This window comes from Streptomyces sp. ATexAB-D23 (assembly GCF_000373645.1).
Lineage (GTDB): Bacteria > Actinomycetota > Actinomycetes > Streptomycetales > Streptomycetaceae > Streptomyces > Streptomyces castrisilvae.
In genome coordinates this window covers 1-56,664 of record NZ_KB892014.1, presented here as the reverse complement: position 1 = coordinate 56,664, position 56,664 = coordinate 1, and the positions used below count along the sequence as shown (strand labels likewise).

The 56,664-nt window shown below is 71.0% G+C and carries 47 protein-coding genes and 1 pseudogene (1 of these 48 only partly in view); 21 read left to right on the top strand and 27 right to left on the bottom strand.

All coding sequences use genetic code 11. The features are described 5' to 3' along the window. Positions 1-872, top strand: the 3' portion of a protein-coding gene (locus B082_RS0115710; protein ID WP_018552764.1) for a sugar phosphate isomerase/epimerase family protein. The gene continues 58 nt to the left of window position 1, outside the view; the window shows 872 of its 930 coding nt (coding positions 59-930); the start codon falls outside the window, past its left edge; its stop codon occupies positions 870-872. 378 nt (positions 873-1,250) lie between these two features. Continuing rightward, a complete protein-coding gene (locus B082_RS0115705; RefSeq protein ID WP_018552763.1) occupies positions 1,251-1,448 on the top strand; it encodes a helix-turn-helix transcriptional regulator in 198 nt (65 codons plus the stop codon). 155 nt (positions 1,449-1,603) lie between these two features. Here the strand turns inward: B082_RS0115705 and B082_RS0115700 are convergent, their stop codons facing one another. After that, on the bottom strand, positions 1,604-3,844 hold the full coding sequence (locus tag B082_RS0115700) for an MMPL family transporter (protein ID WP_026249836.1): 2,241 nt from the start codon (positions 3,842-3,844) through the stop codon (positions 1,604-1,606). A gap of 184 nt (positions 3,845-4,028) precedes the next feature. On the opposite strand from B082_RS0115700, the gene B082_RS0115695 reads away from it, so the two are divergent. From B082_RS0115695 to B082_RS0115685, 3 genes are all read left to right on the top strand, one after another. Next, positions 4,029-4,763, top strand: coding sequence for a TetR/AcrR family transcriptional regulator (locus tag B082_RS0115695; protein WP_018552761.1), 735 nt, complete (start codon positions 4,029-4,031; stop codon positions 4,761-4,763). 129 nt (positions 4,764-4,892) lie between these two features. Further along, on the top strand, positions 4,893-5,201 hold the full coding sequence (locus B082_RS0115690; RefSeq protein ID WP_018552760.1) for a heavy-metal-associated domain-containing protein: 309 nt from the start codon (positions 4,893-4,895) through the stop codon (positions 5,199-5,201). A gap of 107 nt (positions 5,202-5,308) precedes the next feature. Next, the gene (locus tag B082_RS0115685; protein ID WP_018552759.1) at positions 5,309-7,675 is read left to right on the top strand and encodes a heavy metal translocating P-type ATPase; all 2,367 of its coding nucleotides are present in this window, start codon (positions 5,309-5,311) and stop codon (positions 7,673-7,675) included. A 646-nt stretch (positions 7,676-8,321) separates the two neighbouring features. Here the strand turns inward: B082_RS0115685 and B082_RS0115680 are convergent. From B082_RS0115680 to B082_RS0115665, 4 genes are all read right to left on the bottom strand, one after another. Beyond that, positions 8,322-9,620 (bottom strand): citrate synthase, encoded by a 1,299-nt coding sequence (locus B082_RS0115680; protein ID WP_018552758.1) that lies wholly within the window; start codon positions 9,618-9,620, stop codon positions 8,322-8,324. Positions 9,621-9,749: 129 nt separating this feature from the next. Beyond that, a complete protein-coding gene (locus tag B082_RS0115675; protein ID WP_018552757.1) occupies positions 9,750-12,068 on the bottom strand; it encodes an ATP-dependent RecD-like DNA helicase in 2,319 nt (772 codons plus the stop codon). An 86-nt stretch (positions 12,069-12,154) separates the two neighbouring features. After that, positions 12,155-12,553 carry a VOC family protein gene (locus tag B082_RS0115670; RefSeq protein WP_018552756.1) on the bottom strand — a complete coding sequence of 133 codons (399 nt, stop codon included), beginning with the start codon at positions 12,551-12,553 and terminating at the stop codon, positions 12,155-12,157. A 90-nt stretch (positions 12,554-12,643) separates the two neighbouring features. Beyond that, entirely contained in the window at positions 12,644-13,486 is an 843-nt protein-coding gene (locus B082_RS0115665) for an endonuclease/exonuclease/phosphatase family protein (RefSeq protein WP_026249835.1), read from the bottom strand. Between the two features lie 541 nt (positions 13,487-14,027). On the opposite strand from B082_RS0115665, the gene B082_RS0115660 reads away from it, so the two are divergent. Both B082_RS0115660 and B082_RS0115655 read left to right on the top strand, forming a co-directional pair. Next, on the top strand, positions 14,028-15,092 hold the full coding sequence (locus B082_RS0115660) for a PASTA domain-containing protein (protein WP_234018164.1): 1,065 nt from the start codon (positions 14,028-14,030) through the stop codon (positions 15,090-15,092). 235 nt (positions 15,093-15,327) lie between these two features. After that, the gene (locus B082_RS0115655) at positions 15,328-16,503 is read left to right on the top strand and encodes a UDP-N-acetylglucosamine--N-acetylmuramyl-(pentapeptide) pyrophosphoryl-undecaprenol N-acetylglucosamine transferase (RefSeq protein WP_018552753.1); all 1,176 of its coding nucleotides are present in this window, start codon (positions 15,328-15,330) and stop codon (positions 16,501-16,503) included. Between the two features lie 153 nt (positions 16,504-16,656). Here the strand turns inward: B082_RS0115655 and B082_RS0115650 are convergent, their stop codons facing one another. Next, positions 16,657-17,814 (bottom strand): RNA-guided endonuclease InsQ/TnpB family protein, encoded by a 1,158-nt coding sequence (locus B082_RS0115650; RefSeq protein ID WP_018552752.1) that lies wholly within the window; start codon positions 17,812-17,814, stop codon positions 16,657-16,659. A 24-nt stretch (positions 17,815-17,838) separates the two neighbouring features. Between B082_RS0115650 and tnpA the strand changes: the two genes are divergently transcribed. Continuing rightward, positions 17,839-18,267 (top strand): IS200/IS605 family transposase, encoded by a 429-nt coding sequence (tnpA, locus tag B082_RS0115645; RefSeq protein ID WP_018552751.1) that lies wholly within the window; start codon positions 17,839-17,841, stop codon positions 18,265-18,267. Between the two features lie 95 nt (positions 18,268-18,362). Here the strand turns inward: tnpA and B082_RS40250 are convergent, their stop codons facing one another. After that, the gene (locus tag B082_RS40250) at positions 18,363-18,497 is read right to left on the bottom strand and encodes a hypothetical protein (RefSeq protein ID WP_018552750.1); all 135 of its coding nucleotides are present in this window, start codon (positions 18,495-18,497) and stop codon (positions 18,363-18,365) included. Positions 18,498-18,622: 125 nt separating this feature from the next. Here B082_RS40250 and B082_RS0115635 point away from each other — a divergent pair, with 125 nt between their 5' ends. Next, complete coding sequence (locus B082_RS0115635) at positions 18,623-19,189, top strand: hypothetical protein (RefSeq protein WP_018552749.1); 567 nt, start codon at positions 18,623-18,625, stop codon at positions 19,187-19,189. Between the two features lie 51 nt (positions 19,190-19,240). Here B082_RS0115635 and B082_RS0115630 read toward each other — a convergent pair whose 3' ends face one another. After that, on the bottom strand, positions 19,241-19,573 hold the full coding sequence (locus B082_RS0115630; RefSeq protein ID WP_018552748.1) for a hypothetical protein: 333 nt from the start codon (positions 19,571-19,573) through the stop codon (positions 19,241-19,243). Between the two features lie 336 nt (positions 19,574-19,909). On the opposite strand from B082_RS0115630, the gene B082_RS0115625 reads away from it, so the two are divergent. After that, complete coding sequence (locus tag B082_RS0115625; RefSeq protein WP_026249830.1) at positions 19,910-20,749, top strand: helix-turn-helix domain-containing protein; 840 nt, start codon at positions 19,910-19,912, stop codon at positions 20,747-20,749. Then, positions 20,721-20,945, top strand: a complete 225-nt coding sequence (locus B082_RS37985) for a DUF397 domain-containing protein (RefSeq protein WP_026249829.1) — start codon at positions 20,721-20,723, stop codon at positions 20,943-20,945. Before B082_RS0115625 ends, B082_RS37985 begins: the two co-directional genes overlap by 29 nt. A gap of 2 nt (positions 20,946-20,947) precedes the next feature. Here the strand turns inward: B082_RS37985 and B082_RS0115615 are convergent, their stop codons facing one another. The 3 genes from B082_RS0115615 to B082_RS0115605 form a co-directional block, all read right to left on the bottom strand. Beyond that, positions 20,948-22,255, bottom strand: a complete 1,308-nt coding sequence (locus B082_RS0115615) for an AAA family ATPase (RefSeq protein WP_018552746.1) — start codon at positions 22,253-22,255, stop codon at positions 20,948-20,950. A 263-nt stretch (positions 22,256-22,518) separates the two neighbouring features. Continuing rightward, positions 22,519-23,304, bottom strand: a complete 786-nt coding sequence (locus B082_RS0115610) for an NPP1 family protein (protein ID WP_018552745.1) — start codon at positions 23,302-23,304, stop codon at positions 22,519-22,521. Between the two features lie 39 nt (positions 23,305-23,343). Further along, a complete protein-coding gene (locus B082_RS0115605) occupies positions 23,344-24,831 on the bottom strand; it encodes a glycoside hydrolase family 76 protein (protein WP_018552744.1) in 1,488 nt (495 codons plus the stop codon). 108 nt (positions 24,832-24,939) lie between these two features. On the opposite strand from B082_RS0115605, the gene B082_RS0115600 reads away from it, so the two are divergent. Both B082_RS0115600 and B082_RS0115595 read left to right on the top strand, forming a co-directional pair. Continuing rightward, the gene (locus B082_RS0115600; protein ID WP_018552743.1) at positions 24,940-25,752 is read left to right on the top strand and encodes a hypothetical protein; all 813 of its coding nucleotides are present in this window, start codon (positions 24,940-24,942) and stop codon (positions 25,750-25,752) included. Positions 25,753-26,007: 255 nt separating this feature from the next. Beyond that, a complete protein-coding gene (locus B082_RS0115595) occupies positions 26,008-26,499 on the top strand; it encodes a hypothetical protein (protein ID WP_018552742.1) in 492 nt (163 codons plus the stop codon). A 62-nt stretch (positions 26,500-26,561) separates the two neighbouring features. Here B082_RS0115595 and B082_RS0115590 read toward each other — a convergent pair whose 3' ends face one another. From B082_RS0115590 to B082_RS0115580, 3 genes are read right to left on the bottom strand one after another with little or no spacing between them, the layout of a single operon-like run. Further along, entirely contained in the window at positions 26,562-27,389 is an 828-nt protein-coding gene (locus tag B082_RS0115590) for a sugar phosphate isomerase/epimerase family protein (protein ID WP_018552741.1), read from the bottom strand. Next, the gene (locus B082_RS0115585; RefSeq protein WP_018552740.1) at positions 27,386-28,531 is read right to left on the bottom strand and encodes a dihydrodipicolinate synthase family protein; all 1,146 of its coding nucleotides are present in this window, start codon (positions 28,529-28,531) and stop codon (positions 27,386-27,388) included. Before B082_RS0115585 ends, B082_RS0115590 begins: the two co-directional genes overlap by 4 nt. A gap of 37 nt (positions 28,532-28,568) precedes the next feature. Then, positions 28,569-29,720 (bottom strand): Gfo/Idh/MocA family protein, encoded by a 1,152-nt coding sequence (locus B082_RS0115580; protein WP_026249826.1) that lies wholly within the window; start codon positions 29,718-29,720, stop codon positions 28,569-28,571. 130 nt (positions 29,721-29,850) lie between these two features. On the opposite strand from B082_RS0115580, the gene B082_RS0115575 reads away from it, so the two are divergent. The 3 genes from B082_RS0115575 (at position 29,851) to B082_RS0115565 (ending at position 33,916) form a co-directional block, all read left to right on the top strand. Then, positions 29,851-30,915 carry a LacI family DNA-binding transcriptional regulator gene (locus tag B082_RS0115575; protein ID WP_018552738.1) on the top strand — a complete coding sequence of 355 codons (1,065 nt, stop codon included), beginning with the start codon at positions 29,851-29,853 and terminating at the stop codon, positions 30,913-30,915. A gap of 82 nt (positions 30,916-30,997) precedes the next feature. After that, positions 30,998-31,783 (top strand): sugar phosphate isomerase/epimerase family protein, encoded by a 786-nt coding sequence (locus B082_RS0115570; RefSeq protein WP_018552737.1) that lies wholly within the window; start codon positions 30,998-31,000, stop codon positions 31,781-31,783. A 282-nt stretch (positions 31,784-32,065) separates the two neighbouring features. Next, entirely contained in the window at positions 32,066-33,916 is a 1,851-nt protein-coding gene (locus B082_RS0115565) for a glycoside hydrolase family 3 protein (RefSeq protein ID WP_018552736.1), read from the top strand. Between the two features lie 52 nt (positions 33,917-33,968). On the opposite strand, the gene B082_RS0115560 is transcribed toward B082_RS0115565, so the two are convergent. After that, positions 33,969-35,444 carry a S28 family serine protease gene (locus tag B082_RS0115560; protein WP_026249825.1) on the bottom strand — a complete coding sequence of 492 codons (1,476 nt, stop codon included), beginning with the start codon at positions 35,442-35,444 and terminating at the stop codon, positions 33,969-33,971. A 103-nt stretch (positions 35,445-35,547) separates the two neighbouring features. After that, positions 35,548-35,964 carry a hypothetical protein gene (locus B082_RS0115555; protein ID WP_026249824.1) on the bottom strand — a complete coding sequence of 139 codons (417 nt, stop codon included), beginning with the start codon at positions 35,962-35,964 and terminating at the stop codon, positions 35,548-35,550. Positions 35,965-36,149: 185 nt separating this feature from the next. Here B082_RS0115555 and B082_RS0115550 point away from each other — a divergent pair, with 185 nt between their 5' ends. Then, a complete protein-coding gene (locus B082_RS0115550) occupies positions 36,150-36,647 on the top strand; it encodes a hypothetical protein (protein WP_018552733.1) in 498 nt (165 codons plus the stop codon). A 29-nt stretch (positions 36,648-36,676) separates the two neighbouring features. On the opposite strand, the gene B082_RS0115545 is transcribed toward B082_RS0115550, so the two are convergent. From B082_RS0115545 to speB, 4 genes are all read right to left on the bottom strand, one after another. Continuing rightward, positions 36,677-40,465 carry an ABC transporter ATP-binding protein gene (locus B082_RS0115545; protein WP_018552732.1) on the bottom strand — a complete coding sequence of 1,263 codons (3,789 nt, stop codon included), beginning with the start codon at positions 40,463-40,465 and terminating at the stop codon, positions 36,677-36,679. Between the two features lie 312 nt (positions 40,466-40,777). Next, on the bottom strand, positions 40,778-41,737 hold the full coding sequence (locus tag B082_RS0115540; RefSeq protein WP_018552731.1) for a serine hydrolase: 960 nt from the start codon (positions 41,735-41,737) through the stop codon (positions 40,778-40,780). A 120-nt stretch (positions 41,738-41,857) separates the two neighbouring features. Continuing rightward, positions 41,858-43,543, bottom strand: a complete 1,686-nt coding sequence (locus tag B082_RS0115535; RefSeq protein ID WP_018552730.1) for a thiamine pyrophosphate-binding protein — start codon at positions 43,541-43,543, stop codon at positions 41,858-41,860. Further along, positions 43,540-44,508, bottom strand: coding sequence for an agmatinase (gene speB / locus B082_RS0115530; RefSeq protein ID WP_018552729.1), 969 nt, complete (start codon positions 44,506-44,508; stop codon positions 43,540-43,542). The genes B082_RS0115535 and speB overlap by 4 nt, the downstream gene beginning before the upstream one ends. Before the next feature lie 117 nt (positions 44,509-44,625). Here speB and B082_RS0115525 point away from each other — a divergent pair, with 117 nt between their 5' ends. Further along, positions 44,626-46,131: a PucR family transcriptional regulator gene (locus B082_RS0115525; RefSeq protein ID WP_026249823.1), complete on the top strand. Its 1,506-nt coding sequence runs from the start codon at positions 44,626-44,628 to the stop codon at positions 46,129-46,131. A gap of 269 nt (positions 46,132-46,400) precedes the next feature. On the opposite strand, the gene B082_RS0115520 is transcribed toward B082_RS0115525, so the two are convergent. The 7 genes from B082_RS0115520 to B082_RS0115490 all read right to left on the bottom strand — a co-directional run bounded on the left by B082_RS0115520 (position 46,401) and on the right by B082_RS0115490 (position 53,256). Beyond that, positions 46,401-47,774, bottom strand: coding sequence for a tryptophanase (locus tag B082_RS0115520; RefSeq protein ID WP_018552727.1), 1,374 nt, complete (start codon positions 47,772-47,774; stop codon positions 46,401-46,403). Further along, a complete protein-coding gene (locus B082_RS0115515; RefSeq protein ID WP_018552726.1) occupies positions 47,747-49,003 on the bottom strand; it encodes a tryptophan dimethylallyltransferase family protein in 1,257 nt (418 codons plus the stop codon). The genes B082_RS0115520 and B082_RS0115515 overlap by 28 nt, the downstream gene beginning before the upstream one ends. 352 nt (positions 49,004-49,355) lie before the next feature. Then, the gene (locus B082_RS0115510) at positions 49,356-50,702 is read right to left on the bottom strand and encodes a cytochrome P450 (protein WP_018552725.1); all 1,347 of its coding nucleotides are present in this window, start codon (positions 50,700-50,702) and stop codon (positions 49,356-49,358) included. Continuing rightward, a complete protein-coding gene (locus B082_RS0115505; protein ID WP_026249822.1) occupies positions 50,699-51,304 on the bottom strand; it encodes a GTP-binding protein in 606 nt (201 codons plus the stop codon). Before B082_RS0115505 ends, B082_RS0115510 begins: the two co-directional genes overlap by 4 nt. Continuing rightward, complete coding sequence (locus B082_RS0115500; protein WP_018552723.1) at positions 51,279-51,668, bottom strand: DUF742 domain-containing protein; 390 nt, start codon at positions 51,666-51,668, stop codon at positions 51,279-51,281. Before B082_RS0115500 ends, B082_RS0115505 begins: the two co-directional genes overlap by 26 nt. After that, entirely contained in the window at positions 51,665-52,063 is a 399-nt protein-coding gene (locus B082_RS0115495) for a roadblock/LC7 domain-containing protein (protein ID WP_018552722.1), read from the bottom strand. Before B082_RS0115495 ends, B082_RS0115500 begins: the two co-directional genes overlap by 4 nt. Continuing rightward, positions 52,060-53,256: an ATP-binding protein gene (locus B082_RS0115490; protein ID WP_026249821.1), complete on the bottom strand. Its 1,197-nt coding sequence runs from the start codon at positions 53,254-53,256 to the stop codon at positions 52,060-52,062. The genes B082_RS0115495 and B082_RS0115490 overlap by 4 nt, the downstream gene beginning before the upstream one ends. A gap of 802 nt (positions 53,257-54,058) precedes the next feature. Here B082_RS0115490 and B082_RS0115485 point away from each other — a divergent pair. From B082_RS0115485 to B082_RS39870, 3 genes and pseudogenes are all read left to right on the top strand, one after another. Then, entirely contained in the window at positions 54,059-55,216 is a 1,158-nt protein-coding gene (locus B082_RS0115485; protein WP_018552720.1) for an acyl-CoA dehydrogenase family protein, read from the top strand. Between the two features lie 31 nt (positions 55,217-55,247). Next, positions 55,248-56,159 carry an acyl-CoA thioesterase gene (locus B082_RS0115480; protein ID WP_018552719.1) on the top strand — a complete coding sequence of 304 codons (912 nt, stop codon included), beginning with the start codon at positions 55,248-55,250 and terminating at the stop codon, positions 56,157-56,159. Positions 56,160-56,421: 262 nt separating this feature from the next. Beyond that, positions 56,422-56,664: pseudogene (locus tag B082_RS39870) on the top strand (IS200/IS605 family accessory protein TnpB-related protein); the annotation flags it as partial.

The following is a 56,664-nucleotide window of genomic DNA, read 5'->3' as shown; positions in this document are numbered from 1 at the left end:
CCTGGGGAGTGTGGTTCCCCGACGACCCGCGGCAAGTGCCCTGGCGGCGCTTCCTCGACGAGGTCTCCACCGCGGGCTACGAGTGGATCGAGCTGGGACCCTACGGCTACCTCCCGACCGATCCGGCCCGCCTCGCGGACGAGACCCGCAGCCGCGGGCTCTCCGTCTCGGCGGGCACCGTTTTCACCGGATTGCACCATGGTCCGGAGGTCTGGGACCGGACCTGGGCGCATGTCGCCGACATCGCGGCACTCACCCGGGCGATGGGCGCCGCCCACCTCGTGGTCATCCCGTCGTTCTGGCGCGACGACCGGACGGGCGAGGTGCTGGAGGACCGCTCTCTCACCGCCGGACAGTGGCGCCATCTCACCTCCCAGACCGAGCGCCTGGGGCGCGAGGTCCTGGACCGTTACGGGCTGCGCATCGTCGTCCATCCCCATGCCGACACCCATATCGACACCGAGGAGAACGTCAGCCGCTTCCTCGACGCCACCGACCCGGACCTCGTCTCGCTCTGTCTCGACACGGGCCACTACGCGTACTGCGGCGGCGACAGCGTCGAGCTGATCGAGACCTACGGCGAGCGGATCGGCTACCTCCACCTCAAGCAGGTCGACCCGGAGATCCTGGCCGATGTGGTGGCGAACGAGGTGCCGTTCGGGCCGGCCGTGGCGCGCGGCGTCATGTGCGAACCGCCGGGCGGGGTCCCGGCCCTGGAACCGGTCCTCGCCGCCGCCCGCCGGCTGGACGTCGACCTGTTCGCGATCGTCGAGCAGGACATGTACCCGTGCCCACCCGACCGCCCCTTCCCCATCGCCCGCCGCACCCGGGAATTCCTCCGCTCCTGCGGCACCCCGCGCCGGGCACCCTGACACGCCGGACGGCCCCGGGCAGTGGCGTCGGGCCGGTACACGCTGTCGCCCACCGTGAAACCGGGCCCCGGGCCCACCCCGTTGGCCGCCACCCGCCCCGCAGGCCGGCCTCCACCCGCCGATGGGCCGAACCGGTCGGTGGCCCGCCCGGTGGGCCGAGCCGGTCGGTGGCCCGCCGCCCCGCCGACGGCTCGCCGAGATCACCCCCTCGTCACGCATATCTCCGTTCTGCGGGTCTTCCGTCACAGCCGCTCGACAGGGCCCGCCCCCTCCCGCCTCCCGTCGTTCACCCCACACAGGCTGAGCGATCGTCAGTGACCGCGGCGCAGTTCCCACGACGGCCCCCAGGCCGCCGCCGCGGTGCGGAGAGGTGGCACCATGACGGACAGAGGGCTCTGGTCCTACAAGGACATCGCCGCGCACATCCGGGTTCAGCCGGACACGGTCCGCTCCTATCGCAAGCACGGCCTCCTGCCGGCGCCGGATCACGTGGAGAACGGGAAGCCCTACTGGTACGCGGACACGGTCCGCGCCTGGGTCGCCGCCCGCCCCGGCAACCGGGGCCGCCGCGGCTGACGGGGCCGACCGGGGGCCGTACGCCGTCCGCCGTCCGGCCCCCGCCCGACCGGCCACCCGCCCGACCGACCCACGCCCCACGCCCCACGCCCCAGAACGCGTCCCGTCCCGCACTCCACGCCCCAGAACGCGCCCCGCCCCACGCCCCGACCCTTCTACGCCCCGCTGGATATCCGCTCCGGCTCGGCGGACGGCTCCGGCACGCCCTCGGCCCCGGTCCCGGCCCCGGCCTCCGGTCGCACCGATTCCCCCTCGCTCAGCCCGAACCGCTGGTGGAACCGGCGCAGCGGCGCCGGGGCCCACCAGGTCGCGCGGCCCATCAGCTTCATCACCGTCGGGACCAGGAGGCTGCGGACCACCATCGCGTCCATCAGCACGGCGAGCGCGATGCCGAGCCCCAGCATCTTGGTGTTGGTGACCCGTGAGGTGCCGATGGCGACCATCACGACCGCCAGGATCACGGCCGCCGCTGTGATCAGCCCGCCGGTGTGCCGCAGCCCGTAACCGACCGCGTGCTCGTGGTCCCCGGTGCGGTCGTACTCCTCCTTGATCCGGGAGAGCAGGAACACCCCGTAGTCCATGGAGAGCCCGAAGGCGACACAGAACATGAGCACCGGCAGTGTCGTCTCTATGTCGCCCGTGCTGGTGAAGGAGAGCAGTCCGGACAGGTGCCCGTCCTGGAAGACCCAGACCACCGCCCCGAACATCGCGGTGAGGCTCAGGGCGTTGAGCACGACGGCCTGGACGGGGATCAGCACGCTTCCGGTCAGCAGGAACACCAGCAGCAGCGTCACTACGGCGATGATGCCCACCGCCCACGGCAGGCGGTCGCCGATGGCGGCCTTGGAGTCGACCAGTACCGCCGCCGTCCCCGTCACGGAGGTGTCGAAGGGGGCGGGCTCCGCCCGCAGGTCCTTCACCAGCCGCTGCGTCTCCTGCCCTACCGGCTCGCCCTTCCCCAGCACGCTGAAGTAGGCCGCCTTCCCTTCCGTGACCGGGCCGTCGACCCGCAGGACCCCCGGGAGCGTGGCGATCCGGCTCCGGTAGTCGGCGTACTGGGCGGGTGTCGCCCCGCCCTCCGCGAAGATGTCGAGGCCGCCGCCGGGGCTGCCGGGGAAGCCGTCCCGCAGATGCTGCTGCACCACGTGCGACTCGGAGGACGCGGGCAGCTGCCGGTCGTCCGCCGTACCGAACTCGACGCCCAGGAACGGCAGTCCCAGCAGGACGAGTCCGACGCTCGTGACGACGGCGAAGACGGGCGCCCGGCGCATCACCAGCGCCGTGAACCTGCCCCAGCCCGCACCGGCCACCGCGTCGGGCGACTTCGCGCGCCCCCGCCTCAGCAGCTTCCTGAGGTCGAGGGAGTTGACCCGGTGGCCGAGCAGCATCAGCGCGGCCGGCAGGAGGATCAGCGCGGCCGCGGCGGCCAGCAGCACCACGGCGATCCCGGCGTACGCGAAGGAACGCAGGAAGTACTGCGGGAAGACCAGCATCGCGGCCAGCGAGACCGCGACGGTCAGCGCCGAGAACAGCACGGTCCGCCCGGCGGTGCGCAGCGTCGTACCCACCGCCGTCCGGGTCGGGGCCCCGGTCGCCAGCTCCTCGCGGAACCGGCGCACGATGAACAACGCGTAGTCGACGGCGAGTCCGAGGCCGAGCGCGGTGGTGAGGTTCTGGGCGAAGACGGAGACATCGGTGAGCTCGGTGATGCCGCGCAGCACGGCGTTGGTCCCCAGGATGGCGACGATGCCGACGCCCAGGGGCAGCAGGGCCGCGATCGCGCTGCCGAAGACCATCACGAGCAGCACCAGCGTCACCGGCAGGGCGATGATCTCCGCCCGCAGCAGGTCCTCCTCGATGAGTGTCTGCATCTCGTGCTGCACGGCGACCGGGCCTCCGATCGAGACGCGCACCGGCCCGTGCGTCCCCCGGTAGGCCGGGGCTATCCGGTCCAGCACCTCCCCCGTCGCTTTGTCGTCGCCCTCGATCCGGGCCGCGATCAGCGCCTCCTTGCCGTCCTCGGCGCGCAGTGCGGGCGCCTTGTCCTGCCAGTAGGAGCGCACCCCCACGACATCCGCCTCACCTGAGAGCCGCTCGGCCAGGCGTGCGGCCTCCGCGGCCACGGCGGGGTCGTCGACGGAGGCGCTGCCGCTGTCGATCAGCAGCAGGAGATTCGGCTGGGAAGCGGGGAACTCGCGCTCCAGCGCATTGGTCGCGTAGGTCGACTCGGCGTCCGGGGCCTGCCAGCCGCCGCTGCCCATCCGGTCGGCGACCCCGCTGCCCGCGAAGACCGCGAGCGCCGTGATCACCAGAGCCGCCAGCAGCGTGAGCCGGGGACGCGCGGTGACGAAGCGCGTCCAGCCCCCCAATCGCTGTGGGCCGTTGACTTCAGACATGGTGCGATGTCCCCTTTTTCCCCGGATCCGGGTGCGCCGGGCGGCAGCACGAAGCAGCCGCGCAGGGCAGCATGGATCAGTCGTTGCCACATACACTGGCAAACACGAGTCCCCGCTCGCGTTTCATAAGAATGCGAGCGGTCGCTCGTGTTTGTCAACTGCTCGCGAAAGCTGGGGATTCACCGTGTCGCAGGCCAGAGCGGAGAGCACCGGGGACACCGGAGCCGCGGAAGCCGCCACCAAGAAGCCGGGGACGGCGGCAGGCCCCGCCCGGCCGCGCCGGCGGCAGGCCCGGGGCGAGGCCCGCATCGCGCAGCTGCTCAAGGCCGCCGCCGACGTCTTCTGCACGACGGGCTACACCGCCGCGAGCACCAATGCCATCGCCCGCGAGGCCGGGGTCTCGCCCGGCACGCTCTACCAGTTCTTCCCGAACAAGGAGGCCATCGCGGTCGAGCTGGGCGACCGGCTGCTGACCCGCTGGCAGGAGACCTACGGGGCCGCCCTCCAGGCCGTCCGGCGGGATCAGCCGCTGAACCGGGTCCTCGACGCCACCCTCGACCCACTGATCGAGTTCAACTGCGCCAACCCGGCGTTCACGGTACTGATGCACGGCTCCGAGATCCCCGGAATGCCCGCGAAGGACCATGACGCGGTGCACGTCACGATGCTCGCCCGGGTCGAGACGATCATCGCCGGATACCTGCCGGACGCGCCGTCCGCCGACGTCACCCGCATCGCCACGATGATCTTCAACCTCGTCAAGGCCGGACTCGACGTGATCATGGCGTACGAGGGGGACGAGCGGGAGGCGTACATCCGGGAGCTGAAGACGATCCTGTACCGGTACCTGGAACCGATGGTCCGCGACGGCGCGCACGCACGGCCCGGCCCGGCGGACGCTCCGCCGAACGGTGGATAACGACCCAGGACCGGCGGACAGCGGCCGGGCGACTCGCGTCATACCCCCTAGGGGTATAAAGTGGAGAGTGTGGCGGCGCCTCCGTGTGCGCCCGCCCACCCCTGTGTGCCCGTCGAAGAGGAGAATGCGATGACCGCCGAGACCCAACTCCCCCAGGCGACCGGCTCCTGCTGCTCGCCCAGCGGTTCCTGCCACGACAGCGCGGGTACGGACGCCGCCCCGGCCGGCGTGACCACCACCTACCAGGTGACCGGCATGACCTGCGGACACTGCGAGGGCGCGGTCTCCGAGGAGATCTCCGCCATCGAGGGTGTCACCTCGGTGAAGGCCGTGGCGTCCACCGGCCAGGTGACGGTGGTCTCCGGAGCCGCCCTGGACGACGAGGCCGTACGCGCCGCCGTCGACGAGGCGGGTTACGAACTCGCCGGGCGTGCCTGACCGCCTCGGGAACCACCCCTTCCCCGCACCACCCCGTTCCGCCGGGCCGGACCGACCAGCAGATACTGGTGAAGGTACGGCCCGGTCGGCGTTCCAGGAGTTCGGACATGCACAGCGCAACAGAGGCCGGGACCGCGGCGGCGGCGAGTTCGGAAGCCGAGTTCGTGATCGGCGGCATGACCTGCGCCTCCTGCGCGGCCCGCGTCGAGAAGAAGCTCAACCGGATGGACGGCGTCACCGCCACCGTCAACTACGCCACCGAGAAGGCCCGCGTCAGCTACCCGGCCGCCGACGTCTCCGTACAGGACCTCATCGCCACGGTCGAGAAGACCGGCTACACCGCGAAGCCGGTGCCCCGGCCCGCCCCGAGGACAGCCGCGCAGACCGCCCCGCAGACCGCCGGAGCGGCCGGCGCGCCCTCCGAGGCCGCCCGCGCCGAGCCGCACACGACAGAACCGGAAGCGGAACCGGAGGGGCCGCTGCGGCCCGAGACCGAGGCCGCGCCCGAGCTGGTCCACTTCCGGCAGCGGCTCATCGTCTCCGCCGTGCTCGCCGCCCCCGTCGTCGCCCTCGCGATGATCCCGGCCCTCCAGTTCGACAACTGGCAGTGGCTCTCGCTCACCCTCGCCGCTCCCGTCGTCGTCTGGGGCGGACTGCCCTTCCACCGGGCCGCCTGGACCAACCTGCGCCACGGCGCGGCCACCATGGACACCCTCGTCTCCGTCGGGACCCTGGCCGCCTTCGGCTGGTCCCTGTGGGCGCTGTTCCTCGGTGACGCCGGGATGCCCGGCATGCGGCACGGCTTCGATCTCACGGTCTCCCGCGCCGACGCCTCGGACACCATCTACCTGGAGGTCGCGGCGGGCGTCATCACCTTCATCCTGCTGGGCCGCTACCTGGAAGCGAAGTCCAAGCGGAGGGCCGGTTCGGCACTGCGCGCCCTGATGCATCTGGGCGCCAAGGACGTGGCCGTCCTGCGGGACGGCACCGAGGTCCGTGTCCCCGTGGGCCGGCTCGTCGTGGGCGACCGCTTCATCGTCCGGCCGGGCGAGAAGATCGCGACCGACGGGACGGTGGTGGAGGGCGCGTCGGCGGTGGACGCGTCCATGCTCACCGGCGAGTCCGTCCCGGTGGACGTGGGCACGGGCGACCAGGTCACCGGCGCCACCGTGAACGCCTCCGGCCGGCTCGTCGTGGAGGCGACCCGGGTCGGCTCCGACACACAGCTCGCCCGGATGGCGAAGCTGGTCGAGGACGCGCAGAACGGCAAGGCCGAGGTGCAGCGCCTGGCCGACCGGATCTCGGCGGTGTTCGTCCCCGTGGTCCTGCTCATCGCCCTCGGCACGCTGATCGTCTGGCTGCTCAGCACGGACGATGTCACGGCCGCGTTCACGGCGGCGGTGGCGGTCCTGATCATCGCCTGCCCCTGCGCCCTGGGCCTCGCGACCCCCACCGCCCTCATGGTCGGCACCGGACGCGGCGCCCAGCTCGGCATCCTCATCAAGGGCCCCGAGGTCCTGGAATCAACCCGCCGCGTCGACACCATCGTCCTCGACAAGACCGGCACCGTCACCACCGGCCGCATGACCCTCCAGACCGTCCACACCACCCCCACCACCACCGAAACCGACGTCCTCCGCCTCGCCGGAGCACTCGAACACGCCTCCGAACACCCCATCGCCCAAGCCATCGCCACCGGAGCCACCAACCACACCACCACCCCCCTCCCCACCCCCGAGGACTTCACCAACATCCCCGGACTCGGCGTACAGGGCACCGTCGACGGCCACGCCGTCCTCGTCGGGCGCCCCCGGCTGCTCACCGACGCCGGAATCGACCTCCCCGACACGCTGACCGCCGCACTGACCGAGGCCGCCGCACAGGGCCGTACGGCCATCGCGGTCGGCTGGGACGGCGAGGCGCGCGGCGTTCTCGAAGTGGCCGACGCGGTCAAGGACTCCAGCGCGGAAGCCGTCACCGCGCTCCGGGCACTCGGCCTGACCCCGATCCTGCTGACCGGCGACAACCGGGCGGTAGCCGAATCCGTGGCCCGCGAGGTCGGGATCGAGGAGGTCCGCGCGGAGGTGCTGCCGGAGGAAAAGGCGCACGTCATCGAGGGTTTGCAGGCCCAGGGACGGGTGGTCGCCATGGTCGGTGACGGGGTCAACGACGCCGCCGCGCTGGCCACCGCCGACCTCGGCCTGGCCATGGGCACCGGCACGGACGCGGCGATCGAGGCGAGCGACCTGACCCTGGTTCGTGGAGATCTCAAGGTGACCGCGGACGCCATCCGGCTCTCCCGGCGCACCCTCACCACGATCAAGGGCAACCTGTTCTGGGCATTCGGCTACAACGTTGCCGCTCTACCCCTTGCGGCATTTGGCCTGCTCAACCCTATGATTGCTGGAGCGGCGATGGCCTTCTCATCGGTCTTCGTCGTGACGAACAGTCTGCGCCTGCGGTCCTTCACGTAATATCCACAATGAGATTCAGATCACATCGGTTTCAGGGTAACCATTCGATGGGTTCGCGAGTCTTAGAGTGCGATGCCAAGGATGTCTTGGGGGACGTCCGGCGGAGCGTCTTGGGGGATGCTCCGGGCAAGCGTGGGCCGGGGCACGTACACCGGGGAGCTTTGAGCGGCCCTCCCGTCGGTACGTACCCCGGCAGACCACTGGAGTAGGTGGAAGAAGAGCAGGACAAGCAGTACCGAGGAACAACCCAGGAGCTTCGGCTCCCACAGAACGCCCGGCCGGATCCCGTGGGGGGAATCCGCTCCGGGATATGGGAAGCGCCTCGCTGTCGGCCCGTGGGGGGATCGATGGCGGGGCGCTTCTCGCTTTCACGGGAGCGCTCCCGTAGGCGGCGGGCGGGCCCAGGCGCCCGCACACGCACATGCCCCGGAGCCCCGGAGGCGCCCACACCCGCCGGCCCCGGCATCGCGCCCCGACAAACGCACACCGGCATCGCACCCCCGACAGGCCCACATCGGCATAGCACTCCCCGAAAACGCGCATCGCCCCGGACTCCGCGCTCGCTCGGGGCGAGGGCGCGGCAGTCAGGGGCGAAGGAATCCGGCGTCAGTCAGGGCCGGGGTGAAGCGAAGAGCCGGTCAGGCGGTCAGCGGCCCTCGACCGGGACGAAGTCGCGCAGGACCTCGCCGGTGTAGATCTGGCGCGGGCGGCCGATGCGGGAACCCGGCTCCTTGATCATCTCGTGCCACTGGGCGATCCAGCCCGGGAGACGGCCGAGCGCGAAGAGCACGGTGAACATCTCGGTCGGGAAGCCCATGGCGCGGTAGATCAGGCCCGTGTAGAAGTCCACGTTCGGGTAGAGGTTGCGCGAGACGAAGTACTCGTCGGAGAGCGCGTGCTCCTCCAGCTTGAGCGCGATGTCGAGCAGCTCGTCGGACTTGCCGAGCGCGGACAGCACGTCGTGGGCGGCGGCCTTGATGATCTTGGCGCGCGGGTCGAAGGACTTGTACACCCGGTGGCCGAAGCCCATCAGGCGGACGCCGTCCTCCTTGTTCTTCACCTTGCGGATGAAGGAGTCGACGTCGCCGCCGTTGGCCTGGATGCCTTCCAGCATCTCCAGCACGGACTGGTTGGCGCCGCCGTGCAGGGGGCCCCACAGCGCCGAGATGCCGGCGGAGATCGAGGCGAACATGTTCGCCTGCGAGGAGCCGACCAGACGCACGGTGGAGGTCGAGCAGTTCTGCTCGTGGTCCGCGTGCAGGATGAGCAGCTTGTCGAGCGCCGAGACGACGACCGGGTCCAGCTCGTACTCCTGGGCGGGGACCGAGAAGGTCATCCGCAGGAAGTTCTCGACGTAGCCGAGGTCGTTGCGCGGGTAGACGAACGGGTGACCGATCGACTTCTTGTACGCGTACGCGGCGATGGTCGGGAGCTTGGCGAGCAGCCGGATCGTCGAGAGGTGGCGCTGCTCCTCGTCGAACGGGTTGTGGCTGTCCTGGTAGAACGTGGACAGCGCACTGACGACCGAGGACAGCATGGCCATCGGGTGCGCGTCGCGCGGGAAGCCGTCGAAGAACCGCTTGACGTCCTCGTGCAGCAGGGTGTGCTGGGTGATCTCGTTCTTGAAGGCCGACAGCTCGTCGACCTTGGGAAGCTCACCGTTGATGAGCGTGTACGCGACCTCCAGGAACGTCGAGCGCTCGGCGAGCTGCTCGATGGGGTAGCCGCGGTACCGCAGGATGCCCTGCTCGCCGTCGAGGTAGGTGATGGCCGATTTATAGGCAGCGGTGTTGCCGTATCCGCTGTCCAGCGTCACCAGGCCGGTGTTCGCCCGGAGCTTCCCGATGTCGAAGCCCTTGTCGCCGACGGTGCTGTCGATCACCGGGTAGGTGTACTCGCCATCGCCGTACCGCAGTACCACAGCGTTGTTGGTGTGCTCGCTCACGTCATCCCTCACCGACGTAGTGCCTCTTCTTCGAGGTTCCCTGACTGTCTCCACCCTCCCCCATTTGGCTCAGGAGAGTGCACTCGGGGTCGTCCATTGGACCTACTCGCGGCACTGAGTGCCGCGAACTTATTCATCCTGCCCCCTTGACTGCGGTTCCGGAAGACCCCCGTGATGTTTCCCACCGATTTGATCGATCATTTTTTCCGAGGATCCTCCTTCAGGGCCTCCGCACAGCCGGTAATCCAGCGCCGTACACCGTCTGCCTGCGGAAACCGTGCGGACCGCCTGGCCGATCGCCTGCCGGGAGCCGACCAGCACGACAAGCTTCTTGGCCCGGGTCACCGCGGTGTACAGCAGGTTCCGCTGGAGCATCATCCAGGCGCTCTTCGTCACCGGGATGACCACGGCGGGGTACTCGCTGCCCTGGGAACGGTGGATCGTCATGGCGTACGCATGGGCCAGCTCATCCAGCTCGTCGAAGTCGTAACCGATCTCCTCGTCCTCGTCGGTGAGGACCGTCAGCCGCTGTTCGTCCAGGTCAAGGGCGGTGACGACGCCGACCGTGCCGTTGAACACGCCGTTCTCCCCCTTGTCGTAGTTGTTGCGGATCTGGGTGACCTTGTCGCCGACGCGGAACACCCGGCCGCCGAACCGCTTCTCGGGCACCCCGGGCCTCCCCGGGGTGATCGCCTGCTGGAGCAGCCCGTTGAGATGGCCCGCCCCGGCCGGGCCCCGGTGCATCGGCGCGAGGACCTGCACGTCCCGCCGCGGATTCAGCCCGAACTTGGCCGGAATACGACGGGACGCGACGTCCACCGCGAGCACCCCGGCGTCCTCCGTCTCGTCCTCGACGAAGAGGAAGAAGTCGCTGAGCCCCTGAGTGAGCGGTGGTACGCCCGAGTTGATCCGGTGCGCGTTGGTGACGACGCCCGACTGCTGGGCCTGGCGGAAAATGGTGGTCAGCCGGACCGCGGGGACCGGGCCGCCGTCCGCGAGCAGATCCCGCAGCACCTCCCCCGCCCCCACCGACGGCAGCTGGTCCACATCGCCTACGAGCAGCAGGTGGGCACCCGGTGCCACCGCCTTGACGAGCTTGTTGGCGAGGAGCAGATCGAGCATCGACGCCTCGTCCACGACGACCAGGTCGGCGTCCAGCGGACGGTCCCGGTCGTACGCCGCGTCACCGCCGGGCTTCAGCTCAAGCAGCCGGTGCACGGTGGACGCCTCGGCCCCGGTCAGCTCCGAGAGCCGCTTCGCCGCCCGCCCGGTCGGCGCGGCCAGCACCACTTTCGCCTTCTTCGCGCGGGCCAGCTCCACGATGGACCGGACCGTGAACGACTTGCCGCAGCCCGGCCCGCCCGTCAGGACGGCGACCTTCCGGGTCAGCGCGAGCCGTACGGCGGCCTCCTGCTCGGGCGCCAGCTTGGCCCCGGTCCGCCCCGCGAGCCACTTCAGGGCCTTGTCCCAGTCCACGTCCGCGAAGGCCGGCATCCGCTCGTCGGGCGTCCGCAGCAGCCGCCGCACCTGGGCGGCGAGCGCGATCTCGGCCCGGTGGAAGGGCACCAGATAGACGGCCGTCACCGGCTCCCCGCCCTCGGGCGACGGCACCTTCTCCCGTACGACGCCCTCCGGTTCCCCGGCCAGCTCGGCCAGGCAGTCGATGACGAGCCCGGTGTCCACCTGGAGGAGCTTCACCGCGTCCGCGATCAGCCGCTCCTCGGGCAGGAAGCAGTGCCCCTGGTCGGTGGACTGCGACAGCGCGTACTGGAGCCCGGCCTTGACCCGCTCCGGGCTGTCGTGCGGGATGCCGACCGCCTGGGCGATCTTGTCGGCGGTGAGGAAGCCGATGCCCCAGACGTCGGCGGCCAGCCGGTAGGGCTGGTTCTTCACGACGGAGATCGAGGCGTCCTCGTACTTCTTGTAGATACGGACGGCGATGGACGTCGAGACGCCGACGCCCTGGAGGAAGACCATGACCTCCTTGATCGCCTTCTGCTCCTCCCAGGCGGCGGCGATCATCTTCGTCCGCTTCGGCCCGAGCCCGGGGACCTCCACGAGCCGCTTCGGCTCCCGCTCGATGATGTCGAGGGTGTCGACACCGAAGTGGGTGGTGATCCGGTCGGCCATGACCGGGCCGATGCCCTTGATCAGCCCGGAACCGAGATAGCGGCGGATGCCCTGGATGGTGGCGGGGAGGATCGTCGTGTAGTTCTCCACGGTGAACTGCTTGCCGTACTGCGAGTGGGAGCCCCAGCGCCCCTCCATCCGCAGCGACTCCCCCGGCTGCGCCCCGAGCAACGATCCCACCACGGTCAGCAGATCCCCGGCCCCGCGCCCGGTGTCGACGCGGGCGACGGTGTACCCGTTCTCCTCGTTGGCGTACGTGATCCTCTCCAGGACCCCTTCGAGGACGGCCAGGTTGGGTGCGTGTGGCGTGGTGGACATGGGTGTGACGGTATCGGGCGGGGGTGACACCGGGCCGGGGTCCCGGAACAGCAGGGCTCTCGCCGGTCCGGCCGTCGCCAGGGCCGTCAGGATGTCGGCCGGTCACCGCCGCTGGGTGCGTGGCTCAGGTCCACGACACAGAAGATGTTGTCGTCCGGGTCGGCGAGAACAACGAAGTCGGGATCGGGCGGGTAGTGGTCCCAGTCGACGGTCCGCGCGCCGAGACCGACCAGTCGCCGGACCTCCGCCTGTTGTTCCTCGGCCGTGTCCGTGAAGAGGTCCAGGTGGAGACGGGGGTGCGGCTCCGCCGGCGAGGCGCTGCGCAACAGGCCAAGGGCTCGGCCGGAGCCGTCGGGGTAGGTGAGCGTCCGCCACGTTTCGGTTTTCCACTCCTCGGCGGGGACCAGGTTCAGGGCGGCGGTCCAGAAGGCCTCTGCGCGGGGAACGTCCGTGACACCGATGACGGGGATTCCTAGTCTCAGCATGAACGCGAGCCTAGGGGCTGTCCTTGGAGTGGTCGGCGGGCCGGGTCTCGTCGTCCACTCCCTGTAGGACTTCGCCGCCGGAACACCCCGCTACGCCGGCCCCAGATCGGCCCGCACCAGATCGTGGTCGGAGTGCGGAGTGAGATGCGCACCGTGGTCGAGCGGGGCGAAGCCGCGCAGAAAGATGTAGTCGAACTTCCTGCGCCAATCGGTGGTCGGCTCGCACGTACGAGCCGCCGAGGGACCGCACCCGGGGTCCGCGTCCGCGGCCAGGCCCCACATCACGGCGAGTTCGGCGGTGTCCGGCACCGCGTTGAAGTCGCCAAGAACGATCGTGCGGTCATGCCGGGCGACCGCCTTCGCCAGCACGCCGGACTGCTCGGCGCGGACCGAAGCCTGACTCCACTGAGCCAGGTGTGTATTGAAGACCCGGACGAGCGAGCCGTCCACGAGGGTGGTGACAGCCATGTACCCACGGTCCTCGGAACCGCCGTCTGGGTACTCCACGTTCACGGGGTCGGTCATCGGAGCGGCCGAGAGGATCGCCTGGCCGAAGCCCCCCGGACTCCACGGCAGCCCCCCGCAGCGGCTCCAACTCCGCAGCACGGACCCGTACTCGACGTGGTAGACCAGCCCGTACAGGTGCCGGAGATGGTCCCGGATCCTCTCGACATCACCCACGCACGCTTCTTGCAGGCCGATGACCTGAGGCGCGTACGTGGCGATCTCCGCCGCCCGGCCGATGTTCCGGCCGCTCCCCTTGCAGGGGTTGCAGATGTTCCACGTCATGACGCGGTTCGGCACGACTTCCTGGGGGGCGTCGGCCGGCAGCGGCTTGGCGATGTAGGCGCCGTCAGGCGCACTGGGGCCAGCCAGCAGCACGCAGGCCACGATCAGCGCCCCCACGAGCCACCGCGCGCCGGTTCCGGTCACCTTCGCCTCCTCGGGCCGGAGGAACACGTCCTCATGCGAGACCTCCGCGCATGAGGTTATGTGACTGGTTGTACGCGGCACTTGAGATGCCTGCATTCCGTCCCGTGGGGGTGGCGGCACGACATCGGTCAGGGCTTCTCGACACCCTCGGATCCCGCCCCGGAACGCCGTGCGCTTCCACCGCCCGTAGCGTCACGCCCGGATGATCGTTACTCCAGGCACGGGCGGGCGCCCACGGCGAGGAACCCCGAGAATCCACTCACGTCGACCGGCCGATACGGCACGGTTCGACCGCAGGATCTCGCCTTCGCCGTGGCACCACTTCACCGGAAGTACGCCGACCGCCCACAGGTGCCAGAGAAACGAAACGTCGATGAACCCGTACAACGTCCCGTCCCCACCCCCGCCTCCGCCCTCGCCTCCGCCCTCGCCTGCGCCTCGGCCTCGGCCTCGGTGGAGGTCCACTCCGGTCGCGCTGGGACTTCTCCTCCTTGTCGCTCTCACCGGCGCTTTCAATCTCTACCTCGGCATCATTTCGATGATGGCCGCGATGGTGGCGATGTGGACCGTTCCGCCGTGGCGCTGGTTCGCCAAGCTCGGCGCGACGTTCGGCGCCTTCCTGCTGCTTGCCGTCGGCGGGGGCATCGGTGGCCAACTCGACGACGGCAGCACGGACAAGGCCAACGCGAAGGCCCCGGCAGCGACGGACGAGCGGCATACACCCGCGTCGTCCGCCACCGCGTCCACGCCTCCGGAGATCGCCGACTACACCGGCAGGTCACTGGCCGAGGCCGAGAAGCGGACCCGGTCCGTCGGTTTCACCACCGCCCGTCACGACGCGTCCACGGAGAACCGCGCCATCCAGAACAGCGCGAACTGGAGCGTGTGTTTCCAGGACGCCGACACGGCCAGGATGACGATCGACTTCGCGGCGGCCAAAAGCGGCGAGCCGTGCCCGAAGGAGGACGGGGGCCCGCTTGCGTGGCCGATGATGCCGGACGTCGTAGGCGCCACCTACGCCTCGGCGGTCAAGTCCCTGACGCACGCCGGCATCCCGATGGGACGCGTCACGCTGGACGACGTCTACCTCGATGTCGACGCCCCCACCGCCGATGAAGCGGCGGAGAACGGCAACGAGTGGCATGTCTGCTTCCAGTCGCCGGACGACAAGAAGCCGGTGGACTCCCCCACCGAGGTCCGGCTCGATCTGGGACGGTGGACCGACGACAGCAGCGTGCGGAGTTGTCCCGAGTCCAAGGACACCACCTACGAGGACCCGGCCAACGCTCCCGGCAGCCAAGACGACGGGGACAAGGTCGGAAGCGGAAGTGCCTCGGGTGGGGACGGAAATCCATCCGGCGCCGCCCGGTCCGAAAGCTCCGGGGGCGGCGGGAGTCCTGCGGGCGGAAACGCCCCGGGCGACGGCTCCTCCGGCGGGTCGTCCTCCGGCGGCAGTTCCTCGGGCGGAGGCACTTCGGGCGGCAGCGCTGGAACCGTGCACCCCGGGGCGTTCTGCTCTCCCCCCGACACGGGCGTCACCGCCGCCGGCACCCCGATGGTCTGCGGCCCCGCCGCCGACGGGCGCAACCGCTGGCACCACGCCTGACCGCCCCCCTGGCCGCTGCCCGGCCCGAGCGCGGCCGGCCACCTGCGGTTGCCTTGACGTTGCAGGCGGCCACCCCGTCGTCCCCGTCCGCGACAGCAAGACCCCCACCGGCCCGCCATCACCTTCTCCCCCGCCGGCTGGTCCTCCTTCATCACCGCGGTCAGGGGCTGCACTTCTCCGCCTGATCATCCGGGAGTGGCAGTCGCGGGCGGCGGCGACCGGTAGCGTGCCCCGGATGAACAGTGCTTCCCTCACTCTTCGCGCCTTCCGTCTCATCGTCACGGGCGGAGGCACAGGCGGCCACACATACCCCGCCCTGACCGCGATCCGTGCTCTCCAGGAGCGGCTGGCCGGTGAGGGGCGAGGGCTCGACGTGCTGTGGATCGGGACGCCCGGCGGCTTGGAGGCCAGGGTTGCCCCGGCGGAGGGGATCCCCTTCACCACGGTCGCCACCGGCAAGATCCGGCGATCCAGCAATCCGCTGAAGATGTTGAGCCCGGCCAACGCGAAGGACATGGCCCGTGTACCGCTCGGGGTGGCGCAGGCTCGGAAGATCATTTCGGATTTCCGGCCGGATGTAGTGCTTGCCACGGGCGGGTACGTGGCGGTTCCCGCCGGTCTGGGGGCCCGCTTGTGCAAGCGTCCCCTGGTGCTCCATGAGCAGACCGTGCGGCTGGGACTGGCGAACCGGAAGCTTGCGGGCTCGGCGGCGAAGATCGCGGTGTCTTCGGAGTCGACGGTTCCGCTGCTGCCGGAATCAGTTCGCGGCGCGGCAGTCGTGACCGGCAACCCGGTGCGGGCAGAGGTCTTGTCGGGGCACCCGGACAAGGCAGTGGCGGCCCTGGGTCTGCACGGCTTCGACCGGCGGTTGCCGACCGTGTACGTCACCGGTGGCGCGCAGGGCTCGCAGCAGATCAACGAGGTCGTGGCAGGGGCTCTGCCATGGTTGCTGGAGCGGGCGAACGTGATCCACCAGTGCGGCCCGGCGAACGTGGAGGAACTGCGGCGCCGCGCCACGGGCCTCGCGGCCGAGCAGGCGAGCCGCTACCACCTCGCTGGATTCATGGGTTCGGAACTCCCCGACGTGCTGGCTCTCGCCGACGTGGTGGTTTCCCGCAGCGGTGCCGGCACGCTCGCCGAACTCACCGCCTTGGGCAAGCCGGCCGTATTCATTCCGCTCGCGACGTCCGCCGGCAACGAGCAGGACCACAACGCCCGGCACCTGGCGGAGGCCGGTGCCGCTGTCGCCCTGCTCGGAGAGGTGACGGCGGCGGTCCTCACCGAAGCGGTCGGCCCGCTCCTGACGGACCCCGCCCGTCGCAACGCGATGGCGGACCGGGCTCGGGCACACGGCAGGCCGGACGCGGCGTCCAGGCTCGTGGATGTGATTCTGTCCGCCGCGTCCGGCTGATGGCTGATGCGCGGCGTTATAGCCGACGGCCGAGGTGCAGCGCCGTGCCGGCCTCGATCAGCACGGCACAGTCGGTCAACTACCTGGCCCCGGAGGGCCAGGCTTGGAGGTAGAGCCCGACTGGCTGCCGGGTGGGCTCCTCCGTCCAGCACCCTAAGCGGGTCCAGGGGCGCGTGACTCCGCCCCGCTTCGCCACAACTCCAGCGCTCGCGCGCGGACGTTGCGGGAGCCATTGCGGTCGGCGTGATCAACGAATCCGCACGACCGGCATGCGAACCGTCCCTGAGAGACACGGTTCAGCTTGTCTGTGTGCCCGCACTCCGCGCACGTGCGGGAGGTGTAGGCGGGATCGACGAACAGGACAGGCACTCCGGCGCGGCGCGCCTTGTACTCCACGAACTGTCCGAGCTGGGCGAAGGCCCAGGAGTGCAGCGCGACCCGTTGGGGCTTGCGGAGCCGTACCCGTTGGCGGATACCGGCAAGGTCTTCCATGCCGATTCCGCGTCCGGTGCGTTCAGCCTCGGCCACGATGCGCTTGGCGATGATGTGGTTGGCCTCGGTCGCCTTGCGCTGCTCCTTGCGACGCTGCCGCTTGAGGAGCCGTTTGGCGGACTTGGTGCCCTTGTTCTGGAGCTTGGCCCGCAGAGCAAGCTGACGCTTGCGGTAGCGGTTCAGCTCACGTCCGGCGTGGATCTTCCCGTCGGATGTGGTGGCAATGTTGACGATGCCGAGGTCCACGCCGAGGAAGTCTGCCGGCTCGTACCGCTCGGCCTCGGGGACCTCGCACGTTGCGATCAGGAACCACACGCCGTCGCGGTGCACGAGATCGGATTCGCCCTTGCGGTGCTCGGCCAGGAGCTTGCGGGCCTGCCCGGAACAGGCGAACCGCACCCCGCGCACGCGCCCGACCGTGGTCCAGATGGACACGGTCTGCTCGTCCACCTTCCAGGACAGACACCGGTCGTCGTACGGCTGCGCGGCATCGGGCCGGAACGTGACCGGTTTCGACTCGGCCCTGGCCCGGCGCTTCGAGCCCGGCCTGCCAAGGTTTCCCGCCCGGATGTTCGCCCGCAGGGTGGTGTAGGCATCGGCGACCTTCCGCAGCACGTGCAGCGCGGGCTGAGCCGACAGGCCCCACGTCTTGAGGTCGTGGTAGGCGAAGCCCTGCAACGCCTTACGCGAGGTCTCGCCCCGCCGGTGCGCCTCACCGGAAAGCCAGTTCGCCGCATCGTTCGCCGTGCGCAGGGTCGCCTCAAGCGCCGACGCCACCTCGGGCGACGGCATGAGCTTGACCTGCACCACGACCTTCATACGGATCACCGTAGCATCGTGTCTATGTCACCGAGATGGGAATCAGACCCGGACATCCGCAGGGGTCGCAGCGTCGTCCATACTCTCCACGCGCATCTGGTCTTCGTACCGAAGTACCGGCGCAATGTCTTCACCGACGAGGTCCTGACCAGGTGCGAGGAGATCATGCGGGAGGTGTGCGCCAAGGCCAACGCCGAGCTGCGCGAGTTCAACGGCGAACGCGACCACGTACATCTCCTGGTCCACTACCCGCCGCAGGTCAAGCTCTCCGCCCTGGTCGGCTCCCTCAAGGGCGTCTCCGCGCACTACCTGCGCAAGGAACACGCCGACCACATCCACAAGTACCTGTTGGACGAACACTTCTGGTCGCCGTCCTACTTCGCTGCCTCCGCAGGCGGCGCACCGCTCGCCGTGGTCAAGGAGTACATCGAGAACCAGAAGCGGCCAGACTGACCCTCACAGCCGCAGGCGCAGCGAACTCCGACACTCCGCGCCCCCCGGGCCGAGGAAGCAATTCCTCCCGAGCCCCAAAGGGCCGGGAGGAATTGCTAGAGCATGTTGAAGACCGCGTCGTCCTGGCCTATCGCATCGGGAACGTCACCGTCTCCCAGGTAGAGGGCGAGCTTGCGCACGTTACCCTCGGTGCAGATCACGCGCAGCGTTTGCAGGATGGCAGCGTCCATCGCAAGAACGGTGTCGGCCCAGTCCAGCGCCGCCGCATGAACCTTCCCCTCCCCGGAGTCCCGCCGTCCGCAGGTGCGGTCCCTGTACGGTGAGCGTCCTCACAGGCTTTTGAAAGGTTTCGAAGATGCACAGGTCCCGCGCCCTGACCGTCCCGCTCATAGCCCTGGCCGCCGCCACCGCACTGGCCCTCACCGGTTGCTCGTCGGACAGCGATGACTCCAAGAAGGACGCGTCCGACTCCTCGGCGAGCGCGCCGGCCGACGCGGGGAAGGACGACAAGGCGAAGGACGACGAGGGCTCGGAGCCGGCAGCGGACGGGAAGGGGTCCGCGCAGCTCAGCTACAAGGGCGGTGCGAGCGGCGAGGTCTCCATCAAGAGCGTCGGGTGCGCCGTGATGAACGGGAAGCTCGCCGCCATCTCCGCGCCGGACAGCGCGGACACCGCGGACAGTTCCACCCCCGCGAAGCCCTCGTTCACCGCCGTCGTGACCGACGACAAGGCGATGACCACGCTCACCACGGACGACGGCAAGAGCTACCTCCACACCTCCGCCCCCGGGATCACCGGCAGCAAGAGCGGTGGCACCTGGGTCATCACCGTGGCCGGGCTGGAGCTCGGACCGACCGACCCGACCGGTGACTCGATCACCGTCGACGGCACCATCACCTGCGGGAGCGTCGCCGGGATGTAGGGCCTCGCCCGTCCGGCGCCCCCGGTGCGGGGAGCGCCGGACAGGTGGGCGTCAGCCGTCCGGCGCCCCGTTCACCGGGGCGAGCACTTCGAGCCGCGCACCGCGGCTCTCCGCGACGCGCACGATCTGGCGCAGCGACTCGTTCAGCCTGTCGGCGACGAAGCGGACCTGCGACCCGGTGGACGCGTCGTCCGCCAGCAAATCGGCGGCGTGGCCGAGCAGTTCGTTCGCCATGTCCAGCTGGATGTCCTCCACGTCGTCGGCCATCCGCGAGACGTAGCCGGTGCCGTCCCCCACGACGTAACAGGGCTTCCCGCCCGTCCCCGTCCAGGGCAGCAGCCGCATCCCCGACGCGTCGGCGCGGTCGGTCGGTTCGGTGCTCATCCTCATGCCACGGCCCGGCCGGCGCAGGTGCACGAGTAGGGGTACGCGTAGGCGTGCGGGTGGGCCACGGGGGGCTGTTGGCGCTGTGCGGGGGTCGGCCGTCGGCGTACCGGCTTCAGGAGTCGGGCGATAACGTGCTTCATGTCAGCCTGCTTTCTGGGGGGTGACCATGCCCCCGGACCGGTTGCGTCGGTCGCGGGGGTCTCTCGGTTTCCTCGCTCGAGGGTCGGCCACTTCTTTCCGTAGCGAACCCATCACAGAGTGGGGTCATTCGTGGCTACGCTGCCAGGGGGTCGGGGATGACAGCGCGTGTGTCAAGACGGGGAGTTGGACTGCATGGGACTGAAGCACGGTCCGCGTACGCCGAGGCAGAAGTACGGCGAGGAGCTGCGGCTGCGGCGTATCGCAGCGGGCCTGACGCAGGAAGCCCTGAGCGAGCTGGTCGTCTGCTCGCCCACCCTCATCAGCCATTACGAGGCGGGGCGGCGACTACCGAGCCCGGAGGACGCGCAGCGGATCGACCGGGCGTTGGGGACGGACGGGTTCTTCGCCCGGTGGCTGCGGGACTTGGACCCGGGTCTCCCGCACTATTTCGCGGAGGTCGCAGAGTTGGAGAAGGAAGCAACCGAGATTCGTCACTTCAGTGCCTCGCTGATCCCGGGGTTGCTCCAGACGAAGGGCTACTCGGAGGCCGTGTTCCGAGCGTACCGACCGAACTACCGCATGGAGGAGCTTGACGAGTTCGTCGTCAAGCGCGCCAGCCGGGCCCAAATCCTTGAAAACCCTTCGAGACCCGTAGCGTGGGTACTTCTTGATGAAGCAGCGCTCAGGCGGTGCGTTGGCGGACCGCAGGTCATGGCGGAGCAGTTGCGCAAGGTGGTGGGCATGACAGAGTCCGGCCGCTTACGCCTTCACGTGCTGACTCTGGCGTCCGGAGCCCATGCGCTTCAGGAGAGCATGCTCTATCTGCTGTCCTTCGCGGATGCGGCTCCTGTCGCGTACGTTGAGGGGCTACATACCGGACGCCTGATGGATGATCCCGCCCTGGTTGAGGCGTGCCACACGTCCTACGCTCTCGCTCTGGGTGACGCGGCTTCGCAAGGCGAATCGGTAACGATTGTCAGGGCCATCGCAGAGGAACACGAACATGCACACCAACGAGCCCGCCGGGACTGACGGTTCAGCACAGAGCGGATGGCAGAAATCTAGTTACAGCGGTGGTGCCGGAGGCGATTGCCTTGAGGTCGCACATGGCCACGCCGCCGTCCCCGTCCGCGACAGCAAGACCCCCGCCGGCCCCGCCATCGCCTTCTCCCCCGCCGGCTGGTCCTCCTTCGTCACCGCGCTCAAGGACGGGCACCTCTCCGCCTGACCTCACCCCACGCTGAGGGCGGCCCCGCTGGTCGGGGCCGCCGAGCCGATGTCAGACGCGGGACGGGACTCCAGCGCCACGAACTCGGCACGGCGGCGCTCGGCCTGTTCGGAGTACGGGGTGTCGAGGCCGAAGAGTTCGGAGAGGACCGCGTCGTCGCCGCTGCCGTAGACCACTCGCTCGTACAGGTCCTCCGACACCACCTCGGGGGCCGCTTCCTCCTCCACACCGGGCAGGCGGATCAGGCCCCCGGGGTCGGCCGCCTGGCAGATGTACGGGCTGTGGGTCGTCACGATGAACTGGATGTTGGGGAAGTGTTCGGTCAGCCAGGGGCCGATGCGGCGCTGCCAGGAGACGTGGAGGTGGGCGTCGATCTCATCGATGATCACGACACCGGGCACGGGCAGGAGGCTGGGACCCCCCTCGCCCTCGCCCTCGTCCCCGCTGAACGCGTCGTCGCCGAAGGCATCGTGAATCTGCTTGAGCAGATCGACCACGAGCGCGGCCACCGTGCGGAATCCGTCGCTCATCTCCCGTAGTGGGTACCGGTGGCCGTCGCGGGTCACCCACAGCCCCTCGGAGTCGACGTCCTCCACCCGGTAGCCGTCGGGGAGCAGTCCATGGCCCAGGACGGAGAGCGCAGCCCGTTTGAGTGCCGCGGCGCCCTCTCGGCCTTCGAGGGCCCGTAGGTGCTGCTCGATCAGCCAGGCGACTCCATCGGCCAGTGAGGCGTCCTCGTGGAAGAGGCTCGCCTGCCGGGCCACCGGGCCGGAGGCGAGCATCAGCCGCTGGACCTCGCCCGACCCTCCGGCCATCCGCCGGAAGGGTCCGTAGGCGGCGCAGAACCAGCCCGCCGGGTTGTCCGCCCAGGGACCGCGTTGTGCGGGGGTGGCGCTCGTGGCGTCGGGGTTCTGCCTGATGCCTTCCAGTGCCGGCTGCGCGCCCTTGCGGCTGCTCATGTCTTCCGCCGGAGCCGTCCAGCGCAGGCCCGCCCAGAAGTTGGTCTGGGTGCGCCCGGACGCGCTGAAACGGTCGAAAGTCGCGTCCCTGACGATCTTCGCCTGCGCCGAGCCTTCGACCGCTCCACGCGACATCCAGTTCTCGAACCCCTGCACGAGTCCCCGCGCGGCGACCGGCCCGCTGAGTGCCAGGGCCAGCGCCCGCAGCAGTGTCGTCTTCCCCGCGCCGTTCCGTCCGGCGAGGACCGTCCAGCCGGCATGCGTGCCGTCCGGGCGGGTCAGTGTCAGATCGACGACGCGCGGGCCGTGGAACGATTTGATGTTCTCGACGTACACGCGGGAGACGTACATGAGTAACGGTTCCGTCCGGTGTGGAGGGGCGGGGCAGGCGGTTCCGGTTCCACGTCGGCCGGATCTCGCCGCCCAGCGTCTCGGCGGATCACTCGGAAGGCCCGAGTCTACGAGGCGTGGGCCCGCAGAGAGCTCTCCGACGCAGGGAAGCCCCCGCGAGCACCGGAAGGGGCGAGGCCCGGCAGGACTCGTCGGACCTCGCCCGCCTCCGGGCCGGCACTCCCCAGGGCCGGCGCTCCCCGGACCCGGGAGCCCCGCCCCGCTCAGCCCGCCGGGTCGAACGGCACGTCCGCCGGGAGGGCCCTCGTCAGCTGGTCCACGAAGCGGTCGTCCCTGATGCCGATCGTCGCGCTGCCGAAGTCCGCCGACACCAGCTTGTCCCGCAGGCCCTCCGGGTAGCCGTTCCACCCGATCAGGGGGGCGTAGTGCCAGACGCCGAGGTGGTTCTCCGGGGGCTCGTCGTTGGCGGTGGCCTTGCGGAAGCAGTGGGTGCCGATGCCGTCCTTGTGGTAGACGACCTTGGGGTGCGCGCCGTCGAAGGGAACGTCGGCCGCCTTGTGGACGGCGAAGCCCCCGTGCTGCGAAGTGGCCACGTACTCGGCCTTGTTGTCGTGGACCCACACCACGACGTGTTCCCAGTCGTGGCGGTGGCCGCCGAAGACGACGCCGTCCGCCATCTGGTCCTTCTCGAAGTAGTACGTGTAGAGGACGGCGCACCAGTCGTTGTCGCACTTCGAGCGGGAGTAGGTGTTGCTGCTGTTCAGGTCGGACAGGTCACGGCAGTTGCCGTTCACCGCGCCGCCCAGTTTGAGACCGGGGGCGATCGTGCCGTCGGGGCCGATCGCGGAGGTGGCGTAGCAGCCGTCCTTGTCGTAGTCCACGGCCGGCTGGAACGTGCGGTCCAGTTCGTCCGCGTTGCCGGGGAGGGCGGGCGGCGGCTCGGCGTGGGCCATGGCCGCCGCGCCCAGGACGAAGGTGATGGTGGACAGGGCGACGGTCAGACCGCGGCGCAGGGTGTGTCCTCGTCGGGCAGGGCGTATCTCGGGCATCGTGATTCCTTCGAGGTGGGGGGGGAAGCGCGCAGGGCGTCAGCTGTCCTGGGCGGCGTTCATCAGGTCGAGCGCGCTGTGCTGGCAGCCGTTGCCGGTGCCGGCGCGCGGGCCGGCCCAGTGGGGGCCGTACTGGTCGAGGCTGTTGCGGTTCCGCGCGTACGTGGTGTCGGCCTGCTGGTCGAGGTAGGCGCTGTACGGGTGGTCCGGGAGCGCCTTGTTGAGAAGGCCGAGGCCCCGGACGTACGCGCCCTTGAAGGAGTCGCCGTCGCTGGTGCAGTCGGTGTCCGGCTCGTAGGGCTCGTGGAGGGTGCCGCCGGGGTTGAGGTACCCGGAGGACGTGGAGGTGTCGGCGAGGGTGCGGGCGCTGTCCAGGAGCGATCCGTCTCCGGTGGCCCGGCCGAGTTCGGCGAGACCGGCGAGGATGACGCCCTGGTTGTACGTCCAGGTGGTGTCGCCGTTGTTGGAGCAGTCGTCCTTCAGGCCGTCATTGATCGTGTTGCCGGAGTTGATCAGGCCGCTGGACCTGAACCAGTCCCAGCCGTCCTTGGCACGGGCCAGGTACGTGGTGTCGCCGGCGATCCGGTTGTGCAGGGCGGCGCTGAGCTGGATGTACAGCTCGTTGGTGATGGCGTTCTTGTACGGCTTGTCGGTCGCCCACTGCACCCCGCCGCCGCACTTGTCCGTCCAGTAGGCGGCCATGTGGTCGGCGTCCTTGCGGGCGGTGTCCAGATACCGTTGCTCGCCGGTCAGGTCGTACGCCGCCACCCATGCCAGGCCCCACCAGCCGGTGTCGTCCAGGTAGGAGTTGGTGAAGTCGCCGCCCTCGTCGTGGATGAGCTTCTCGTAGGTGGTGGAGACGGCGTACTGGTAGCTGGGCATGTGGCTGATCCGGATGTTGTCGATCAGCGAGGTGAGCGCGGTGGCCGAGGTCCACCAGCCGGCGAACTTCCCGGTTTCGCGGTCGTAGTTCATCATCAGGGCCGTCGCCGCGGCCGTGCTCCGGCTGCCGGCGTTCCAGTCGACGCGGGCCCAGTCCGTGCAGGCGATCTCCGCCCGGTCGCCCGCCTTCCCGCAGGCGCGGAGGGCGCCGATGCCGCCCGTGTTCCAGTCGTCCACGTTGTACATCTGCGACCGCCAGCCGGTCCGGCCGTCGGGGACCGCGGTGGCGCCGAGCTTGCTTCCGGAGGCCCAGGTGCGGCCGCCGTCGAAGGAGCGGTCCAGCCAGACCTGGTCGCCGCCGGTTCCCCCGTCGATGGAGGCCCAGCCCATGACATCGTTGTCGGAGAGGTGCAGGGCGATGGAACGCCCGTAGAGGGAGGCGGTGACCGGGACCCGGTCGCCGGTCGCGCTCGCGGGGTCGAGGGCGTCGCAGTGCTTGTTGCAGAGCCGCGCCGCCGCCGAGGCGTCCGGCGGACCGGCCGCATGGGCGGCGGAGAGCGCGCCGAGGGCCAGCACGGCGGCGAGGGACGAGGCCAACAGGGCGCGTAGGGCGGGGCGGTGGGGGGAGGGCGGGGCGAGGGGCATCGGGAATCCTCCGGTGGGGCCGATGGAGTGTGGGGGTGATGCGCCGTCAGCGAAGCGGCAATCCGCCCCCTCCGTCAAGAGGGCCCCGGGCCCGCTACCATCCCGGCCATGGGTAGATCGAAGCACCTCATAACAGCCTTCACGGTCACCGCGGTCGGCGCCGCTCTCCTCACGGGCTGCTCGTCCGACGACCCGGACACGGACGCGGCGGGGCCGACTGCCTCGTCGCCGGCCGCGTCCCCCTCCGCGGTCGCGTCCTCCCCCGCGCCGCAGGAGAGCGAGGCGACCGAGTACGTGGAGCCGGCCGAGTGCGCGAGCCTGGGGCTGGCGTCGGACAAGAAGCTCGCCGGCAAGGATCTGGCGGCCTGCGTGACCGCCGCGTTCGCGGCCTACGGCACCGGGACCGAGTACATGCTCACCAAGGGCCGATCGGGCACCACCCGGTTCCGGGTCGGGGACGATCCGGCGCTGGCCGGGGACGTCGACGGGTCGGACGGGGAACGCGCCAAGAATTCGTTCGTCTCGCTCGGTGGCGAGGAGTGGATCAAGTCCGACGGGGCCTGGGAGCGCAGCGACTCCAAGGAGGCGATGGACGCCGAGCTGGGGGACAAGTACCGCACGCTCTCCGACCCGCAGGTCGTCTCGGACATCGTCGGCACGTTCGCGACCTGGAAGGTCGACACCGAGAAGGCGCTGATCTCGCTGGAGAACGGCAAGGACACCCACGCCTGGCGCATCACCAACGCGGCGCACTTCGACTACCAGGGCGCGGAGATGACCGAGTACATCCTGTGGATCGAGGACGACGGGACCCCGGTGGGTGCCCAGTCCACCTCGCACACGGGAGGGGCGCCCAAGACCGTGTCGCAGCACTTCTACGACCTCGGTGAGCCGGTCACCATCGAGGCGCCCGCCGTGTAGGGCGTGTGTTTCGAAAGTAGCGCCGTCCGCCCGGCCGGCGGGACTTTCGGAACACGCCCTGAGCTTGTTCAGTTCCTTCCGACCTCGACCGATGATTCGAACCGAGTCACCCCCTGAGGATTCGCCGGACGTGGGGGGGGGGAGAGAAAGTGTTTGGAGTCCAGGACGGCTCGTCGGAGGCCGCAGCACGGTAGAACCGCCTGTCGGGCCGATGCGTCTTCGCTGTTCTACGGGACCATTGGCGGGAGAGTCTGGATGAATATCGAAACCGGTGTGGGCGTGTGCGCGACCGTCATAGCGCTGGGATCCTTCTGGATCAGCTGGGGGCAGGCACGTGCGTCCCGGGCACACAATCGGCAGTCGGTGCGGCCGTTGGTGCTGATCCGCACAGTTCGTGCGGGGTACCGGGACAACGTGGCCGGCCTGGAGGTGATCAACGCGGGGATTGGGCCGGCGGTCGTGACGCGGACGTCGGTCACTCTCGACGGGGAGGTCATCGGTCAGTGGGATCTGCCCACGTATCACCGGATGGCCCAGGGCCTCCCCCTGCTGCCAAAAGTGAAGACGTTGGTCACGGGGGCAGCTCTCATCCAGGGCGAGAGGAGCTACCTGCTGCATCTCGAAGAGCGAAACGGGCAGGAATCCGCATGGTTCTGGGAGCTCATCTCCACGAGACTTCTCGTTGAGATCCGGTACGAGTCCCTCTACGGCGGTGAGGGCTTCGTGGCTCGCTCGACTCTGATCTGAGTTGAGGCCGCCCTCCCCCGGGGCCCGGACCGCACAGCCGGGCCCCGGGGAGGAGGACGGGTTCAGCAGGCGTGCTCCGCGTAGCGGGCGGCCACCTCGGCCACGACCTCGGCGCCGTCGCACGCCCACAGCGCCTCGTTGAAGATCTCCACCTCGATCGGGCCGTCGAAGCCGGTCGCCTCCACCGCCGTACGCAGCGCCCTGAAGTCCACGCTGCCGTCGCCCAGTTGGCCGCGTCCCAGCAGGACGCCCGCCGGGAGCGGGGTGATCCAGTCGGCGAGCTGGAAGGAGTGGACGCGGCCGGTCGCGCCGGCCCTCGCGATCTGGGCGGGAGCCTGGTCGTCCCACCAGAGGTGGTACGTGTCGACCACCACGCCGACCTGTTCGGCGGGGAAGCGCTCCGCGAGGTCGAGGGCCTGGGAGAGCGTCGAGACCACGCACCGGTCCGACGCGAACATCGGGTGCAGCGGCTCGATGGCCAGGCGGACCCCGTGCTCGGCCGCGTAGGGGGCCAGCTCGGCCAGGGCGTCCGCGATGCGTTCGCGGGCGCCGTACAGGTCCTTGCTGCCGTCCGGCAGGCCGCCCGAGACCAGGACCAGGGTGTCCGTGGCCACGCCCGCCGCCTCCTCGATCGCGGCGCGGTTGTCGTCCAGGGCGCGGGCCCGTTCCGCCGGGTCGAGGGCGGTGAGGAAACCGCCCCGGCACAGGCTGGTGACGGAGAGGCCGTGGTCGGAGAGGAGCCGGGCGGTGCGCTCGACGCCGTACTCCTGGACCGGGGCCCGCCACAGGCCCACCTTGTCGATGCCCGCCTTCGCGCAGCCCTCGGCCAGCTCGGGCAGCGACCACTGCTTGACGGTCTCCTGGTTGATGGAGAGACGGCCGTCGCTCATCGGGTGCCTCCGTTGACCGTGAGGAACGCGCGCATCCGGGACTCGGCCAGCTCCGGGTCGGGGAACAGGCCCAGCCGGTCGGCGAGTTCGTACGCCTTGGCGAGATGCGGCAGGGAGCGGGCCGACTGGAGGCCGCCCACCATCGTGAAGTGGTCCTGGTGGCCGGCCAGCCAGGCCAGGAACACCACGCCCGTCTTGTAGAACCGGGTCGGCGCCTTGAAGAGGTGCCGGGACAACTCGACCGTGGGGTCGAGGAGTTCGCGGAAGCCCTTCGTGTCGCCCGTGTCAAGGACCCGTACCGCGTGCGCGGCGAGCGGGCCCAGCGGGTCGAAGATGCCGAGCAGCGCGTGGCTGAAGCCCCGGTCGTCGCCGGCGATCAGCTCGGGGTAGTTGAAGTCGTCCCCGGTGTAGCAGCGCACCCCGCCCGGCAGCCGGCGGCGTACGTCGATCTCGCGGTCCGCGTCGAGCAGGGACATCTTGATCCCGTCGACCTTGTCGGGGTGTTCCGCGATGACCTGGAGGAAGGTGTCGGTGGCCCGGTCGAGGTCGGCGGAGCCCCAGTAGCCTTCGAGCGCCGGGTCGAACATCGGGCCGAGCCAGTGCAGGACGACCGGCTCGGTGGCCTGGCGCAGCAGGTGGGCGTACGTCTCCAGGTAGTCCTGCGGGCCCTTCGCCGCCGCCGCGAGGGCGCGGGAGGCCATCAGGATGGCCTGGGCGCCGCTCTCCTCCACGACGGCGAGCTGCTCCTCGTACGCGGAACGCACCTCGGCGAGGGTGGCCGGGCCCGGGGGCAGCTGGTCCGTGCCGACGCCGCAGGCGATCCGGCCGCCGGCCGACTTCGCCTCGGCGGCCGAGCGGCGGATCAGCTCCTCGGCGCCCGCCCAGTCCAGGCCCATGCCGCGCTGCGCGGTGTCCATCGCCTCGGCGACGCCCAGGCCGTGCGACCAGAGGTGGCGACGGAAGGCGAGCGTGGCGTCCCAGTCGACGGCGGCCGGTGAGCCGGGTCCCGCGTCGGCGTACGGGTCGGCGACGACATGGGCGGCGGAGAAGACCGTACGGGAGGCGAGCGGCGTCGCGGCCGGGGCCAGGGCGAGCGGGGTGGCCCGGGGTTCGTACGGGCCCTGGGGGAGGTGGATGGTCATGGGGTTGCCTCCGGTGGTCCCTGGGGGAGAGGGCGGGTCACAGGGTCAGCTCCGGTACGTCGAGGCGGCGGCCCTCCGCGTGGGACTTCAGGCCCAGCTCGGCGAGCTGCACGCCCCGGGCGCCGGCCATCAGGTCCCAGGTGTAGGGCTCGTCCAGCACGATGTGGCGCAGGAACAGCTCCCACTGGGCCTTGAAGCCGTTGTCGAAGGCGGCGTTGTCCGGGACCTCCTGCCACTGGTCGCGGAAGGACTCGGTGACCGGGAGGTCCGGGTTCCAGACCGGCTTGGGGGTGACCGAGCGGTGCTGGACGCGGCAGTTGCGCAGGCCGGCGACGGCGGAGCCGTGCGTGCCGTCGACCTGGAACTCGACCAGCTCGTCGCGGTTGACCCGGACCGCCCAGGAGGAGTTGATCTGGGCGACGGCGCCGCCCTGGAGCTGGAAGATGCCGTAGGCGGCGTCGTCGGCGGTCGCCGCGTACGGCCTGCCGTGCTCGTCCCGGCGCTCGGGGATGTGGGTCTGGACGTGGGCCTGGACGGTGGTGACCCGGCCGAACAGCTCGTGCAGCACGTACTCCCAGTGCGGGAACATGTCCACGACGATGCCGCCGCCGTCCTGGGCGCGGTAGTTCCAGGAGGGGCGCTGGGCCTCCTGCCAGTCGCCCTCGAAGACCCAGTAGCCGAACTCGCCGCGCACGGAGAGGATCTCGCCGAAGAAGCCGCCGTCGATGAGGCGCTTCAGCTTCAGCAGGCCCGGCAGGAAGATCTTGTCCTGGACGACGCCGTGCTTGATGCCCGCCTCCTGTGCTAGCCGGGCCAGGTCGAGGGCGCCCTCGACGTCCGTGGCGGTGGGCTTCTCGGTGTAGATGTGCTTGCCGGCGGCGACGGCCTTCTTGATCGCCTCCACCCGGGCCGAGGTGACCTGGGCGTCGAAGTAGATGTCGACGGTCTCGTCCGCGAGCACCGCGTCCAGGTCCGTGGACCACTCCGTCAGCCCGTGCCGGGCGGCCAGCTCCTCCAGCGCGTGCGCGCGGCGGCCGACGAGGACCGGCTCCGGCCACAGCACCTCGCCGTCGCCGAGGTCGAGGCCGCCCTGCTCGCGGATCGCGAGGATCGAGCGCACCAGGTGCTGCCGGTATCCCATGCGCCCCGTGACGCCGTTCATGGCGATGCGCACTGTCCTGCGTGTCACGAAAGTTCCCTCCGTACAGCCGTAGCAAGCGCTTTCTATACGGGATGACGCTAGCCTGCCGACAGCGGCCCGGACAAGAGGGGGCGCCCTGATTGGTCCCGGCCCCCTCACCACTCCACGGAGGAATGCGATGACAGTCACGCTGGCGGACGTGGCGGCCCGCGCCCGGGTGTCCCCGGCCACCGTCTCCCGTGTGCTGAACGGCAACTACCCGGTGGCCGCGGCCACCAGGGAGCGGGTGCTGCGTGCGGTGGACGACCTCGACTACGTGCTGAACGGGCAGGCCAGCGCCCTGGCCGCCGCCACGTCCGACCTCGTCGGCATCCTCGTCAACGACATCGCCGACCCGTTCTTCGGGATCATGGCGGGCGCGGCGCAGTCCGAGATCGGAGGTCCGGGCGACGGCTCGGGCCGGGCGGGCGGCGAGAAGCTGGCCGTCGTCTGCAACACCGGCGGCTCCCCCGACCGCGAACTCACCTACCTCACCCTGCTCCAGCGCCAGCGCGCCGCCGCCGTCGTGCTCACCGGGGGCGCGGTCGAGGACCCGGCGTACCAGACGGCGATGGCCGCGAAGCTGGCCAGGCTCGCGGACGCGGGCACCCGGGTCGTGCTGTGCGGGCGGCCCCCGCTGCCGGACGGGGCGGCCGTGGTGGCCGCGCTCGCCTTCGACAACCGGGGCGGCGGCCGGATGCTGACCAAGCACCTGCTCTCCCTGGGCCACCGCCGCATCGGCTATGTCGCGGGCCCGCTGGAACGCACCACCACCCGCCACCGCCTGGAGGGCCACCGCGAGGCGATGCGCGGGTCGGGGCTGTGCGGCGACGAGGACCGGCTGACCGTGCACGGCTCGTACGACCGCAGGTCCGGCTACGACGCCACCGTCGAACTGCTGCGCCGCGAACCGGAGATCACCGCCGTCGTCGCCGCCAACGACACGGTGGCGCTGGGCGCCGCCGCGGCGATCCGCGACCGGGGGCTGCGCATCCCCGAGGACATCTCGGTGGCCGGCTTCGACGACCTGCCGTTCTCGGTGGACGTGGTCCCGGCCCTGACGACCGTGCGGCTGCCGCTCTTCGAGGCGGGGGCGCGCGCCGGCCGGCTGGCCATGGGCAAGGAGAACCCGCCGCCCGGCGGCATCGCGCTGGTCCCGGCCGAACTGATGGTGCGCGGTTCGACGGCCGCGCCCCGGGGATGAGACCACCGGTCGCCGGGTACGCGGACGGCGCGGCGGCCCCTCGTAGGCTGCGGCGGAACGCACCGACGGAAGGAACTCGCACGTGAAGCTCGCTTTCTCCACCCTCGGGGTTCCGGGGCTGCCCATGCCCGAGGTCGTCCGGCTGGCCGCCGCGCACGGCTACCAGGGGGTGGAACTGCGCGCCCACCCCGAGGAGCCGGTGCACCTGGGGCTCTCCGCTTCCGAACGGGCCGCCGTGCGCGCCCTGTTCGAGCGCGGCGGGGTCGAGATCCTGACCGTGGCGGGGTACGCGAAGGTCGCCGCCGAGGGCGAGGACCAGCCGGTCCTGGACGAGCTGGCCGCGCTGACCGAGCTGGCCCGGGACCTGGGCGCGCCGAACGTCCGGGTCTTCCCCGGCGGCGGCCAGGACCCGGCCCAGGCCGACGCCGTCGCCGCGCGCCGGCTGGGCGCGGCGGCCCCGTACGCCGCCGATCTGGGCGTGCGGGTGCTCCTTGAGACCCACGACTCGCACCGGGCGGGGGCCGACGTGGCCCGGGTCGCCGGCACGGTGGGGCACAAGAGCGTCGGCGCGCTGTGGGACGTCCTGCACACCTGGCTGGCGGGCGAGGAGCCGGTGGCCAGCCACGCGGTGCTGGCCCCGCACCTGGGCTACGTACAGGTGAAGGACGTCGTGTCGGCCGAGGACACCACTCCGGTGGCGCTGGGCGCGGGGGTGCTGCCGCTGCGGGCGTGCCTGGACACCCCGGCCGCGGACGACTGGGTCTGCTGGGAGTACGAGAAGCGCTGGTACCCGCACGCGGCCGAGCTGCCGGGGCTGCTGGACGCGGGGCGCGCGCACCTGCTGCGGCTGGGCGCGCCCAAGCAGTAACCCCTTTCGGGCGGGGGCCGGTTCGGGGGCGGGGGCGGCTCGCAGGCCCGCGATCACGGCGGCCGTCCCGGCGTTCCAGGCGCACGGGGCGGGCGTGGGGCTGCGGCAGGGGTGAGCCTGGGGCGGACGAGCCGCGGGGGTACGCGGCGACGGGCGACGACAGGCAGGGACGCGCTGAAAACGGTCCGCGCTCTTGACCGGAAGTTATTTTCTGGATATCCGTGCTCCTTGGAAGTTTCTTTCACCACCCCCTCGTCACCGAGCACGGCCGAAGGAGCTCACGTGCACCACCGCACCTCCAGACGCACCCTTCTCACCGCCACCGCCGCCACCGCCGTCGCGGCGGCCACGGGCGTGGCGGCAGCCCCCGGGGCCCTCGCCTCGCAGGGCTCCGCGCACAGCAGCCACACCTCCGCCGCCACGACCCGGCGGCTGAAGCGGCTCATCTCCCGGATGAGCCTGGAGGAGAAGGTCGGCCAGCTCTTCGTCATGCGGGTCTACGGGCACTCCGCCACCGACCCGGACCAGGCCGACATCGACTCCAACCTCGCCGAGATCGGGGTGCGCACGGCGGCCGAGATGATCGCCAAGTACCACGTGGGCGGCATCATCTACTTCTCCTGGGCGAACAACACCCGCGACCCGCACCAGATCGCCGACCTCTCCAACGGCATCCAGCGCGCCGGTCTCGCGGGCCCGACCTCCCTGCCGCTGCTGATCTCCACCGACCAGGAGCACGGCATCGTCTGCCGCGTCGGCGAGCCCGCCACGCTGATGCCGGGCGCGATGGCGCTGGGCGCGGGCGGTTCGCGCTCCGACGCCCGCAGGGCCGGGCAGATCGCCGGCGCCGAGCTGGCCGCGATCGGGATCCGCCAGAACTACGCGCCGGACGCGGACGTCAACGTGAACCCGGCCAACCCGGTCATCGGCGTACGGTCCTTCGGCTCGGACCCGCAGTCCGTGGCCGGTATGGTCGCCGCGCAGGTGAAGGGGTACCAGAGCGGCGGGGTCGCCTCCACGGCCAAGCACTTCCCCGGCCACGGCGACACGAGCACCGACAGCCACACCGGCCTGCCGGTCATCAACCACACCCGCGAGCAGTGGGCGGAGCTGGACGCGCCGCCGTTCCGGGCCGCCATCGCCGCCGGCATCGACTCGATCATGACGGCGCACATCGTGGTTCCGGCGCTCGACCCGTCCGAGGACCCGGCGACGCTGTCCCGGCCGATCCTCACGGGCATCCTGCGCGAGGAGCTGGGCTACGACGGCGTCGTGGTCACCGACTCGCTGGGCATGGAGGGCGTGCGGACGAAGTACGGGGACGACCGGGTGCCGGTCCTGGCCCTCCAGGCGGGCGTCGACCAGCTGCTCAACCCGCCGAGCCTGGACGTCTCCTGGAACGCCCTGCTGGAGGCCGTCAAGAGCGGCGAGGTCAGCGAGGCCCGGCTCGACGAATCGATCCTGCGCGTGCTGCGGCTGAAGACGAAGCTGGGGCTCTTCGACTCGCCGTTCGTCACCGGACGCGGAGTGGACCGTACGGTCGGCACCCGGGCGCACCTGGCCGCCGCCGGCCGGATCGCCGAGCACACCACCACCCTGCTGGCCAACGAGGGCCGGCTGCTGCCGCTGTCGCGCCGCTCGCACCGGAACCTGCTGGTGGTGGGCGCCGACCCGGCCTCCCCCTCGGGCACGACGGGCCCGCCGACGACCACGCTGGCGGAGGCGTTCGACGAGCTGGGCTACCGGGCGACCGCCCTGTCCACCGGCACCGCGCCCGCCCAGGCGGACATCGACGCGGCGGTGGCGGCGGCGCAGGGCAAGGACGCGGTGGTCGTGGGGACGTACAACGTCTCGGCGACCAGCTCGCAGCGGACGCTGGTCAGCGCGCTGGCCGCGACGGGCGTGCCGGTGATCACGCTGGCCATCCGCAACCCGTACGACATCGCCCAGCTGGCCGGGACCGGGCACGCGGCGCACCTGGCGGCGTACTCCTGGACCGATGTCGAACTGCGCGCGGCGGCCCGGGTGATCGCGGGCCGGGCGCGGCCGGAGGGGAAGCTGCCGGTGCCGGTGCAGCGCGCGGACGACCCCTCGAAGGTGCTGTACCCGGTGGGCTACGGGCTGAAGTACTGATGCGTCCCCGCCCCGGCGGCCGTACGACGACGGCCGCCGGGGCGGGAGGGCGCTACGGGCGCCTGACGCCGAGGCGGTGGTCGGTCGTCAGCTCCTTGTTGTCGAGCCGCGCGTCGAACTTCGCGAGGGGCTTCGCCTTCGACTCGTCCTGCTGGACGGCGGCCGGGGCGACGCCCGCCCAGCGCAGGATCGCCGCGGTGGCCGTGGCGTTCTCGGAGGGGACCAGACCGGCGACGTTCGAGCCGTGGTTCCCGCCGGGCACGGTGAAGACGTAGCTGTCACGGGCGCCCGCCCCGAGCCGGAAGCGCTCCGCGCCCCACGGGTCGTTCTCGCCGTAGACGTACATCATGTGGGTGGCGTGGTGCCTGACCCAGGTGTCGATGTCGCGCATCACCTGGGGCTGGAACCTCATCGGGATGGAGCGGGGCACGAAGGTGCGCGGCGGCTGGTAGCCGTAGCGGCTCAGACTGCCGAGCCAGGGCTGCTTGATGTCGGGCGAGCCGAGCTGGGTGCCCGCCTGGTAGTAGTACGGCGTGTAGTTGGCCAGGCCCTGGTCGGCGTAGGCGGAGAATCCCGAGATCGAGTCGACGGAGTCCCAGATCGCCTGGTCGCTCGCGTGCTCGGCGTCGGCCGGGATCGCGTCGCAGTCGGCGAGCAGGCTGTACTGCCAGAACGCCCAGATGTAGTCCATGACGACGGCCTCGTACGCCTTGTCGAGGGTGCCGACCGTGTCGAAGGTGTAGCCGTTGTCGGCCGCGTACCGCGCGTACCTCTCCTCCAGCGGCGCGCGGCGGATCAGCGCCTCGCGCTGCACTCCGTTCAGCTTGTCGCGGCACTCCTTGGTGCCGACGTTCGCGAAGAACCGGTCATAGGCCGAGTCCTCGTTGTTGACGACGTCGTTGGGCGCGACATAGGCGACGACGCCGTCCATGTCCTTCGGGTGGAAGCGCTCGTAGTAGGTGGCGGTCATGCCGCCCTTGGAGCCGCCGGTGGTCAGCCAGTTCTTGGAGTAGATCCGCTTCAGCGCGGTGAAGACCCGGTGCTGGTCGTCGGCGGCCTGCCGGATGTCGAGCTTGGACCAGTCGGCGGGCGAGGGGCGCGAGGGGGTGAAGAAACGGTACTCCAGGGAGACCTGGTTGCCGTCCACGATCCGCGTCGGCTCCGAACGGCTGGGGCTGGTGGAGACGTTGTAGCCGCCCGTGTAGAAGACCGTGGGGCGGGAGGTGTCCTTGTGCAGCAGGGTGACGCGCTGCTGGAACGTGCCCTTGGACGGGTGGCGGTGGTCGACCGGCTGCGTGTAGTCGAGGACGAAGTAGCGGTAACCCGCGTAGGGCTTCTCCTCGATGAGACTCATGCCCGGGATGGCCAGGATGCGGTCCTTGATGTCCGTGCCCGCCCCGCTGTCACCGGCGGCGGTACGGAGCGCGGCCGGCTCGGCGGCGGTGGCCGCCCCGGCCGAGGCACCCGTCGCGCTCACCGTGCCGATGAGCACCGCGAGCGACAGGATTCCTCTGAGCGCCTTACGCATGCATGCACGTCCTCCCCTGAGATCACCATTGACGCCGTGAACCTAGCGGGGCGACCCCGGGGGCACCAGACCCCGTTGCCGGGGCCCGGAACATGTCACCCGGTCAGCACAGGATCCAGCTCGTGCGCGCGCTCTTCCCGGCGATCTTCCCGGAGACCCGCACGCACCGGTTCAGCGCGTGGACGGTCACCGGGCCCGCCAGCTGCGTGAAGCTGCCGCTGTCGGTGACGGGGTGGCCGCCGCGCGGCTGGATCGTCACGGACATGGAGCGGCGCTTGCCGGGCTTCGCGGCGACGGCGGTGGCGCAGGCGTAGGCGCGCGACTTGTAGACCCGCAGCTCCCCCGTCGCGAACTTCACCGTCTTACGGGGCCGTCCCGCGCAGACCGAGGCGGCATCCGCGCTGTCCGCGACCGCCCCGCCGATCACCAGTGCGAAGGCGGTCGCCAGGGAGAGAACCACAAGGCGGCGGCACACCCCGCGCCGCACGCCCCGGGCATGTCCTTCGGTCCCTCTGGTCACAGCAGCCCCATAGCTTCATCGAACATTCGCGCCCCTACCCGACACCTGGACGCATATGCGTGTACCTGCCTACGACGCGGGACGCCATCCGGAGGTTGCACCCGGCGCGCTCGGTCTCCCCGGCGGCCGCAGCGCCCCACCATGGAGCCGGACAGGACAGACCGTCACGAAAGGCAGGAACCGCCATGACCCGCACCAGCTCCGCCCGGCGCCCCCGCGCCCGGCGTGCCGTCGGCCGTACGCTGCTCGCCTCCGCGCTCCTGGCCGCCGCCGTCGCCGTACCGGCAGCCGCGGCCACCCCGCGCGGGACGACCGCGGCGGCGCCGGCCGGCGACGAGGCCGCCACCCAGGACTCCCGGCTCGTCGACCACTTCTACGGGGCCTACATCGACGCCGTGTCCGCCGAGGACGGCGGCTCCCTCGCCACCGCGCTGCGGAGCTTCTACCTCACGCCGGCGCTGCGCTCCAGGCTCGCCGACTGGGAGGCGGCCAACCACGCCGACGGCGTCCTGCGCGCCCAGGACGTCCCGGCCGCCTACCGGGTCACCTCGGGCGACAGCGGCGCCGGACACACCTGGTCCACGGTCCGCCTCACCTGGGGCTCCCCGGAGAACCCCACCTACACCTACCTGAACGTGCGCTCGGACCTGGCGACCGGGAAGGTCTCCGCCATCCGCGAGTAGGCCGTATCCGCGAGTGGAGCCCCGGCGGTTCACACGCCCGCCGGCTCGTCCTCCCCTATGAAGGTGCGCCACAGCACCGCGTAGTGCCCGTCCAGGGCGAGGAGTTCGTCGTGCGTGCCGTCCTCCACGACCCGGCCGTGGTCCATCACCACGACCCGGTCGGCGCGCGCGGCCGTGGTCAGGCGGTGGGCGACGACGAGGGTGGTGCGCCGCCCCGCGAGCCGGTCGGTGGCCCGGTTGACCTGGGCCTCGCTGGCGAGGTCGAGGGACGCGGTGGCCTCGTCCAGCAGCAGGATGTCGGGGTCGACCAGTTCGGCGCGGGCCAGCGCGATCAGCTGGCGCTGCCCGGCCGAGAGGTTGCGGCCGCGCTCGGCGACCTCGTGGAGGTAGCCGCCGTCCAGCGTCGCGATCATGTCGTGCGCGCCGACCGCCCTGGCGGCCGCCTCCACCTCCGTGTCGGTGGCCTCCGGCCGCCCGTAGGCGATGGCGTCCCGGACCGTCCCGGAGAAGAGGTACGCCTCCTGCGGTACGACGCCGAGCCGGTGGCGGTACGCGGTGCGGTCGAGTTCGCGCAGGTCGGTGCCGTCCGCCGTGATCCGGCCGCCCGTGGGGTCGTAGAACCGGGCGACGAGCTTGACCAGGGTCGACTTCCCGGCCCCGGTCTCGCCGACGAACGCGACGGTCTGCCCGGCCGGGATGCGCAGGTCGACGCCGCTGAGCGCGGCCTCCTCGCCGCCGTACGCGAACGACACGTCCTCGAAGGCGATCTCGCCGCTGAGCGACTCCACCTCGCGCGCCTCGCCCCGGTCGGCGGTGGACGCCGGTTCCTGGAGGAGTTCCTGGATGCGGCCGAGGGAGACGGCGGCCTGCTGGTAGCCGTCGAAGACCTGGGAGAGCTGCTGGACGGGCGCGAAGAACAGGTCGATGTAGAGCAGGTAGGCGACCAGCGCGCCGGTCGTGAGCGTGCCGTTGTCGACCCGGCCCGCGCCGACGATCAGCACGGCCGCCGCCGCCACCGACGACAGCAGCTGGACGAACGGGAAGTACACCGAGATCAGCCACTGCCCCCGGACCCTGGCCCGGCGGTATTCGTCGCTGCGCGCGACGAAGCGGTCGGCTCCGTCCCGCTCGCGCCGGAACGCCTGCACGATCCTGAGCCCGGCGACCGACTCCTGGAGGTCGGCGTTGACGACGCCGATCCGTTCCCGGGCCAGTTCGTACGCCTTGACGCTCTTGCGGCGGAAGAAGACGGTCCCGACGACGAGGAGCGGCAGGGTCGCGAAGACGACCAGGGCCAGTTCCACATCGAGGACCAGCAGCGCGACCATGATGCCGAGGAAGGTGACGACGGAGACGAAGGCGGTGACCAGGCCGGTCTGGAGGAACGTGGACAGCGCGTCCACGTCCGTCGTCATCCGGGTCATGATGCGGCCGGTCAGTTCGCGCTCGTAGTAGTCCAGGCCGAGGCGCTGGAGCTGCGCGAAGATCTTCAGCCGCAGCGCGTAGAGCACCCGCTCGCCGGTGCGGCCGGTCATCCGGGTCTCGCCGATCTGGGCCGCCCACTGCACGAGGACGACGCCGAGGGCGACGGCGGACGCCGCCCAGACCGCGCCCAGGGCCAGCTTGGTGACCCCGTCGTCGATGCCGTTCCTGATCAGCACGGGGAGCAGCAGCCCCGCCCCGGCGTCCACGGCCACCAGACCGAGGCTCACCAGCAGCGGCAGCCCGAAGCCGCGCAGCAGCCTGCGCAGCCCGTAGGAGTCCTCGGCGCGGACGGCACGGGCCTCGTCGACCTCCGGGGTGTCGTCCGCCGGGGGCAGGGCGTCGACCTGGGCGAGCAGTTCGGGCGTCGCGGGCATGCCGGCCGCGTCGGTGCTGCGTTCCTCCCCCGTACGGATCCACAGTTCGGGGGTGATGCCGCGCCCGGCGTCGAACTCGGCGTCGATCTCCTCCAGGAGGGCGCGCTCCTGCTCGGGGTCCTCGGGGGCGGCGACGGGCCGGTGCCCGGGTGAGGTGGTGCCGAGCTCGTCCGGGTCGGTGAGCAGGCGCCGGTAGAGCGCGCAGCGGCGCTCCAGTTCCTCGTGGGTGCCGAGGTCGGCGAGGCGGCCGTTGTCCAGGACGGCGATCCGGTCGGCGAGGTTCAGGGTGGAGCGGCGGTGGGCGATGAGCAGGGTGGTGCGGCCCGCCATCACCTGGCGCAGCGCTTCGTGGATCTCGTGCTCGACGCGGGCGTCCACGGCGGAGGTGGCGTCGTCCAGGATGAGCAGGCGGGGGTCGGTGAGGATGGCGCGGGCGAGCGCGACGCGCTGGCGCTGGCCGCCGGAGAGGGTGAGTCCGTGCTCGCCGACCTTGGTGTCGTACCCGTTCGGCAGCTCGGCGATGAAGCGGTGGGCCTGGGCGGAGCGTGCGGCCTGTTCGATCTGCTCGTCGGTGGCGCCGGGAAGGCCGTAGGCGATGTTGGCGCGGACGGTGTCGGAGAACAGGAAGCTGTCCTCGGGGACGAGTCCGATGGCGGCCCGCAGCGAGTCGAGGGTCAGTTCGCGCACGTCGTGGCCGCCGACGAGGACCGCGCCGTGCGAGACGTCGTAGAAGCGGGGCAGCAGCAGAGAGACGGTGGACTTGCCGCTGCCGGAGGCGCCGACGACGGCGACGGTCTCGCCGGGTTCGACGGTCAGCGAGAAGCCGTCGAGGACCGGGCGCCGCGTCCCGGCTGCGCCGCCGAGGTCCTCGTCACCGGCGGGGGCGGAGCTCGGCGTGGCGTACCCGAAGCGCACGTCCTCGAACTCGACGCTCGCCGGGGCGTCGGCGGGCAGTTCCCTGGTGCCGTCCTTCAGGGTGGGCTCGGTGTCGATGAGTTCGAGTACGCGTTCCACGCCGGCGCGGGCCTGCTGGCCGACGGTGAGGACCATGGCGAGCATCCGGACCGGGCCGACGAGCTGGGCGAGGTACGTGGAGAACGCGACGAACGTGCCGAGGGTGATCTCGCCCCGGGTGGCGAGCCAGCCGCCGAGGGCGAGCATCGCGACCTGGCCGAGCGCGGGGACGGCCTGGAGGGCGGGGGTGTAGCGCGAGTTGAGCCGGATGGTGCGCATCCGGCCGGCGAACAGCTTGCGCCCGACCTCGCGCAGCTTGCCGGTCTCCTGGTCCTCCTGCCCGAAGCCCTTGACGACACGGACGCCGGAGACGGCCCCGTCCACGACCCCGGCGACGGCGGCGGCCTGCGACTGGGCGTACCAGGTGGCGGGGAAGAGGCGGGTGCGGGAGCGGCGGGCGATGTACCAGAGGGCGGGGGCGACGGCCACGGCGACGAGGGTCAGCAGCGGGGACAGCCACGCCATGATGACCAGGGAGATCAGGAAGAGCAGAACGTTCCCGATGGTCATCGGGAGCATGAAGAGCAGGCTCTGGATCAGCTGGAGGTCGCTGGTGGCGCGTCCGACGACCTGCCCGGTGGACAGTTCGTCCTGCCGTCTGCCGTCGAGCCGGCTGATCGTCCCGTACATGCCGGTCCGCAGGTCGTGCTGGACGTCGAGGGCGAGCCGGCCGCCGTAGTAGCGGCGGACGTAGGTGAAGGCGTAGACGAGGGCGGCCGCCGCGATCAGCAGGCCGGTCCAGACGGCCAGGGAGCGGGTGTGTCCGACGACCACGTCGTCGATGATCACCTTGGTGACGAGCGGGACGAGGGCCATGACGGCCATCCCGCCGAGTGACGAGCCGAGCGCCAGCAGGACGTTGCGCCGGTAGCGCCAGGCATAGCCGCTCAGTCTCCGCGCCCAGCCGCCCCGCTGTCCGCGCCCCGTCTCCTGTGCGTCCGCCACCCGGTGCCTCCCGTTCGACCTGACCCGACGGAAGGCACCAACGCGGTGGGCTGCGGATTTCATCCCGCGTTAACAAATACGGGACCTTGGTCGTAGGTCCCGCCAGGTCCTGTCCGGCGGATCCTGGTGGGCCCGCGAAGATCCGCGCCTAAGGGCTGTCCCGCAATTCCTGGCGGATCAGCGCGCGGCGTCAGATGCGGTGCATCGCAAGGCGGAGAGGCGCCCGCATACTGGATGTATTCGGGCGTTTCGACAACGCGGCGAGGTGCCGTAACTGACGTCGTGCGCCCGCCAGGAATTGCGGGACAGCCCTTAGCGCGGTTTCGCGGTGAGCATGCGGCCGGCGGGGGCCTCCGGGACCGGCGGGAGGGCTTCCTGCGGGGCGGCGGAGACGGTGAAGACCCTGGGGTGCATGATGCGCGGGTTGAGGTCCTTGTGGACCGCACGGGCGACGGCCTGGATGGTGTTGACGCCGTCGTTCATCGTCTTGTTGTCCTGGGTGAGCACGGTCAGCGCGTAGTCGTGGCCGTTGCCGGTGAAGGCGCCGATGCTGTGCACCCGCCAGCCGTGTGCGGCGCGCTGGAGCCAGCCGTTCTTGACCTGGACGGTGGTCCCGGTGACGGCACCGGCCGGGGTGCCCCAGCGCTGCGAGGAGACGACCTTCTTCATCAGCCCGAGCTGGTAGGAGCGGGCGCTGTCGCTGAGCACGGAGTTCTTCGAGGTGAGCAGGGTCAGCAGCCGCTGCTCGTCCTGGGCGGTGATCTGGGTCAGGCCCCAGTAGCCGCCGGAGCCGGGCACGGTGTGTGTCATCCCGGCGGCCTTGAGGAAGGCGTTGATCTTGCCGACGCCGAGCTGCTTCCACAGGCTGGTGGTCGCGTCGTTGTCGGACTTGGTGATCATCTTGGTGGTGAGGTCCGTCTCGCGCTGGGTGAGGTAGCGGTTGTTCTTGGCGTTGTCCCACAGCAGCGTGGCCAGGACGGTGGCCTTCACGACGCTCGCGGAGTCGTACTTCGAGGTGGCGCGCAGCGTGCACGTGGTCCTGGTGGTCCGGTCGTAGAGCGCGACCGACACGGTCGACGCGCGGCCCTTGAGCGCGGCGGTGATGTCCTTCGACAGCTGGGCGGCGAGCCCGGCCCGGCCGGAGGCGCAGCTCGCCTTCGCGGTGGCGGCCGACGCGGGTGCCGCGCCGATCACCACGGGGGCGAGGACCCCGGTGGCGACGGCGGCACAGAGCGCGGCGCGGGCGCGCCCGGGTATACGGGACGTGGTCATGGTGCGGTTCCCCCTGAACGTTTCCTGCGGGCGGCCCCCCGGCGCGCCCCGTCAGAGATGACTCACGGACGGCGGGAAAGTTGTGCGCGCCGGCAGGTCCGGGGAGCCTACAGGCGCCCTCTACAGGTGGGTCGGCTCGAACATCTTCAGCACAGCCGGGAGTACGACGACCGAGGGGCCCGGCCGCGCGAACGCCTCGGCCAGGTCGGCGGCGAGCGTCTCGGGGGCCGTACGGACCGCCGGGACGCCGAAGGACTCGGCGAGGGCGGCGAAGTCCGGGCGGGCCAGTTCCGTCGCGGTGGTCTCGCCGAAGGCGCCGGTGAGGTACTCGCGCAGGATGCCGTAGCCGCCGTCGTCCACGATGAGCCAGGTGACCGGCAGGCCGTACTGGCGGGCGGTGGCGAGTTCGGCGATCGAGTACATCGCGCCGCCGTCGCCGGAGACCGCGAGCACCGGCCGGGTCGGGTCGGCCACCGCAGCGCCTAGCGCCGCCGGGAAGGCGTAGCCGAGGCCGCCCGCGCCCTGGGCGGAATGCATGGTGTTCGGGCGGCGCGCGTCGAAGGCGGCCCACGCCCAGTAGCCGAGGATCGTCATGTCCCAGAAGCTGGGCGACGCGTCGGGCAGGGCGGTGCGGATCGCGGTCAGGAGGCTCTGTTCCAGGTCGCGGCCCTGGCCGGCGATCCGCTCCCGTACGCGGGCGAGGACTCCGGCGACGCGCTCGGCGGCGGCCGGGTCCTCGCGCGGGGTGACCGTCTCGATCAGGCGGGCGAGCGCGTCGCGGGCGTCGGCGTGGATGCCGAGCGCCGGGTGGTTGGCCTCCAGCTTCCCGGCGTCGGCCTCGATCTGGACGACCCGGCCGCGCGGGGCGAACGTGTAGTAGTTGGAGGAGAGTTCACCGAGCCCGGAGCCGACGACGAGCAGGACGTCGGCGTCCTCCAGGAAGTCCGTGACGTGCCGGTCCTCCACCCAGGACTGGAGCGAGAGCGGGTGCTCCCAGGGGAAGGCGCCCTTGCCGCCGTACGTGGTCACGACCGGGGCGTCGAGCCGCTCGGCGAGCGCGCGCAGCTTGCCGGACGCGTCGGAACGTACGACTCCGCCGCCCGCGACGATCACCGGACGCTCGGCCCGCGACAGCAGGTGGGCGGCCACGGCGACGAGTTCGGGGCGGGCGTGCGGTTCGCGCGGGGTGGCGTCCAGGCCGGAGACGACGGGCAGCGCCGTGGCCGCTTCCAGGACGTCCTGCGGGATCTCGACCCAGACGGGGCCGTGCGGGGCCGTCAGCGCGGACTCCCAGGCGGCGCCGATCGCGGACGGGATCTGCGAGGCGGTCCGCACGGTGTGGACGGACTTCACGACGTCCCGGAACGACGCCTGCTGGTCGCGCAGCTCGTGCAGATGGCCGTGGCGCCCGCCGCCCAGGCCCCGGACCGGGATCTGGCTGGACACCGCGAGCACGGGCGCCGACGCGGCCGCCGCCTCCTGGAGCGCGGCGAGCGAGGTCAGGGCGCCGGGCCCGGTCGACAGGAACAGCGGGGCGACCTCGCCGGTGACGCGCCCGTAGGCGTCGGCGGCGAAGCCCGCGTTGTTCTCGACGCGCAGGCCCACGTAGTCGAGGGACGAGCGGCGCAGCGCGTCGAACAGTCCCAGCGCGTGCTGTCCGGGCAGCCCGAACACGGTGGTCGCGCCGAGCCCCCTCAGCGTCTCGACGACGAGGTCGCCGCCGTTGCGCCCCGGTGGGGGGTTCAGTGCGGCCTCGATCTGCGCGGGGGTGAGCGCGGGCCGCTCGTCGTGGTGGTCGTGACTCACTGGTGCCGGGCCTCCGCGATCTGCCGGGTCATGATCGTCGTCAGCTCGTACGCGGTGTGCGAGGCGGCGACCGAGGTGATCTCAGCGTGATCGTACGCGGGCGCCACCTCGACCAGGTCGGCGGAGACCAGATGGCAGGAGGACAGGCCGCGCACGATTTCCAGCAGCTCACGGGAGGTGAGGCCGCCGGCCTCGGGGGTGCCGGTGCCGGGGGCGTGCGCCGGGTCCAGCACGTCGATGTCGATGGAGATGTACAGCGGCCGGTCCCCGATGCGCTGCCGCAGCTGGTCGGCGACCTCGTCGACGCCGCGCCGCATGACGTCGGCGGAGGTGACGATCCCGAAGCCCATCTTGGCGTCGTCGGTGAGGTCCCGCTTCCCGTAGAGCGGGCCGCGCGTGCCGACGTGGGAGAGCGCCGAGGTGTCGAGGATGCCCTCCTCCACGGCCCGGCGGAACGGTGTGCCGTGGGTGTAGGCGGCGCCGAAGTAGGTGTCCCAGGTGTCGAGGTGGGCGTCGAAGTGGAGCAGCGCGACCGGGCCGTGCTTCTTGGCGACGGAACGCAGCAGGGGCAGCGCGATGGTGTGGTCACCGCCGAGGGTCATCAGCCGGGCCCCCGTGTCGAGCAGGGCGTCTGCCGCGGCCTCGACGGTCTCCACGGCCTCCTCGATGTTGAAGGGGTTGGCCGCGATGTCCCCGGCGTCGGCGACCTGCGCGAGGGCGAACGGCGAGGCGTCCTGCGCCGGGTTGTAGGGGCGCAGCAGCCGCGAGGCCTCCCGGATCGCGTTGCCGCCGAAGCGGGCGCCGGGCCGGTAGGAGACGCCCGAGTCGAACGGCACCCCGACGACGGCGACGTCCGCCGTGCCGACCTCGTCCAGGCGGGGCAGCCGCGCGAACGTCGCGGGTCCGGCGTACCGAGGGACGCGGGAGGAGTCGACGGGGCCGCGCGGGGCTTCGTTGCTGCTCATGGTGGGGGTTGGCCTTCCTTCGGTGTGCGGGGTGCCGAGGAGACGCTAGGTGGCCCGGGGCCCGCACTGAAGTGTACGTTTCCTCCACTCCGCCCCCGAGAAACGGACGAACCATCCATGCCGACCCCGACCCCGCCCCCGTCCTCTGCCCCCTCCCCTCCCCCGGCCCCGCCCGTGCGGCTGGCCGAGCTGCTGGCGCGCGAGGAACTGGGGCTGCGGCTGATCGCGGGTCCGGGCGAGGCGGAGGTGCTGTGGGTGCACGCGTCGGAGATGGCCGACCCCTACCCGTACCTGCTCGGCGGCGAGCTGCTGTTGACGGCCGGGGTGCTGCTGACGGACCCGGACGCGTATGTGGCCCGGCTGGTGGAGGCGGGGGCGGCGGCGCTCGGCTTCGGGGTGCGGCCGGTGCACGAGGCGGTGCCGCCGGGGCTGGTCGCGGCGTGCGACCGGCACGGGATGCCGCTGGTCGAGGTGGACCCCGGGACCCCGTTCACCGCGGTCGCGCGGGCGGTGTGGGGACTGATGGCCGCCGAGCGGGAGCGCGAGCTGCGCCGGGTGACCCGCGCCCAGCAGGCCCTGGCCGCCGCGGCGGCCCGCCCGGACCCGGTGCCGGAGGTGCTGCGCCGGCTGGCGGGCCGGCTCGACGGCCGGGCCGCCCTGGTGACGGCGGACGGCGACGAACTGCACGCGGCGGGCCCGCGCCCGGCCCCCGGGGTGACCGACGCGCTCGGACGCCTGGCCCGCCTCGTCGCGCGGGAGGGTCCGGGCGCCCCCGCCTCCGCCGCGGACACGGTCGACGGCGTCCACCTGCTCGCGTACCCCCTGGGCGGCGCCGAACAGCCGGCCCTCACACTCGCGACCCGCCACCGCCGTCCCGGCGACCACACGGTCGCGGGCATCGCCGCGGTCCTCCTCGCCCTCCTCACGGCCCCTCACCGGGGCGCGCCCGCCACCGCCCGCTCGACGGCCCTCACCCGCCTGCTGCTCGGGGCCGCCCCCGTCGAGGTGTCCCCGCTGCTCGGCGAAGCCCCGTGGACGGTGGTACACGCCCACCGCACGGACGCCACCCCGACGGACCGCTTCACGGCGGAGGCACTGGGGGCGGCGCTGGGGTCGGGGCTGGTGGACGGGGGCGGGGGCGCGGTGGCCGACGGGGGTACGGAGACGGGCGCGGGCGCGCGCCCCGCCCTCGTGCGGGTCCTGCTCCCCGGGGGCCGTACGGCGGCCCCGCAGCCCGGATGGACGCTCGGCGCCTCCGCTCCCCGCCCCGCCGCCGATCTCGCCGAGGCCGACACCGGGGCGGCCCGCGCGCTGCGCCACGCCGAGGCGACCCGCGCCCCGCTGCACACGGAGACCCCGGTCACCGGCCTCGCCGCCCTGCTCCCGCCGGGCCCGGCCGCCGCCCACGCCCGCGCCCTCCTCGCCCCGCTCACCGCACCGCTCGCCGAGACCCTGCGCTGCTGGCTCTCCCTGCACGGCAGCTGGGACCGGACGGCGGTGGCCCTGTCCGTGCACCGCAACACCGTCCGCCAGCGGATCGCGCGGTGCGGGGAGTTGCTGGGAGTGGACCTCGACGCCATGGACGTACGCACGGAGTTGTGGCTCGCGCTGCGGCAGGGATGAACACGGATGCCGCCGCGATGCCCCCGATTCGGCTCCCCTGACGTGTCCCGATCATTGGCACTGCCACAGGTCGCAGCGGCAAGAGGGCGCATGGCACGGGATTACGGCGGTCGGCCTCTCCGACCTGTCGGTGTGGACGGGTGGTTGGCGGGTTGTACGAACCGACGAAGCCCCCGGCGGACACGGGTGGTCCCGGTCGAGAACCCGGCTGCCAGGAGCTTCGTCGTTGCGCAGACCCGTCTCGCGTCGGAGCGAACCAGGAGTGCTGATCAGTCGCCGGACTTCACGGGCTCCAGTTTGATGCTGAAGTGCCGGAGGATCGGGGACTGGCCCGTAACCCGGTAGCCGCGGACCGATTCAGGATTCTTCGCGATATCTGCCAGGGTGGCGGCAACGTGGTCGTAGTGGCTGCGGGTGTAGACCCGTCGGGGGAGAGCCAGCCGTACGAGTTCGTAGGGCGCCGTCTTGACAGGGTTGCCGTGCTCGTCCTCTTCACCGAGGTACAGCGACCCCAGCTCCGCCGAGCGGATGCCTCCGCGCAGGTACAGCTCGCAGACGAGTGCGGTGCCGGGGTACTGGTGCGGGGGGATGTGGGGCAGGAGGCGACCGGCGTTGACGTAGAGGGCGTGCAGACCGGCGGGTTCCACGATGTCGACGCCGGCCTCGCGGATGCGTGCGGCGAGATGGGCGGCTATGTCGGCACGCTCAGCGAGGTAGGCCGGCTCGGTCACTTCGATGAGGCCGCGGGCCATCATGTCGAGGTCACGGCCGGACAGACCGCCGTAGGTGGTGAATCCTTCGGTGGCGATGAGCAGACCGCCGCACCGCTCGGCGAGTCCGGCGTCCTTGAGGCCGATGAAGCCGCCGATGTGGACGATCCCGTCCTTCTTCGCGCTCATGACGCAGCCGTCGGCGAGGCGGAAGGCTTCCTCGGCGACCTGGCGCGGGGTGCGGTCGGCGTAGCCGGGTTCGCGCTGGGTCACCAGCCAGGCGTTCTCCGCGAACCGGGCCGCGTCGAGGATCATCGGCACGTTGTGACGGCGGCACAGTTCGGCGGTGCGGTGCAGGTTGTCCATGCTGACCGGCTGGCCCCCGCCACCGTTGTTGGTGATGGTCATCAGCACGGCCCCAACGGGCGCCCGGTCCGCGTTCTCCAGGGCCTGTTCGAGGGCGATCAGGTCGATGTTGCCCTTGAACGGAAAGTCGCTGTCGAGGTCCTTCGCCTCGGCGCAGGGCAGGTCGTACGCCGTGCAGCCGGTCAGTTCGACGTTGGCGCGGGTGGTGTCGAAGTGCGTGTTGGACAGCACACTCGTGCCGGGCCGCAGCAGCGAGGAGAACAGGACGCGCTCGGCCGCGCGGCCCTGGTGGGCCGGCAGGATGTGGGGATAGCCGGTGAGTTCGGAGACGACCTCGTGCCAGCGGTAGAAGGAGCGGCTGCCGGCGTAGGACTCGTCGCCCTGCATTCCCGCGGCGAGCTGGTCCGCGGAGATGGCACCGGTCCCGGAGTCGCTCAACAGGTCGATGGTGACTTCGTCGGCCCGCAGGTCGAAGGGGTTGTAGGCGACCCGCTTCAGCGCGGCCTCGCGTTCCTCCCGGGTGGTGAAAGCAAGAGGTTCTACGACCTTGATGCGGTAGGGCTCCACGTGACTTCCTTCTGTGCGATGTGCGGGCTGACGTGGCCGACGGCCTGGTGCCCGAGTTCCAGGAGGCTCTGGGTGCGTTGCGTGGGCATCCAGGTGCCCCGCGGGTACTGCTCCTGCGGCGACCGGACGCGGTAGGCCTCGGAACTCAGGTAAGCGGTGAGCCGGGGCGGCCGGTTGCGCTCGTACACCAGGGCGAGGTAGGCGATCAGCCCCACGCCGTCGGCGAGGGTCCGCTGTGTGAGCGCTCCCAGACTTCGGCTCAGGGCGGTGGGGTCCATGCCGGCCCGGGTCAGCAGGGCTGTGGCGCGGGCGAGGGCCTCTTCGTCATCGCGCACGTAGTCGCGGACGGGAATGTGGAGCGTGAAGCCGCTCGGGTTGCTGTCGCCCTCGGTGAAGGAGTGGCAGGTGAGCGCCGGGCGCCGCACCAGTCGCAGGGTGTCGCTTCCGCCGCGCTCGGACGGCGTGAGGGAGCCCGCGGCCGCGTGGAAGAAATAGCGGATGTCGGCCGCTGTGGCTCCGGAGGTACGGCTGAGCTCACAGGCGTCGTCGGCTGACATGCGCGGGTGTCTCACGTAGACCTTGACGCGGGGGGACGTCCAGGCGCCCAGGTCCAGAGCGAGAAACGGATAGCCGGCCGCCGGGGGCAGCTGCTCGAAGGCCTGGCCGTAGCCGAGCCGCCGCAGTGCCTCGCGCACGGTGCGGGCCGCGTTTTCCGGGCCGGAGGCGGAGGGGTTCAGGTAGACCTTGACCCCTGGGACCCCTCCGGCGCGCAGATCGAGCGCGTACCACAGGGCCAGGGGGCCCTGGGCCGCGTCGGGGAAGAACAGGTCGGCCAGGGCGTCGAGCCGGTCGGTGGCGAAGCCCCAGCGGGCGCCCATCTCACGGATGACCGCAAGCCCGGCGCGGCCACTGTCGGCCATGTCGCTGTGGGCCCACCCGGGCTCCACGAGCACGCGCAGGGCCGGGGCGGCGTCCGGGGAGCCGGCGAGGGAGAACTCGACGGGGGTGTGGTCGTCGGAGAGGAAGGTGGGCGAGGCCGGCGGCAGGAACAGCGGCCGGTGGGCGGCGGCTGCGAGGGAGTCGATCAGGACCTGCCCGTACAGCTCCGTGTCCGCCTCGCTCAGGCCCGCCGCGGCGCCCAGGCGCCGCAGTTGACCGAGTACGTGGTCGCCGAGCGTCGACTCACCGGGGCTGGTTGCCGGTATGCCGGGGCCCGGTCGGGAGGTCATCGTGTTCCTCGCACGTCGTGGCGCGCAACGCGTCCGGACGGTGCGGAAGTACGGGGACGTGCTCCGCCGGCCGGGGACGGGACGAGGGCCGGTCCGCTGCCGGGGGCAGCGGGTATTCGGTCCCGCGGCTGGTCGGGGTCGGCGTCCCCGCGCGGGTCCCGCCTGCTGCGGGTGGCGCGCTGCGAGCCCGGCCGGGCACTCGCGGATGGGGGCGCGGAGATGCTTGCGAGGTCCACTGCCTCTCCTTCATCTTTTGTCACTCCAGACACTCCGCGCCGTCCTACCCAGGAAGTTGATCATTCATGCAGGCGGCGTCAACTGCCTGTGTCACATGCGTCACAGGGGGTGTGGGCTACTGGCCCGTCAGCCACTTCATGAAGCTGCTCCAGCGCCCCGTGTTGCCGGCGGGCTGCGCCGCCGCGGGTGCGGGTGCGGCCGTGACGGGGGGTGCCTGGTAGCGGGGCGTGGCCGTCGGCTCCGGTGCGGCCGCGGCGCGCGGGGTGACCGCGCTGAACCGGACGGGCAGGGAGGCCAGGGCCCGGTTGAAGGGGCCGGGCCGCCAGGCGAGGCTGTCCGCGGGGACGGCGAGTTCAACGTCGGGCAGGGCGTCGAACAGTGTCTCCAGGCCCGTCAGGGCGATCAGCCTGGCCGGCTCCTTCGACGGGCAGGCGTGCGGGCCCGCGCTCCAGGCGAGGTGACCGCGGGTGTCGGCACCGCGGTCCGCGAGCGCCGTGTTGGCGGCGCCGAAGGACACCAGCACCAGGTCACCGGCGCGCACCTTGTCGCCGGCCACGTCCGTGTCGACCACCGGGTAGTGGGGCGCGTAGTTGGACATCGGCGCGTTGCGCCACAGAGTGTCGTCCACAGCCTTGTCGAACTGCCCCAGGCGCGCGAACTCCTCGTTGGTCAGCATCGTGTAGAAGGCGTTGCCGATCAGGTTGCCCTCCGGCTCGCCGCCCGCGCCGAGGAGCAACACCAGCGTGTGCGCCAGCTCCTCGTCGCTCAGCTGCGCCGGATGCTGCATCAGGTAGGACGTGATGTCCTCCCCGGGCTGGGCACGCTTGAGCGCCACCAGCTCGCCGACAGCTCCGAGCAGGACCTGGCTGGCCGCTTCGGCGTTGACTCCGTCGAACATGCCGGAGATGCCGAACAGCACCCGGTCACCGATCCCCGCCGGACAGCCGAACAGCTCGTTGAACACGTACAGCGGGAGCTGCTGGGCGTAGTCGCGGAGCAGGTCGGCGCTGCCGCGGGCGCTGAACTGGTTGATCAGGAACTGGGCTGCCTGGCGGACCATCCGGCTCAGCCGCTTGTCGCTGACGCGGGCGAAGGAGTCGGTGATGGCCTGCCGCAGCCGCACATGCTCGGCGCCGTCGGTGAACATCGCGTTCGGCCGGTAGGCCAGCAGCGGCAGGACAGGGCTGTCGGGGCGTATACAGCCCTCAGCCAGCGCACGCCAGCGGCGTGAGTCCTTGCGGAAGGTCGTCGAATCCTGAAGCAGCTCCAGAGCCGCGTTGTAATCGGTCACCAGCGTCGCGTCCACACCGGGGGCGATGGTGACCGGAGCGGTGGGGCCGAGCTCGCGCATGTAGCGGTAGTACGCGTGCGGATTGGCGGCGAACTCCGCGCTGTCCAGGGGTATGCGCTGCCCGCTGCCGTGTGCGGGGCAGCCGGGCGGAGGTACGGAGGGGGTTGTCATGGGTGCTCCAGGTCGGCGCGCTCGTGCAGATAGCGGACCAAGGTGATCAGGGCGTCGACGGACGACTTCTCGTCGCGCGCGTCGATGGTGACGACGGGGGTGTCGGGCAGCAGGTCGAGTGCCACCCGGACGTCCTCAGGGGTGTGGACCGTACTGCCGTCGAAGTGATTGATGGCCACGGCGAAATCGAGGCCGTAGCTCTCGACCAGATCCATGACGTCGAAGGAGTCGGCCAGGCGCTCGGGGTCCACCAGGACCAGGGCGCCCAGCGCTCCGCGGGCCGTGTCGTCCCACAGGCTCACGAAGCGCTGCTGTCCGGGGGAGCCGAACAGATACAGAACGATGCGCTCGCTCAGCGTCAGCCGGCCGAAGTCCAGGGCGACGGTGGTGGTGGCCTTCCCCTGAACCCCTTTGAGGTCGTCGACCTGCTCCGAGAGCGTCGTCATCCGCTCCTCGGTGGACAACGGCGTGATCTCGGAAAGTGAGCCGATCAGGGTGGTCTTGCCGACGGCGAAATGCCCGACGACCAGGATTTTCACTGCAGTCTGCTGTGCGCCGCTGGGCACATAGGCATCCTCAGACAGGGAGAGCCTTGAGGCCATCGAGCACCTCCTTAAGCAAGGCCTTGTTGGTGGTACGGGCCGAGGGCACCGGCGCCCGGGTCACGAGATAGCCCCCCTCGGCGAGGGAACTGAGCAGCACCTTGACCACCCCGAGCGGCAACTGGGAGTGCGCGGCGATCTCAGCGACCGAGAGGTAGCCGCTGGAGCACATCTCCAGGATCTGCTGCTCCTCGGGGGAGAGCCGCTGGGGACGCTGCTGCTCGTCGGTGGCCGTCGTGACGAGAGTGATGAGGGCGAACTCGCCCTCACCGGGCAGGTCACGGCCACGGGTGATGACGTAGGGCCGGACCAGTTCTCCGGCCTCGGACACGAAATCGAGCTCGGGACGGCCGGGTTCCGTCATGAGGTGACCGTGTCGCCGCGAAGGCCGGTCGACATCGCCTTGCCCAGCCGGCTGACCAACTGCTGCATCCGGTACGTGATGTCCTGCATGTCGACCTCGGCCGACGCGGCCACGGCCAGGTAGCTGCCGCCACCGGCGGCGTTCAGGAACACCCAGCCCCCGTCGAACTCGATGAGCGTCTGGCGCCAGTTCGCTCCGTGCTCACCGCAGAAGAAGCTGACGGCCCGGCTGAGCGACTGCAGGCCGGAGACGGCGGCGGCCACCTTGTCGGCATCGCCTCTGTCGATCTCCGCGGTACGGGACATCTGGAGGCCGTCGGCAGAAATCAGGACCGCGTGGAGAGCGTGCGGAATCTGCAGCGCGTCCTCAAGCATCCAGGACAGGTCGTCGCTCACGGGGCATCGAATCCTTCGTGTGAATCGGCAGCGGTATCACCTTCGGCGGCCGGTCCCCCCGCACCTCGGCCGCTGAGAGTGCCACGCTGAAAGGCGCCCATGGCCGCCACCCGTGCTTCTGGTGAGCGGGCCGGCGGCGCTTCATCGGACCTGCGCCCGCCGTCCGGCACGAGCGCCATGCCGCGCTTGTTCCGTCGCCGGGGCAGCCCGCCCTCTGTCGCCGCGAGAGCCGAACCACGGCTCGCGGCGGCGTTGATCTCTTGCGTGGACGTGGGCGATTTGGGCTCGGGCATCTCGGTCAGCAACTCCTTCGGCACCATCACCACCGCGCGGACGCCGCCGTAGGGAGAGGTGCTGTCGATGGCGACCGTGAAGCCGAACCGCGCACACAGGGCACCGATCACCGCGAAACCGAACGCGGGAGGGTTGCCGAGATCCGAGACGCTCACCGCGGACCCGCTGGTCAGCAGAGCGGTGGCGTTCGTCCGTTCTTCCTCGCTCATGCCGACACCGGCGTCGTCGATCACGATGCAGATGCCCCGGGGCACCGTCCGCACCTCGACCTCGACCATGGTGGACGGGTCGGAATAGCTGGTCGCGTTGTCGAGCAGTTCGGCCACCGTCAGCGCGATCGGTTCGACGGCACGGCTGGTCACCGCGAAATCGACCCGTGAGGCGATTTCGATGCGCTGGTAGTGCCGGATACGGCCCTGCGCTCCGCGGATCACGTCATAGACCGCAGCGGCTTCCCGCTGCCGGCCGAGCCACCCGCCGCACAGCACGGCAATGGACTGCGCACGCCGGTTGAACTGCGAGTTCATGTGGTCGATGTCCAGCATGTCCCGCAACACGGTCGAGTCGCCGTACTTCTTCTGCAGCCCGGAGATGGCCCGCTGCTGCTCCGCGGCGAGGCCTTGAAGGGTCCGCATGGCCGACTTCAGTACGGTGTTCGTGGCCTCTTCCGCCTCTTCCTTGGCCTGGCGGACCACCTCGTCATAGCCGCTGCGCAGCTCGGTGACGGTGGAGTCGAGGTCGGCGACCCTGCCCTGGGATGCGTTCAGCTCACCTTGAAAGCCCTGCTTCTGACGACGTAGCGCCTTGATCGTTATTCGCTGGCGAGTGATTGCCGTGGCGGCGACAGCGACGCCGACGGCTAGCGCCCAGACTGTCGGATCCTGCCAAAAATTCGTCATGTGACTCTCTATTGAGCGGCTGGAGTCCAGCTCTCGAAATCTGTCCAAGCGGACCCTCGGCTGTGGGCAGACGCCACCGCCCGGAGAGCCCCCTGGCTGTAGCCACGCCAAGGCGAACGCTCACTTGGCATGTGCCCGCGAGCGTATCACCGGACGATCATGAGGCTCTGTCAAGTCCGACACGTCGATGACCGGTTGGCGAAAAACACATGTTCATGTCAGCGAGGAGGGTGGGCCGGCGAGATGAGGGCCCACCCCGGCGGACCGTGCCCCCTCTGCGGCGCGCCTCCTTGCGGCGGGCCGCGCGGCGATACGGAGCAGGGCGAGTTCCGGCCGACCAACGAACCCTTCCGGAGCACAAGATGGCCGAATCGAGAACGGGCTGCGGACAGTGGAGCGCGCTGCGGCACCAACCGCATCGCAGCGATCACCCAGGCAGCTCCCGCCCCTCACCCCGCGTCGGCGTGGGACTGGAAAGGACTCACGGCGCGCTCGGGCACCCCCGGGGCTCCGACCCGGCGAAAGCGGCCGGCTCCCGAGCCGGGGGACGCCGGTGACGACGAGACCCGCCGGAGCGCGCCGGACCCGGCGTTCTCGGCCTCGCCCGCCGCGCGGTCCGGCACGCGAGGGCACCGGCCCGGAGATCACCCCCGAGGGCTCACCCCCGAGGGCTCCCGCGTGCTCAGCATCACCCTGGACAGCTCCGTGACCGCCGGGTAACTTTTAACCATGGCTGAGCAAGCGCTTAGCCATGCCGGAAATGAACCGCAGCAGCCGAGATCGCCGATCAGGGAGGCACCCCGTGCGCCGTACGGTATTCAACGAGGACCACGAGGCGTTCCGGGAGACCATCCGCGCCTTCATCGCGGCCGAGGTCGTGCCCGTGTACGACGAGTGGTTCGCCGCGGGGCAGGCGCCGCGCGAGTTCTATCTGAAACTCGCGGAGCTGGGCGTCTTCGGGATCACGGTGGACGAGGCGTACGACGGGGCGGGCATCGAATCGCACAAGTACGAGGCGGTCATCTACGAGGAGACCGCGCGGGCGGGCGTGTCGTTCGGTGGTTCCGGGGTGCACACGCTGCTCGGGCTGCCGTACATCAAGATGCTGGCCACCGACGAGCAGAAGAAGCGCTGGCTGCCGAAGTTCGTCACCGGTGAGGAGATGTGGGCCCTCGCGATGACCGAGCCGGGCACCGGGTCGGACGTCGCGGGCATGAAGACCACCGCCAAGCTCTCCGAGGACGGCACTCACTACGTGCTCAACGGGGCCAAGACCTTCATCACCGGCGGGGTGCACGCCGACCGGGTGATCGTCTGCGCCCGGACCTCCGCCCCGCGCGAGGACGACCGCCGCTTCGGCATCTCGCTGTTCGCCGTGGACACCAAGTCCGAGGGCTACTCCGTGGGCCGCAAGCTCGACAAGCTGGGGCTGCGGGTGTCCGACACCGCGGAGCTGGCGTTCGTCGACGTCAAGGTGCCGGTCGAGGACCTGCTCGGCGAGGAGAACAAGGGCTTCGGCTACCTCGGCACCAACCTGGCGTCCGAGCGCTGGGGCATCGCCTTCGGCGCGTACGCGCAGGCCGCGGCAGCCGTGCGGTTCGCCAAGGAGTACGTGCAGGACCGCACCGTCTTCGGCAAGACCGTCGCCTCGTTCCAGAACACCAAGTTCGAGCTGGCCGCCTGCCAGGCCGAGGTCGACGCGGCCCAGGCCGTCGCCGACCGCTCGCTGGAGGCGCTGGACGCCGGTGAGCTGACCGCCGCCGAGGCCGCGTCCGCGAAGCTGTTCTGCACCGAGGTCGCGCACCGCGTGATCGACCGCTGCCTCCAGCTGCACGGCGGCTACGGCTTCATGAACGAGTACCCGATCGCCCGCCTGTACGCGGACAACCGGGTCAACCGCATCTACGGCGGCACCAGCGAGGTCATGAAGTCGATCATCGCCAAGTCCATGGGCTTGTAGGGCGAAGCCGCAGAACGACTACGTTCCTTCCATGAGCACCGCACTCGATTCCCTGCTCGATCTGCTCGACCTGGAGCAGATCGAGCGGGACATCTTCCGGGGCAGCAGCCGGTCCGCGCTCGTGCCCCGGGTCTTCGGCGGGCAGGTCGCGGCCCAGGCGCTCGTCGCCGCGGGCCGCACCGTGCCGGCCGACCGTTCCCCGAGCTCTCGAATGAACTCGCGCAGGGGAGACCCCATTGCGCACTCGCTGCACGCGTACTTCCTGCGCATGGGCGACCCGGGCGCGCCGATCGTCTACAGCGTCGACCGCATCCGCGACGGCCGGTCCTTCACCACCCGGCGGGTCGTCGCCGTCCAGCACGGGCAGCCGATCTTCCACCTCTCCGCGTCGTTCCAGACGTACGAGGACGGCCTGGAGCACCAGACGGACATGCCGGCCGCGCCCGACCCCGAGACGCTGCCCACCGCCGCCGAGATGCTGCCCCGCTACGCCGACCGGTTCAGCGGCCCCGACGTCGTGGACCGGCTGATCGAGGCGCGGGCCGCCGTCGATCTGCGGTACGTGGACGCGCCGCCGTTCGGCACGGTCGGCGAGCCGCGCGAGCCGCGCTCCCAGGTCTGGTTCCGTACGAACGGCAAGCTGGCGGACGATCCGCTGCTGCACGTCTGCATGGCCACGTACGTCTCCGACATGACGCTGCTCGACTCCGTCCTGCTCGCCCACGGGCGCGGCGGCTGGGCGGTCGGCGACGTGGTGGGGGCGAGCCTGGACCACGCGATGTGGTTCCACCGGCCGTTCCGGGCCGACGAGTGGCTGCTGTACGACCAGGAGTCGCCGTCCGCGTCCGGCGGGCGCGGGCTCGGCCAGGCCCGCATCTACACCCAGGACGGGCGCCTGGCGATCACCGTCATCCAGGAGGGTGTCGTCCGCGTCCCCCGCTGACCGCCCGGCCCCGGCCGCGCGTCGGACACCGGCGGCCCGGCTGCGGACATACTCCCCAGCATGACTGACGCGAAAAGCAGTGGCGGGGGGTTGTGAGCCGTTGTCTTCGAAGTGTGCGTGAGTGAGTTGTAGCGCCTGTGTGTGAGTCGGGCGGTGCGTTGGGTGAGGGTGGGAACGGATGTTTCGGGGTCAAATGGGTGACCTTGATCGTGGTGGTTCGTTGTGATGGGTGACGGGTTGTTCGGTGGTTCCGGGGTGGGGTGTGGCGGTGAGTGGTGTACGCGAATTGGCTACGTCGTTCGTGGCCCCGGGCTCTTCGGGGGTGGCGGTCCGGGGCCGTCTCAAGCACCTCACCGGGCAGGACGAGCACGTGCTGCGGGCGATCGGCGCCCATCAGGGTGCTCTCGCGTCCCAGGATCTGAAGGCCCGGTGTGCGGACGGTCTGAAGCACAGCGCCGAGTCCTGGGCCGGGCGTAAGCGGGAGCTTACGAAGGAGTCGTCGTCC

Excerpts from the sequence above, each read along its gene's own strand:
- B082_RS0115705 (WP_018552763.1), top strand. The coding sequence starts at position 1,251 with ATGACGGACAGAGGGCTCTGGTCCTACAAGGACATCGCCGCGCACATC.
- B082_RS0115700 (WP_026249836.1), bottom strand. The coding sequence starts at position 3,844 with ATGTCTGAAGTCAACGGCCCACAGCGATTGGGGGGCTGGACGCGCTTC.
- B082_RS0115690 (WP_018552760.1), top strand. The coding sequence starts at position 4,893 with ATGACCGCCGAGACCCAACTCCCCCAGGCGACCGGCTCCTGCTGCTCG.
- B082_RS0115685 (WP_018552759.1), top strand. The coding sequence starts at position 5,309 with ATGCACAGCGCAACAGAGGCCGGGACCGCGGCGGCGGCGAGTTCGGAA.
- B082_RS0115675 (WP_018552757.1), bottom strand. The coding sequence starts at position 12,068 with ATGTCCACCACGCCACACGCACCCAACCTGGCCGTCCTCGAAGGGGTC.
- B082_RS0115670 (WP_018552756.1), bottom strand. The coding sequence starts at position 12,553 with ATGCTGAGACTAGGAATCCCCGTCATCGGTGTCACGGACGTTCCCCGC.
- B082_RS0115660 (WP_234018164.1), top strand. The coding sequence starts at position 14,028 with ATGGCCGCGATGGTGGCGATGTGGACCGTTCCGCCGTGGCGCTGGTTC.
- B082_RS0115655 (WP_018552753.1), top strand. The coding sequence starts at position 15,328 with ATGAACAGTGCTTCCCTCACTCTTCGCGCCTTCCGTCTCATCGTCACG.
- B082_RS0115650 (WP_018552752.1), bottom strand. The coding sequence starts at position 17,814 with ATGAAGGTCGTGGTGCAGGTCAAGCTCATGCCGTCGCCCGAGGTGGCG.
- tnpA (WP_018552751.1), top strand. The coding sequence starts at position 17,839 with ATGTCACCGAGATGGGAATCAGACCCGGACATCCGCAGGGGTCGCAGC.
- B082_RS40250 (WP_018552750.1), bottom strand. The coding sequence starts at position 18,497 with ATGGACGCTGCCATCCTGCAAACGCTGCGCGTGATCTGCACCGAGGGT.
- B082_RS0115635 (WP_018552749.1), top strand. The coding sequence starts at position 18,623 with ATGCACAGGTCCCGCGCCCTGACCGTCCCGCTCATAGCCCTGGCCGCC.
- B082_RS0115630 (WP_018552748.1), bottom strand. The coding sequence starts at position 19,573 with ATGAGCACCGAACCGACCGACCGCGCCGACGCGTCGGGGATGCGGCTG.
- B082_RS0115625 (WP_026249830.1), top strand. The coding sequence starts at position 19,910 with ATGGGACTGAAGCACGGTCCGCGTACGCCGAGGCAGAAGTACGGCGAG.
- B082_RS37985 (WP_026249829.1), top strand. The coding sequence starts at position 20,721 with ATGCACACCAACGAGCCCGCCGGGACTGACGGTTCAGCACAGAGCGGA.
- B082_RS0115615 (WP_018552746.1), bottom strand. The coding sequence starts at position 22,255 with ATGTACGTCTCCCGCGTGTACGTCGAGAACATCAAATCGTTCCACGGC.
- B082_RS0115610 (WP_018552745.1), bottom strand. The coding sequence starts at position 23,304 with ATGCCCGAGATACGCCCTGCCCGACGAGGACACACCCTGCGCCGCGGT.
- B082_RS0115605 (WP_018552744.1), bottom strand. The coding sequence starts at position 24,831 with ATGCCCCTCGCCCCGCCCTCCCCCCACCGCCCCGCCCTACGCGCCCTG.
- B082_RS0115600 (WP_018552743.1), top strand. The coding sequence starts at position 24,940 with ATGGGTAGATCGAAGCACCTCATAACAGCCTTCACGGTCACCGCGGTC.
- B082_RS0115595 (WP_018552742.1), top strand. The coding sequence starts at position 26,008 with ATGAATATCGAAACCGGTGTGGGCGTGTGCGCGACCGTCATAGCGCTG.
- B082_RS0115590 (WP_018552741.1), bottom strand. The coding sequence starts at position 27,389 with ATGAGCGACGGCCGTCTCTCCATCAACCAGGAGACCGTCAAGCAGTGG.
- B082_RS0115585 (WP_018552740.1), bottom strand. The coding sequence starts at position 28,531 with ATGACCATCCACCTCCCCCAGGGCCCGTACGAACCCCGGGCCACCCCG.
- B082_RS0115575 (WP_018552738.1), top strand. The coding sequence starts at position 29,851 with ATGACAGTCACGCTGGCGGACGTGGCGGCCCGCGCCCGGGTGTCCCCG.
- B082_RS0115560 (WP_026249825.1), bottom strand. The coding sequence starts at position 35,444 with ATGCGTAAGGCGCTCAGAGGAATCCTGTCGCTCGCGGTGCTCATCGGC.
- B082_RS0115550 (WP_018552733.1), top strand. The coding sequence starts at position 36,150 with ATGACCCGCACCAGCTCCGCCCGGCGCCCCCGCGCCCGGCGTGCCGTC.
- B082_RS0115540 (WP_018552731.1), bottom strand. The coding sequence starts at position 41,737 with ATGACCACGTCCCGTATACCCGGGCGCGCCCGCGCCGCGCTCTGTGCC.
- speB (WP_018552729.1), bottom strand. The coding sequence starts at position 44,508 with ATGAGCAGCAACGAAGCCCCGCGCGGCCCCGTCGACTCCTCCCGCGTC.
- B082_RS0115525 (WP_026249823.1), top strand. The coding sequence starts at position 44,626 with ATGCCGACCCCGACCCCGCCCCCGTCCTCTGCCCCCTCCCCTCCCCCG.
- B082_RS0115515 (WP_018552726.1), bottom strand. The coding sequence starts at position 49,003 with ATGACCTCCCGACCGGGCCCCGGCATACCGGCAACCAGCCCCGGTGAG.
- B082_RS0115510 (WP_018552725.1), bottom strand. The coding sequence starts at position 50,702 with ATGACAACCCCCTCCGTACCTCCGCCCGGCTGCCCCGCACACGGCAGC.
- B082_RS0115505 (WP_026249822.1), bottom strand. The coding sequence starts at position 51,304 with ATGGCCTCAAGGCTCTCCCTGTCTGAGGATGCCTATGTGCCCAGCGGC.
- B082_RS0115500 (WP_018552723.1), bottom strand. The coding sequence starts at position 51,668 with ATGACGGAACCCGGCCGTCCCGAGCTCGATTTCGTGTCCGAGGCCGGA.
- B082_RS0115490 (WP_026249821.1), bottom strand. The coding sequence starts at position 53,256 with ATGACGAATTTTTGGCAGGATCCGACAGTCTGGGCGCTAGCCGTCGGC.
- B082_RS0115480 (WP_018552719.1), top strand. The coding sequence starts at position 55,248 with ATGAGCACCGCACTCGATTCCCTGCTCGATCTGCTCGACCTGGAGCAG.